Source organism: Streptomyces sp. NPDC022910 (assembly GCF_055561075.1).
Genome location: NZ_JBVHHL010000050.1, coordinates 1 through 57,553 on the forward strand (window position 1 = coordinate 1; position 57,553 = coordinate 57,553).

40 protein-coding genes and 2 pseudogenes are annotated in these 57,553 nt (G+C 69.6%); 11 read left to right on the forward strand and 31 right to left on the reverse strand.

The genetic code is table 11. The annotated features are described in order from the left end of the window. The first annotated feature begins 179 nt into the window (after positions 1-179). A complete protein-coding gene (locus tag ACZ3TS_RS32720; protein ID WP_467625092.1) occupies positions 180-1,124 on the forward strand; it encodes a serine/threonine-protein kinase in 945 nt (314 codons plus the stop codon). 34 nt (positions 1,125-1,158) lie between these two features. On the opposite strand, the gene ACZ3TS_RS32725 is transcribed toward ACZ3TS_RS32720, so the two are convergent. Both ACZ3TS_RS32725 and ACZ3TS_RS32730 read right to left on the reverse strand, forming a co-directional pair. Next, positions 1,159-3,417, reverse strand: coding sequence for a UvrD-helicase domain-containing protein (locus tag ACZ3TS_RS32725; RefSeq protein ID WP_467625094.1), 2,259 nt, complete (start codon positions 3,415-3,417; stop codon positions 1,159-1,161). Continuing rightward, a complete protein-coding gene (locus ACZ3TS_RS32730) occupies positions 3,414-10,328 on the reverse strand; it encodes a DEAD/DEAH box helicase (protein WP_467625096.1) in 6,915 nt (2,304 codons plus the stop codon). Before ACZ3TS_RS32730 ends, ACZ3TS_RS32725 begins: the two co-directional genes overlap by 4 nt. Before the next feature lie 405 nt (positions 10,329-10,733). Here ACZ3TS_RS32730 and ACZ3TS_RS32735 point away from each other — a divergent pair, with 405 nt between their 5' ends. Continuing rightward, a complete protein-coding gene (locus ACZ3TS_RS32735) occupies positions 10,734-12,428 on the forward strand; it encodes a hypothetical protein (RefSeq protein ID WP_467625099.1) in 1,695 nt (564 codons plus the stop codon). Next, the gene (locus ACZ3TS_RS32740) at positions 12,425-12,868 is read left to right on the forward strand and encodes a hypothetical protein (RefSeq protein ID WP_467625100.1); all 444 of its coding nucleotides are present in this window, start codon (positions 12,425-12,427) and stop codon (positions 12,866-12,868) included. The genes ACZ3TS_RS32735 and ACZ3TS_RS32740 overlap by 4 nt, the downstream gene beginning before the upstream one ends. Before the next feature lie 18 nt (positions 12,869-12,886). Here ACZ3TS_RS32740 and ACZ3TS_RS32745 read toward each other — a convergent pair whose 3' ends face one another. From ACZ3TS_RS32745 to ACZ3TS_RS32765, 5 genes and pseudogenes are all read right to left on the reverse strand, one after another. Next, the gene (locus tag ACZ3TS_RS32745; protein ID WP_467625102.1) at positions 12,887-13,495 is read right to left on the reverse strand and encodes a hypothetical protein; all 609 of its coding nucleotides are present in this window, start codon (positions 13,493-13,495) and stop codon (positions 12,887-12,889) included. A 59-nt stretch (positions 13,496-13,554) separates the two neighbouring features. Then, complete coding sequence (locus tag ACZ3TS_RS32750; protein ID WP_467625104.1) at positions 13,555-14,790, reverse strand: AAA family ATPase; 1,236 nt, start codon at positions 14,788-14,790, stop codon at positions 13,555-13,557. Between the two features lie 212 nt (positions 14,791-15,002). Further along, on the reverse strand, positions 15,003-15,182 hold the full coding sequence (locus ACZ3TS_RS32755) for an ATP-binding protein (protein WP_467625169.1): 180 nt from the start codon (positions 15,180-15,182) through the stop codon (positions 15,003-15,005). A 19-nt stretch (positions 15,183-15,201) separates the two neighbouring features. Then, positions 15,202-15,468: pseudogene (locus ACZ3TS_RS32760) on the reverse strand (hypothetical protein); the annotation flags it as partial. Between the two features lie 121 nt (positions 15,469-15,589). Beyond that, positions 15,590-16,726, reverse strand: a complete 1,137-nt coding sequence (locus ACZ3TS_RS32765; protein ID WP_467625106.1) for a hypothetical protein — start codon at positions 16,724-16,726, stop codon at positions 15,590-15,592. Between the two features lie 366 nt (positions 16,727-17,092). On the opposite strand from ACZ3TS_RS32765, the gene ACZ3TS_RS32770 reads away from it, so the two are divergent. Both ACZ3TS_RS32770 and ACZ3TS_RS32775 read left to right on the forward strand, forming a co-directional pair. Further along, entirely contained in the window at positions 17,093-17,908 is an 816-nt protein-coding gene (locus ACZ3TS_RS32770) for a helix-turn-helix domain-containing protein (protein WP_467625109.1), read from the forward strand. Continuing rightward, positions 17,905-18,111 (forward strand): DUF397 domain-containing protein, encoded by a 207-nt coding sequence (locus tag ACZ3TS_RS32775; protein WP_467625110.1) that lies wholly within the window; start codon positions 17,905-17,907, stop codon positions 18,109-18,111. The genes ACZ3TS_RS32770 and ACZ3TS_RS32775 overlap by 4 nt, the downstream gene beginning before the upstream one ends. A 341-nt stretch (positions 18,112-18,452) precedes the next feature. On the opposite strand, the gene ACZ3TS_RS32780 is transcribed toward ACZ3TS_RS32775, so the two are convergent. The 7 genes from ACZ3TS_RS32780 to ACZ3TS_RS32810 form a co-directional block, all read right to left on the reverse strand. After that, positions 18,453-19,871: a restriction system modified-DNA reader domain-containing protein gene (locus tag ACZ3TS_RS32780; RefSeq protein WP_467625113.1), complete on the reverse strand. Its 1,419-nt coding sequence runs from the start codon at positions 19,869-19,871 to the stop codon at positions 18,453-18,455. A 58-nt stretch (positions 19,872-19,929) separates the two neighbouring features. Then, positions 19,930-20,844: a hypothetical protein gene (locus tag ACZ3TS_RS32785; protein WP_467625115.1), complete on the reverse strand. Its 915-nt coding sequence runs from the start codon at positions 20,842-20,844 to the stop codon at positions 19,930-19,932. Positions 20,845-20,961: 117 nt separating this feature from the next. Beyond that, positions 20,962-22,098 carry an AAA family ATPase gene (locus ACZ3TS_RS32790; RefSeq protein WP_467625117.1) on the reverse strand — a complete coding sequence of 379 codons (1,137 nt, stop codon included), beginning with the start codon at positions 22,096-22,098 and terminating at the stop codon, positions 20,962-20,964. After that, a complete protein-coding gene (locus ACZ3TS_RS32795; protein ID WP_467625120.1) occupies positions 22,091-23,308 on the reverse strand; it encodes a DUF262 domain-containing protein in 1,218 nt (405 codons plus the stop codon). The genes ACZ3TS_RS32790 and ACZ3TS_RS32795 overlap by 8 nt, the downstream gene beginning before the upstream one ends. Positions 23,309-23,744: 436 nt before the next feature. Further along, entirely contained in the window at positions 23,745-28,880 is a 5,136-nt protein-coding gene (locus ACZ3TS_RS32800; protein ID WP_467625122.1) for a class I SAM-dependent DNA methyltransferase, read from the reverse strand. A gap of 25 nt (positions 28,881-28,905) precedes the next feature. Then, complete coding sequence (locus ACZ3TS_RS32805) at positions 28,906-31,788, reverse strand: SNF2-related protein (protein ID WP_467625124.1); 2,883 nt, start codon at positions 31,786-31,788, stop codon at positions 28,906-28,908. Positions 31,789-31,914: 126 nt separating this feature from the next. Continuing rightward, positions 31,915-33,171, reverse strand: coding sequence for a serine/threonine-protein kinase (locus ACZ3TS_RS32810; protein WP_467625127.1), 1,257 nt, complete (start codon positions 33,169-33,171; stop codon positions 31,915-31,917). 122 nt (positions 33,172-33,293) lie between these two features. On the opposite strand from ACZ3TS_RS32810, the gene ACZ3TS_RS32815 reads away from it, so the two are divergent. Beyond that, complete coding sequence (locus tag ACZ3TS_RS32815) at positions 33,294-33,449, forward strand: hypothetical protein (protein ID WP_467625129.1); 156 nt, start codon at positions 33,294-33,296, stop codon at positions 33,447-33,449. 33 nt (positions 33,450-33,482) lie between these two features. On the opposite strand, the gene ACZ3TS_RS32820 is transcribed toward ACZ3TS_RS32815, so the two are convergent. After that, positions 33,483-35,639 (reverse strand): N-6 DNA methylase, encoded by a 2,157-nt coding sequence (locus ACZ3TS_RS32820; protein WP_467625131.1) that lies wholly within the window; start codon positions 35,637-35,639, stop codon positions 33,483-33,485. Positions 35,640-35,919: 280 nt separating this feature from the next. On the opposite strand from ACZ3TS_RS32820, the gene ACZ3TS_RS32825 reads away from it, so the two are divergent. The 4 genes and pseudogenes from ACZ3TS_RS32825 to ACZ3TS_RS32840 all read left to right on the forward strand — a co-directional run bounded on the left by ACZ3TS_RS32825 (position 35,920) and on the right by ACZ3TS_RS32840 (position 40,852). Next, positions 35,920-37,152 (forward strand): ParB N-terminal domain-containing protein, encoded by a 1,233-nt coding sequence (locus ACZ3TS_RS32825; RefSeq protein WP_467625132.1) that lies wholly within the window; start codon positions 35,920-35,922, stop codon positions 37,150-37,152. Positions 37,153-37,404: 252 nt separating this feature from the next. Next, positions 37,405-38,235, forward strand: a complete 831-nt coding sequence (locus ACZ3TS_RS32830; protein WP_467625134.1) for a hypothetical protein — start codon at positions 37,405-37,407, stop codon at positions 38,233-38,235. A gap of 928 nt (positions 38,236-39,163) precedes the next feature. Then, a pseudogene (locus ACZ3TS_RS32835) lies at positions 39,164-39,274 on the forward strand (zinc-ribbon domain-containing protein); the annotation flags it as partial. Positions 39,275-39,313: 39 nt separating this feature from the next. Then, positions 39,314-40,852, forward strand: coding sequence for a zinc-ribbon domain-containing protein (locus tag ACZ3TS_RS32840; RefSeq protein WP_467625165.1), 1,539 nt, complete (start codon positions 39,314-39,316; stop codon positions 40,850-40,852). Between the two features lie 1,524 nt (positions 40,853-42,376). Here ACZ3TS_RS32840 and ACZ3TS_RS32845 read toward each other — a convergent pair. The 14 genes from ACZ3TS_RS32845 to ACZ3TS_RS32910 all read right to left on the reverse strand — a co-directional run bounded on the left by ACZ3TS_RS32845 (position 42,377) and on the right by ACZ3TS_RS32910 (position 54,798). After that, a complete protein-coding gene (locus tag ACZ3TS_RS32845; protein ID WP_467625135.1) occupies positions 42,377-43,462 on the reverse strand; it encodes an integrase core domain-containing protein in 1,086 nt (361 codons plus the stop codon). Between the two features lie 151 nt (positions 43,463-43,613). After that, positions 43,614-43,790, reverse strand: coding sequence for a hypothetical protein (locus tag ACZ3TS_RS32850; protein WP_467625137.1), 177 nt, complete (start codon positions 43,788-43,790; stop codon positions 43,614-43,616). Next, the gene (locus ACZ3TS_RS32855; RefSeq protein WP_467625138.1) at positions 43,787-43,987 is read right to left on the reverse strand and encodes a hypothetical protein; all 201 of its coding nucleotides are present in this window, start codon (positions 43,985-43,987) and stop codon (positions 43,787-43,789) included. Before ACZ3TS_RS32855 ends, ACZ3TS_RS32850 begins: the two co-directional genes overlap by 4 nt. 320 nt (positions 43,988-44,307) lie before the next feature. Beyond that, positions 44,308-45,585, reverse strand: coding sequence for a hydantoinase/carbamoylase family amidase (locus ACZ3TS_RS32860; RefSeq protein WP_467625141.1), 1,278 nt, complete (start codon positions 45,583-45,585; stop codon positions 44,308-44,310). Between the two features lie 10 nt (positions 45,586-45,595). Beyond that, positions 45,596-46,012: an allophanate hydrolase-related protein gene (locus tag ACZ3TS_RS32865; RefSeq protein WP_467625143.1), complete on the reverse strand. Its 417-nt coding sequence runs from the start codon at positions 46,010-46,012 to the stop codon at positions 45,596-45,598. A 182-nt stretch (positions 46,013-46,194) separates the two neighbouring features. Then, positions 46,195-46,953, reverse strand: coding sequence for a GntR family transcriptional regulator (locus ACZ3TS_RS32870; RefSeq protein WP_467625146.1), 759 nt, complete (start codon positions 46,951-46,953; stop codon positions 46,195-46,197). Positions 46,954-46,958: 5 nt separating this feature from the next. Further along, entirely contained in the window at positions 46,959-48,341 is a 1,383-nt protein-coding gene (gene hydA, locus ACZ3TS_RS32875) for a dihydropyrimidinase (RefSeq protein WP_467625148.1), read from the reverse strand. Further along, positions 48,338-49,882: an amidohydrolase family protein gene (locus ACZ3TS_RS32880; protein ID WP_467625149.1), complete on the reverse strand. Its 1,545-nt coding sequence runs from the start codon at positions 49,880-49,882 to the stop codon at positions 48,338-48,340. The genes hydA and ACZ3TS_RS32880 overlap by 4 nt, the downstream gene beginning before the upstream one ends. Before the next feature lie 14 nt (positions 49,883-49,896). Beyond that, positions 49,897-50,787 (reverse strand): carbon-nitrogen hydrolase family protein, encoded by an 891-nt coding sequence (locus ACZ3TS_RS32885; RefSeq protein WP_467625151.1) that lies wholly within the window; start codon positions 50,785-50,787, stop codon positions 49,897-49,899. Beyond that, complete coding sequence (locus ACZ3TS_RS32890; protein WP_467625153.1) at positions 50,784-51,587, reverse strand: ABC transporter ATP-binding protein; 804 nt, start codon at positions 51,585-51,587, stop codon at positions 50,784-50,786. The genes ACZ3TS_RS32885 and ACZ3TS_RS32890 overlap by 4 nt, the downstream gene beginning before the upstream one ends. A 4-nt stretch (positions 51,588-51,591) precedes the next feature. Next, on the reverse strand, positions 51,592-52,851 hold the full coding sequence (locus ACZ3TS_RS32895; RefSeq protein ID WP_467625154.1) for an ABC transporter permease: 1,260 nt from the start codon (positions 52,849-52,851) through the stop codon (positions 51,592-51,594). Beyond that, a complete protein-coding gene (locus ACZ3TS_RS32900) occupies positions 52,737-53,573 on the reverse strand; it encodes an ABC transporter substrate-binding protein (RefSeq protein ID WP_467625156.1) in 837 nt (278 codons plus the stop codon). The genes ACZ3TS_RS32895 and ACZ3TS_RS32900 overlap by 115 nt, the downstream gene beginning before the upstream one ends. Continuing rightward, the gene (locus ACZ3TS_RS32905) at positions 53,570-54,520 is read right to left on the reverse strand and encodes an ABC transporter substrate-binding protein (RefSeq protein ID WP_467625157.1); all 951 of its coding nucleotides are present in this window, start codon (positions 54,518-54,520) and stop codon (positions 53,570-53,572) included. Before ACZ3TS_RS32905 ends, ACZ3TS_RS32900 begins: the two co-directional genes overlap by 4 nt. Next, positions 54,517-54,798: a hypothetical protein gene (locus ACZ3TS_RS32910; protein ID WP_467625159.1), complete on the reverse strand. Its 282-nt coding sequence runs from the start codon at positions 54,796-54,798 to the stop codon at positions 54,517-54,519. Before ACZ3TS_RS32910 ends, ACZ3TS_RS32905 begins: the two co-directional genes overlap by 4 nt. Before the next feature lie 146 nt (positions 54,799-54,944). Between ACZ3TS_RS32910 and ACZ3TS_RS32915 the strand changes: the two genes are divergently transcribed. Beyond that, positions 54,945-56,372: an IS1182 family transposase gene (locus ACZ3TS_RS32915; RefSeq protein ID WP_467625166.1), complete on the forward strand. Its 1,428-nt coding sequence runs from the start codon at positions 54,945-54,947 to the stop codon at positions 56,370-56,372. Between the two features lie 146 nt (positions 56,373-56,518). Here ACZ3TS_RS32915 and ACZ3TS_RS32920 read toward each other — a convergent pair whose 3' ends face one another. Together ACZ3TS_RS32920 and ACZ3TS_RS32925 are read right to left on the reverse strand one after the other, a co-directional pair. Next, positions 56,519-56,812, reverse strand: coding sequence for a hypothetical protein (locus ACZ3TS_RS32920; RefSeq protein WP_467625161.1), 294 nt, complete (start codon positions 56,810-56,812; stop codon positions 56,519-56,521). Positions 56,813-56,975: 163 nt separating this feature from the next. Continuing rightward, positions 56,976-57,185, reverse strand: coding sequence for a hypothetical protein (locus ACZ3TS_RS32925; protein ID WP_467625163.1), 210 nt, complete (start codon positions 57,183-57,185; stop codon positions 56,976-56,978). Between the last annotated feature and the right edge of the window lie 368 nt (positions 57,186-57,553).

Here is a 57,553-nt window from a genome sequence, read left to right on the forward strand (position 1 = left end):
CGAGTACTTACTGGGTGGTGCCACGTCTTGCCTCTCGTTTCCTTACGTAGAGATCCTATTGGGTCCCTGTCCGGAAACTTCGGGGCACCTCAGAGCATGAGGTTTTCGGCAAGGGCAGGGCCTCCGGCCAGGCAGTCCGTGCACTGACATACCGCTGGGGCTCATCGAAGGAAGAGAACGTGGAGCAGTTCGCCGCAGGCAAGGTTCTGCGCAGCAGGTACCGGCTGGACCGGATGCTGGGCAGAGGGGCGATGGGGCACGTCTGGCAGGGCACGGACGTGTATCTGGAGCGCCCTGTCGCGGTGAAGACCGTCGCCGCGGATCTTCTGGCTCTCCCCGACTGGCGCCACACCGCCCTGGCGCGCTTCGAGAGGGAGGCCAAGGCTGCCGCTCGTCTCGACCACGCCAACATCACGACCGTGTACGACGCGGCCGTCACCGATGACGTCTGCTGTCTGGTGATGCAGCTCGTCGACGGCACGACCCTTGACAACGTCATCGACGGCGCCGACGACGGGCTCCTGCCCGTGCCCGCCGCGGTCTCGGCAGCCGCGCAGCTGTGTTCAGGTCTGTCCGCCGCACATGCGGCCGGCCTCGTGCACCGCGACCTCAAGCCGCAGAACGTCATGGTAAGCACCAGTGGGCTGGTGAAGATCCTCGACTTCGGTCTTGTGAAGGTCCTGTCGGACACCGACCCGCGGCTCACCATGACGGGTGAAACGCTCGGCAACGTGTCCTATGCCTCGCCTGAACTCCTGGCTGGCGAACAGCCGCTGGACGGCCGCAGCGACCTGTACGCGGTGGGGTGCCTGCTGCACCACATGCTCACCGGACACCCTCCCTTCCGCGGTGAGGGCCCCGCCGAACTCGTGACCCGGCACCTCACCGCGTCTCCGCCGCGGCTGGCCGACCACGGCGTCGATGCCCCGGCCGCTCTGCAGGACCTGCTGCACGCACTGCTCGCCAAGCGCCCCGAGGACCGTCCCAGCCGGGCGGCGGACGTGTACGCGGCCCTCGCCCCGTACCTGCCGGACCCAGATCCGGCCCTTGCGACCCGCAGGGTGCCGCCGGAGGATCCTCGGCTGCCGTTCCTCGTGCCTCAGGGGCCGGTCATGCCGCGTTGACCGAAGCGAACCGCGGCACGATCCCAGAGGCCGGTCACGCCGCGACCGGCGGCCGTACCCGGATCAGTTCCTCCAGGAACGGGCTCGGCTCCCCGTGCCAGAAGACGTCGAGGCTGTCGCGGGCGCGCGTGGCCGCCACGAAGAGCAGGGACCGGGCGCGCTGCAGCTCCGTCCGGTAGCGCGCCGGGTCCGTGGTTCGTCGCTGCTGGACGCTCGCACGTGGCACCAGCCCGTCGGCCACGCCGGCGATGATCATGCGCTGGTACTCGAGCCCCTTGAAACGGAACATCGTGCCGATGTGGACGCCGCTGTCGCCGCGGGGTCCGTCCGGGCCGATCTCCAGCGCCCTGATGCCGTGCTGGGCGAGTGTGTACGCGGTTTCACTCGCCATCTGGTTGGTGGGCACGGCGATGGCGATCTGCTCGTGCGGCACCTGACCCCAGGATTCGATCAGCGCGGCGATCGCCTCGCGTTCCTCGGCCCAGTCACTCGACGGGTGCAGGTCGGGCACGGCGCCGCTGAGCACGGACCGGTACCCGGCCAGCGTCTCGCTGCTGCCGTCGAGGTCGTCGTACGTCTCGTCGCCGAGCACGTTCAGCGCGGAGCGCAGGATCTGCCGGGTGGTTCGGTAGCTCAGCGACAGCTTCGACGACCGGCCGCGGATGTTGATGCCGAGGCTGCCGAGGGTCACCTGGTTCTTGTAGATGCGCTGGTGGGTGTCGCCGACCAGGAAGAGGTCGTTGCGGTCCGGAGCGGTCATCGCGCGCAGCATCTTCCAGTGGGCGGGCCGCAGGTCCTGAGCCTCGTCCACCACGATGTGCCGGTACCGGTAGCGCAGCCAGCCGCCCGAACCGTCGGCCATGTGAACGTTGTCGAGGCCGCCCGCTTCCTCCCGCTGACGGTCGATGGCCTGGATACGCCGGGCGCGCTCTGATTCCAGCTGAGCCGCCCGCTCCGCGACCTGGTCCCAGGTCTGTACTTCGAGCCGGTCCAGGCGCTGGGTGAAGCGCTCGGCGAGCTGCCAGATCTCGGCGCGTTCGGACCGGCTGACGGTGCGTCCGCGTCCGGCGCGGCGTGCCCGGAAGTAGTCGGTGCGGGAGGTGACGGCCTGGCCGAGGATCACCTGGGTCCATTCGTCGTGCAGGAACTCCGCGTCCCAGCCGTCCTCGGCGAGTTCGTCCAGGAGCGAGCGCCATTCCCGGACCGCCTGGGCCTCGTCGATGATGCGCTTGCGATTGCCTGGCTCCGCCTCCCGGACGGTACGCAGCGCCAGCTGGTCGACATGGCTGATCTCGACACGCGACAGCAGGTTCTCGCCGCCCAGGGCGAGAAGCCGTGAACGCAGGTCCGCCGCGAGGTTCTTGTTGTAGGTGGTCAGCAGGACCGGCTTGGTCCGGCCGGCGGGGAGCCGCTCGACCAGGTGCTTGACCCGGTGCAGGGCCACGATCGTCTTGCCGGTGCCGGGCCCGCCGCCCACGCGCGCCGGACCGCTGTAGTCCCGCGTGACCAGCTTGGCCTGGGTGGGGTGCAGGAAGACCTTCCAGCGCCCGAAGTCCTCACCCTCCAGCGCCTCGCGCAGCGCCTCGTCGGTCGTGGTGACGATGGTGGCGGGACGTTCGACGGCAGCCTGGAAGTCCTCCGGGTCCACCGGTTCCGGCGCCGCGACCGGGGCGGTGACCTGTTCGAGGACGTCGTCGTACTCCTTGCCGTCGTACAGCGCCAGCAGCACCTCGCCGGTGAGCTGCGGCGCGTACTCGACGAGCCCGAGGAGCTGGTCCTCGGTGGTCAGCGCGGCGATGACCGGGACCAGCGACGGGGCCACACCCAGGTCGGTGAGCTGCTGTTCCGACCACTTCGCGAACAGCGGCCGCGGAGCGGTTGGCTCGGCGGGACGGACAGGCTCGGTGGGTGCGGTGGCCTGCGGGGCCGCGGGACTGAGCACCTCCTCCTGCACGACCTGCAGGTCCACGTACTCGATGCCGCCCGTGACGCGGTTGACCGAGTACGTGAGCCGGTCCAGGTGCTCGTAGACGTCCTTGCGGTGCTTGACCGAGACGATCAGCCAGTCGTCGTCGGCCAGGCGCAGGAGCAGCGCGCGATATTCGTCGTTGACTCGTGCCGAGTGCAGCTTGTCGTGGCCCTGCAACTGCTTGAGACGTAGTCCCGCCGAGTCGGGGTTGGTCTTGAACTTGTGCTGGAAGTCGTAGATGGCACCCTTGACCGGGCGGGGGAGCTTGAGGATCTCCCGGTCCGCCTTGTCGAGCAGGCGCAGTGTCACGTTCTTGCCGGTCACGGTCGCTCTTCCTGTCCATTGTCCGTGGTGGTGCCGTCAGGTCGGCCGGGACGTTCCCGGCCGCCGGACGGTGGCGCCCCGCCGAGGCGGTCGGCGATGTCGTCGGCGGTCCAGCCGGTGGCGGGGCGCACCTCCCAGCCGGCCGCGGCGAACGCACGGTCGCGGTCGAGTGCCTCCGGATCGGCGTCCTCGCCCTCCGGCGGGCGGGGAGCGAGGACGACACCCACGCGCGCGTCCGGCCACGCCAACTCGGCCAGCCAGCCGTTCTCGTCGAGCTCGTAGCCGTCCTCGGGAATCCGCACGCCGCGCGCGGCCAGGGACTCGGCCAGCGCGAGCAGGCCGGGCTCGTCCGGGTCGAGGTACTCGATGATCCGGTCCCATGCCGTGTCCCTGGCGGGCGGCACGACGCCCGCCGCGGGCTCCTCCGTGGTGGCCGGCGCCTGTGGCGAAGGGGCGGCGGGCTCGGCCTGTGCGGGCCTGCCGTCGCCGGCCGCGGTGACCGCGAGCGTCGCGCGCACGCTTTCCAGGACGCCGCTGCCGCCGGTGACCGCCAGGGTCTCGACGGGGAACCCGGCGAGACGGCCGGTCGTGAGCTGGACGGCGTCGCCGCCGCCGGTGTCCAGGAACTGGAGCAGGTTGGACCAGAACAGCCAGGCCCGCCAGCGGCGCTTGTGCGCCTCCTCGTGGACGTGGACGCCGGGTGCGTCGTCGAGCAGGACGATGCTGGTCCACGCGGGGCGCTTGGCCCGGCCGTCCGCGGCGAACACCAACGGCAGTCCCGAGTGGTCGGTGACCGTGAACAGCTGGACCGCGCCGCGTGGCCCAGCGGGTGTTCCGCCGCGCAGCGCCGCGATGATCTGCTCGCCCAGTACGTCCGGCAGCAGCGGGACGGGGCGGGCCCCGGCTCCCATGAAGCCCGCCAGGGCCGCCTCAGCCCGCCACTGCCAGCGCTTCGCGTCCGGTCGGCGCAGATATTCCACGAGCTGCACGGCCGGATTGACCCAGACCGTCTCCGCGAGCTCACCGGGCAGGCCGTTCCACACCTTGGCGTAGTAGTCGCGGGCCCTGCCGCGGGCCTGGTCGCCGTACGGCTCCCACACCGGGTCGGCCGGGCCGGCGCCCGCGTGGCCGGTGTCCCGGACGCGGCGCTGCCACTCCTTCACGTCGCTGTAGGTGAGCTGGAAGACCCTGAGTCCTTCCGCGCGCAGCCGCGTGCGCTTGTCGGCGTCGTCTCCGACCCGGTTGTGCTCCCGGCCGGCGTGGAACTCGTAGCCGTCCAGGTAGACCGCCACGCGCGGGCCTGGGGCGTCGACCCGTTCGAACAGGACGTCGGGACGGGTGCCGTCGAAGACGCGTTGCTGCGACACCCGCCAGCTCAGCGTGGTGCCGTCGGCGGCGGTCAGCCGCAGGTCCAGGGCGTGGGTGCCGGCCGGCGTTATGTAGGCGTCGCCGCTGGCCCGGCTCTCGGGCAGCCCGGCCCACTCTCGCAGCGTGTCGATGAACAGCACTTCGAGGTCGCTCTCGGCCTGCCGGTGCATGGGGATGTGCTGGGTGGTGGCGACGGGCGAGGTGCGCCAGCGTTCGCCGTCCGCGCCGAGCAGCTCGTCCAGCATCTGCCGGACCTCGTTGCGGCTGACCTTGTCGTAGTCGGCCGGAGGCACGCGGCGCAGCAGGCAGCGGTGGCAGCCGTCGAGCCCTTTCTCCAGGCAGCCGCAGCCCTCGATCACCTCACGGGCCTTCAGCAGGACCTCGCGGAAGCCGTCGGAGGTCGCCAGGCGGTGCAGGTAGCCGGTGCCGCCGGGCAGCCGGTCGTACACCACGAGGAACCGGCGCGGCCAGTCGCGGTCCTCCCCGTCCGGCATGGACGCGGCGGTGATCTCGATGTGGTCGGGATCGCCGCCGTAGCGGGCCGCTATGCCCGCGAACAGCGCGGCGGTGAACGAGGCCAGCCGCTCCTTGGCCCGCGCCACGGACGCCGGCAGCAGGATGCGGACGGCCTCCGTCGTCAGCTCGTGCGCCAGCAGCAGCGGCACGTCCAGACCGGCCCCCTGTTCCTCCCCGCTGCCGCGCAGCCGTCGGCGCGGGCACCACAGCTGGTGGTGGGCGCTCGCACGCGTGGAGCGGGCAAGGGAGGCGGTGAGCGCGTGCTGCGACTGGTCGACGACCGGCCGCCCGTCGGCCGTCGCCCCACCACAACTGGCGCACACGTAGAACGGGTTCAGGCGCACGTCGTAACCGGCCAGCGGAACCGTGCTGCTGCCGTCCTGCCGGTCGACCCCGAGGTTCAGGGTGCGGACGACGGCCTTGCGCGTGAAGTCGGCGCCGAAGACCGCGGTGTCGTGCCGCCACGATCCGGCCGCCAGATGCGCGGGGTCGATGTCGACCGTGGTGAGGACCGCGTACCGCCTCCGGTCCCGTTCGTCACGGTCGTCCCGCACCCGGGCGTCGTCCCGCTTGTCCCGGGACATCACGCGCCGGGGCTCCAGCACGTGGTGCACGCATCCCGCGTCGGCGATCTCCCGGGAACCGCACCGGGGGCACGGTGAGGTGTCGTTCTTCGGATCGCCGTGCGTGCGCGCGTACCCGCAGGCCGGGCAGAGACGCCACACCGCCCAGGCACGCCGCTCGGGGCTGCCGATGTCGAGGGCGCGCACGACGTGCCGGTAGCCGTTGACGTAGAAGCTGTTGCCAGGCGCGAGTTCGGTCAGGGCCAGCTTGCGGGAACGCTCGTAGTCGCGCACCTCGCTGCGGTACACCCACTCCCGGCGTTCGTCGTCGCCCTCCGGGGCCTCCGGGCCCTCGTCGTCACCGGCGGCCTCCTTCCAGTAGAGCGTGGCCTCCAGCGACGTCGTCGTGTCGGTGAGGCTGTAGTTGGGCAACAGACCCAGCTCGACGAGGGCGCCGTGCGCACTGGCCTGGCTCAGCTGACGCAGCAGCTCGCCCGTGGCACGCCGTTCCGCGAGCAGCTCACGCCGCTCGGCGCCCTGCTCGCGGTCCTCGGCGAGCAGCCCGTCCACGGCGGTGTCGATGGCGGCGATGCGGCGGCGCAGCTCCTCGCGGCGCACCGTCCACTCTTCCTCGGCCTCCTGCAGGGCGCGCGCGATGCCGCCGGTGGCGTAGGCGCGCAGTTCGTCAGCGGCGTGCGCGGACACCCCTCGGTCGTCGTCCGGGCCGCCGGGCGCCTGCGGGAACAGCGCCAGGAACTCCTCCACCAGCCGCGCCCCGTGGGTGAGCGCCGCCTCGGACAGGTCCTGGCACCAGCCGGTCGTGCCGAACAGCGCCGACGACAGGCGCGGCACCGGCATGAGCGGCTCGCCGTCCGCCGTCGTCAGCTCGCCGCGGGCCGCCCGGTCCAGCAGGTGCGCCGTGTACTGGCGGCGCAGGATCTCGACGGCCGACAGGTAGCAGCCCGGCGGCACGATGTCACCGGCGATCATCTCGGTCGGGTCGTCGAGGTAGTACCGGTCGCGGGCCCGGCGCCCGCCGAAGGCGACCACCAGGGCGTTGCCGGTCCGGCGTCCGGCGCGTCCGGCGCGCTGCACGTAGTTCGCCGGGCCGCCGGGCAGCGAGCCGAGCAGCACCGCCGACAGGTCGCCGATGTCGATGCCCAGTTCCAGGGTGGGCGTGCAGGAGAGCACGTTGGGATCGGTGTAGTGGGTGCCCTGCCGGAACGTCCGCTCCACGCGCTCCCGTTCGGGCCGGGTCAGCATGCCGGTGTGCTCGGCCGTGACGACCCGGTAGGTACCGCCGGTCAGATACAGACGGCGGTAGTAGTCGGCCCGGTAGTCACGCGCCAGCTTCCCGCCGAAGCCGCCGCTGCCCGCCCCGGACGACGACATGCCGTACTGGGGAGGGGTGAGGAGGCCGGTGCAGCGCCAGCGCGGGCAGGGGTGCCCGTACCAGCGGGTGCGCCGCTCGGGCGGCACCACCTGCTGCCACCCGCACTCCTCGCAGGACACGAACGCCTTGTTGACCAGGTCGTCCGCCAGCAGCCGCACGTGGATGTGCCCCGGCTGCAGCCCGTAGACGCGGCTCGTGCGGTCCTTGGCGGTGCGCGCCGACAGCACGCCCTCGTCCGCGAGAACCGGCAGCAGTCTGCGCAGGTACTCGGTCGCCTGCGCCGGGTCCAGGCCGAGGCAGCGCCCTGTCCAGTCCTGGTACCAGTTGCCGCGACCGGTGATCGTGTCGAACTTCGTCTTCTCCTTGGGGCCGGCGAGCAGGAACCTCGGCGGTGCCACGTACCCCTCGGGGAAGGCAGGCATCCCCTCCGGCCGCTGTCCGGAGATCAGGTACTGGTTGACGCCCGCTTCCCTGATCCAGGTGTCCAGCCACCGGTGCCGCACGCCGCCGCGCAGCCGCATCCGCTCCAGCAGCCCCCGCACGTACGCCAGATACCGCTCGGGCGTGGGCAGGCCGCCGTCCAGCCCCAGCTGTCCTGGCAGCGTGAGGTGCAGGTCACGGGCGAGCGCGACGATCCGGTCCGGTTCGGCGATCACCACTTCCGCGGCCGTGGTCCGGGTCAGCTCCAGGGTGCGCCCGAGCCGCGACCGCAGCCCGAACTCCATGACGGCCGCGAAGGCGAGCCGTTCGCCGATGAGCTTCCAGGTCCGCGCGTCCCCGGTGCCGCGCCCCGACAGGAGCCGGTCCACGCCCGGTTCGTCGTGCACGTCCGGCGGGACGACCGCGGCCAGCGTCTGCGGGTCGTCCACGGAGTCCAGGACGTCGCCGATGAGGTCGTTGAGCGGAACCGGCGCACCGGTGTCATCCAGTTGGTGCGCCAGCAGCGAGCGCAGCGAGAACTTGTACGAGGCGTTGGCGACATAACCGGCCCGGTGCGCCGCGTCCTGCGTGGAGTCGTTGAACAGCAGCGTCTTGCGTTCCTCCGGCGCCAGCGCGATCTCGTGGCCGCCGGTGAACAGCTGGGTGACGGTGGCGGAGGCCAGCGCGGCGAGCGCGGTACCGAGGAACCTGATGCCGTTGTCCGTGCCGCAGGCCGGGCAGGTGTCGTCCTTGGCGGCCTGGTCGGCGGTCTTCTTGTCCAGGACGGCCCGCGCGAACCAGGCGTCCTGCAGGCCCTCCCCGTCCTCGGCGACGGGCAGGCGATAGCTGCCCTGCGTCCCGTCCAGCACCACCACGGACATCGGATCGACGCCGCCCGCCTGCTTCGACGCGGCGCCGGTGAGCGCCGCGAGAGCGTCCCTCGCCTCGGCCGGGGTCGCCGAGATGAAGTACCGCAGCCGCCGCTTGTCCCGTCCGACGGACGCCGACCAGATCTTCGGCGGGCTGGTCTCCAGTTTCTGCGGATCGGCCTCCGGGGACAGCGCCGCCCAGCCCGACCGGCCGCACACGCGGCAGTAGATCGCGGGCAGATGAGTCTGCGCCGGCCGCTGAACGGTGTCGGAACCGGGCAGCGCCTGCGGCCGCCGGGAGTCCGCCGTCGGCCATTCGTCGCTGTCGGACAGGTCCTCGGACATGGGGGCCACGGTCAGCGCGGAACGCCGCGCGAGGGCCCGCTCGTCCTCGTACCAGCGGAACTCCGGCCGGCCGCTCACCCCGCTGAGCACCCGCCCCACCGGCCGCACCCACAAGTGCGCCTCGATGTGCAGCAGCGGACGCGGCCTGCGCTCGTCGGACTCCGGGTCCCGCGCGGACGACAGCAGCGCCACGAACCGGGACAAGGCCTCCAGCGCGAGCCGCGGGTTCTCCCGCGCGGTGCGTGCCCACGCGTACCCGAAGCGGGCCATAAGGTCCCGCAGCCCCCACTCGTCGAGCGGCTCGCCGTTCAGCAGCGCGAGCACACCGTGGGTGAAGTCGTGCTTCTTCAGCAGCCGTCCGATCTGGAAGACGCCCATGCCGCGCCGCCCCAGGAGCCGCTCGGCGAGCCCATCGAGGTCGAGCCGGTCCGGGTCGGACTCCACGCCCGGCCCGCCCGAGACCTCGATGACCTCCTTCGGTCCGGGAGGCTCCGGCAACTCGTAGTCGATGTCTCCGACGAACTCGTCGGCGCTCAGCCGCTCCTCACCGACCACCGAGTCCGGACCGAACGGCACCCCGAACACCTGCTCGGCGACGGTGAGGATGCCGCCGGTGTCGCCCCCGCCCTCGCCGAGGGTCGCCGAGGTCGCCACCGGGCAGATGGCACCGAGCGGCCGGCCCGGCTCCGAGGCGCCCACGGCCGCCGCCAGCCGCCGCAGCAGCATCGCCACGTCGGTGCCCTGCGCGCCGTCGTAGGTGTGGAACTCGTCCAGCACCACGTACGCGGGTTCCGCGCCCTCCCACAGCGGGCGGTCCTCGGCCCGCTGCAGCAGCAGGTCCAGCATCTTGTAGTTGGTGATCAGCACGTCCGGCGGCGACTGGCGCATCTCCTCGCGCCGCGTCATCACCCGCCGGAAGTCCGTGTCCGGCTTGTCGCCGATGTAGAGACCGGCCGTCACCTGCGCCAGTTCGGGCTGCGCCAGGTAGTCGCCGATACGGCCCGCCTGGTCGGTGGCGAGCGCGTTCATCGGGTACAGCAGCACGGCCTTCACCCCGCGCCGCCCCAGCGCCTTCTGCCGCCGGCAGTGATCGAGCACGGGAATCAGGAACGACTCGGTCTTGCCGGATCCGGTGCCGGTCGTCACGAGTGTCGGCTCGGCGGCGCCCTTGTACGTGCTCAGCCGCTCCCACGCCGTCGCCTGGTGCCGCCACGGCGTGAACGACGGCTGCCACTCCAGCGCCGACTGCCACCCGTCGCCGGCGGGGTGGAACGGCGTCCTGATCCGCAGGTACGGCCCCCGGAAGATACCCGTCTCCGGATCCCCGAGGAACCTCTCCAGCGCGAGCCGCGTGTCCTCGTCGGCCAGCGCGTACGTCGTCGTGAGGTACTGCGTCAGACTGCCGCGGAGCTGCGCGGCGGCCAGGGTGGGCTTCACGAGGACCTTTCGGGCAAGTCGGATTACATCAACCGCCCGTGCCTGACACCGCGACAACAGGCGAAGGCATGGTGACGATCAGCGTCAAAAATAACGCCCACCTCCGACATCGGCACCCACCTGGTCGAATCCTGAACTCCGACCGCGCATCACGTAGGGGAATCGGGCGCCGGTTCGGCGATATCGATGGCCTGAAACACATCACCGGGTGACTCGCCCCCTTCTGCGGCGGCCGTTCAGCCACCACTCTGTCTCCACCGTGGGGGAGCCGAGGGGGCGTGCGCGTTGGGACTGGGTACCGATTTCGAGCGGGTGGAGGAGAACACCGGAGAACCGGACAGGAAGTCGAGCGCCCCATCGCCTCCGCGGAAGCCGCGGTGGACGTCCTTGCGCAGGGAGCCGGTCATGCCGCTGCCGGGCGACGGCCTGGTGTCGGACCGACCTGCGAGGGAGGAGGCTTCTCGCGAGGAGAAGGAGTCGCGCCGACCGGAGACCTCGGACGTGACCGGCTGGTTCTGCGCCGCCCCGTACCTGCGTGACGACCACGCCGAAAGGCTGGCACGCTGGGTCTCGCACTACGCGACCGCCGCGCCGCGCCTGGCATGGATCTTCCTCACCCGGCGCGACCGGAAGAAGCGGGAACGCGCGCTGCGGGCCGTCGTCGAGGACCTGCGGCCGGTGGACACCCAGTGGCCGGTGTTCCTCGGCCACGACTACGTCCGGTGGGTGCGCCGCCGTGTCTCCCGGGGCCGTCCCGTCCCGCCGCACGGCTTCCACCTCACCCCAGTCCTGCAGAGCGCGGCCACCGCGGAGAGCCTCACCCTCCTCAGACGGGTGCTGCTCGCCATGGTCCTGGCCGGCGCGGCCGTCACCGGCTGGATCACGGGCTTCGCCCTGGTGCTGCCCGTCCTGGTGGGCGGTGCGTGGGCCGTGTGTTACGTGGACCGCCTGTACGCCTACGCGCGTTTCCGCCGGGCGCGCTGGGCCGACCGGCGCCCAGTCCACGACCTCCGCTGGTGGGTGGGGCCCCGACGCCGCCGCGTGCTGCGCCGGGAGCCGCCCGAGCGCGATGGACTCGTGGTGCCGTACGCACTGCGTCTGCGGGGCGGCACAGAGCCCCTGCACCACCTCGTGGGCGCCGGCACTCTGTGGTCGGACCACTCCATCGGCATCGACGTCATGGCGGCGGACGACCAGGATGCCCAGCGCCACGAGACGGAGGAAGAGAAGATCGTCCGCCGCACCTTCCGCAGCGTCGAGGAGATCGTGCACGGCAGGAAGGACCGCGCCTTCACCGACTTCACACCCGACGAACTCCACCGCCATGTCGCAGGCGAACTGACGGAGCTGCTCGACAAACGGCCCGCCTACCACCCGGACAACAGACTCGACGTCTTCGACGTGGCCGCCGTCTCCGCCGAACGCTGGAAGGACATCACCGACGCCGAATGGGAGTCCCTCCTCGTCCTCGCCCGGCAAGGCACTGGCGCGGACGGCGCCAGCGCGGCTCCCAAAGAGGCCCGTCGGATGCTGTGCACCAGGATCGTGTCCTGGGACGGCGAACTCGTCGCAGCGCTATACGTGAGCTTCGCCTACGAACACCACTTCCTGCGCATCACTCTGCGCTCGCAAGTCATGAACCCTGTCCACCCGACGCTCCGTACCGGCATGAGGGCGGCGCGGCGTGGCGGGGGCGCGTGGCACGCCCGTACGGTGTTCAACGCGCTGCTGGACGTCTTCACGCTCGTCAACCGCCTGCGAGCGCCCCTGCATTCACGCCGTCCGCCGACGGACCCGGGCGAGGGACCGGTGAGCCTGCGCGAGGTGTACTCCTCGCACTTCATGGACGACATGCTCCAGTACGACGACGCCCGCAGGTACGTGGACTGGATGCAGCGCTGCGTCTTCCGCGCCGCTCTCGGGTTCCTGAAGGACCACAACGCCGACATCAGCGCTTTCGTGCAGCAGGCCACGTACATCCTGCAGAACAGCGGCGTCATCAACTCGGGCGTCATGGGCGACGTGCAGAACCAGCCCGGTGCCCGCAACTCCACCACCACCATGACCCGGACACCTCCGGCCCAAGGAGACACACCGTGAACCTGCTCCGCCGCAGTGACGACGCGCCCGACGACGATTTCGAGGACGAGCCCGAGCCCGAGAACACCGAGCCGACCGCCCGCAACTACAACTCAGGAGTCATCAACCACGGATCCGCCGGCAACATCCAGAATCAGCCGAACGCCAGGAACTCCCGCCAGAGCATGGTGGCCGCCTCGGCCCCCGAGACCGCAGACCGCTGGGCTCGGACGATGAACGAGCTCGCAGACGCCCTCGCGGCGGAGCGGAACAAGGTCACGGACCCCGGGACGTGCGAGGCACTGCTCGGTGTGCTCCGCGACCAGCAGGTCACCCAGGAACCGGACCGCAGCGCGGCGGGCGCGATGCTCAACAAACTGAGGACCTTCTGCGGCGACGCGAACAACGTGCTGACCGTGATCAGCACGGCGCTGGGGCTGCTGGGGCTCGCAGCGGGCTGAGCGCAGTACGTACGAAGGTCAGGTCCAGCCTGTGAGATCGCCCACGAAGTCGTCGTATGAGCGGTTGCTGCCGCGCGGGGACGGAATCAGCCGACGGGTGAGCGCCTCACGGGCCACCGCCGGGCCGTCGCTCTCGCGGAACACCGGCAGGCCGAGCCCGCGCTTGAGTTCCTCCTTGGCGTCCCTGATACGCCCGGTGTCCTTGTCCAGGAGCTTCGCGGGCACCTTCCACCGCGGACGCACATGCGGAAAGGCGTCCGGGAACAGCAGCAACCAGCTTTCGCTCTCCCAGGCGGCGAGCGCGAGAGCCGTGCGGAACTGCGGGCACTGGCGGGCCAGTTCGTCGGCGAGTGCCTTGCGGATCCGGTCGTAGCCGGCATCCGCGTACCCGTCCAGGTCCTCGTGGACGACGAAGCCGAGCAGGTCGGCGCGCTCCCGGAGGGCCTTCGCGCGGGCCTTCCCGGCCAGGGTCTTCACGGCGGCGGCCAGCTCCGCGCCGGACTTCCTGCGCAGCCGCACCGGGTCGTTGATGCGGACCAGTCTGGCGGTCTCGCTCAGATCGGGCCGGTGCGCCCGTATCAGCTCGGCGAGGATCTGGCAGTCGTTCTGGTCCTCACCGGCCAGCACGATGACGCCCCGCGCCTGACCCCTGGACGTCCGCGCGCCGGCCCCTCGCCCGCCCGGGGTCACAGCTCACCTCCGGTGAGGTCGCCGCCGAGGACACCTGAGAACCACAGCTCTCCGAGGGGCTGTTCGCCGGACTCCTCGACGATGGCCTTCACCTCGTCCACGGTCAGCGCGGGGATGATCGACGCACCCTCGTCGTCGCGGTCGCACACCACGAACTCTTCCGGTCGCAGTCGGTTGACGAGCGCGGGGGAGTGGGTGGCCACGATGAACTGCGTCCGCTCGGCGGCTTCGCGCAGCCGCTGCACGACGAGCTCCAGGGCTTGCGGGTGCAGCCCGTGGTCGATCTCCTCGATGCAGGTGAACGCCGGCGGGTTCGGGTCGTACAGCAGGGCGAGCAGCCCCAACAGACGGACCGTGCCGTACGAGGCGTCGGCGAGCGGGGTGAGCCGGCGCAGGCCGTGTTCACGCAGGACGACGGTCAGTTGGTCTGTAGATCCGCCGACCTCCTCGAACTCGATGTTCTCCAACTGCGGCAGGACAGTCCGGGCGTCGGCGACTAAATCGTCCCAGATCTCCTCGCGGCCGCTCAGGTGGATCAGGAATCCGGCCAGATTCTCGGCATGCGGGGAGAGCGTGGCGAAGTCCGCGCCGCGCAGCCGTGTCGGCTGACGGGCTGCCGCCACGTCGACATCGAACACCCGGAACGACGACAGCCGGTCCGCGACCCGAGTCACCTCGTCGCCGCCGTCGGCGGGACCGAGCCGGGGCAGCGTGGACAGACCGCTGCTGAGCCTTCGGATACCGAAGCTGCCGCTGTCCTTCGTCTGTCCCGCCCGTTCGTCGACGACGCGAGCTTCCTCACCGGAGATGGTGATGCGCCGGCCGCGTCCCTGCTTGCGTTTGAACGCGAAGCTCTCCTCACGGGACAGGGTGTACCGCGTCCCTCTGCCCTCCCGGTTCGACGGCAGGGAGCGGCGGCGGATGACGAGGTTGTACTCGTCCGGCGCTTTGAGCGTCGAATTGCTGGTCCAGGTGGCCTTCAGCTGGATGCGCATCGAGGTCGGCGGCCTGCTCCCGCCCCAGAAGGCCACCTCGTCGAACCCGCCGTGCGAGTCCAGCGTCGGCTGGAGGTCGGTGCGGATGATGTCGGCGAGGAAGTCGAAGACCTTCAGCACATTGGACTTGCCCGCGCCGTTCGGGCCCACCAGCACGGTGAGGGGACCGAGCGGCACGGTCACATCCCGCAGGCTGCGGAAGTTCTCGACGTGGAGTTCTAGCAGACGGCCGGGCATGGGCAACCTATCGAGTCGATGCACGGTACGGCGGAAACGCCGGCGCGGACGGCGACGACGCGAGGTGCGCGCTCCTGCACGAGCGCTGCTCGCGGACGTCCCGGTGAGCGGGCATCATGCTTCCTCCGTCGTGTCGTGCGTCCATGGACGGACGATGATCGACCGTCCGCGGACGATCGTGGCTCAGCGTATCCGCGACGGCTGACATCGACTCACCGATCCGCCACGGTCGACTCCGCCGGGGGTCGGCCCGCCTTGAGTGACGCCCAGACGGTCTTGCCCGGGCCGTCCCGGCGGTCCGTGACGCCCCATTCGTCGGCCAGCGCCGTCACGATGAGCAGACCGCGGCCGGATTCGGCGTCGGGGTCCGCGGGAGGGACGGCGCTCACCACGGGTGTCCGACACCTCCAGCCGCAGTTCACCGCCGGCTTCGGTGGTCAGCCGCACATGGAAGTCCCGTCCGGGGACCCGGCCGTGCCGTACGGCGTTCGCGCTCAGCTCGGCGGTGATCAGCGTCAGCGTCTCGTTGGCCTCGCAGTCGTAGGCGTGGCCCCAGGCGTCCAGGCAGTGCGCGACGAACAGCCGCGCCAGTCGGGCGCCTCGCGGGGTCGACGTGAACGACATCGCGAACTCGATGGTCCCCGTGGGGCCGGGGGGAGGGAAGAGCGTCGTGTGCATGGGGCCAGCGTTGTGGCCGGGTCGGGCGTGCCACCAGGAGCGACGCCTGTACGGCGGTCCGCTGTACACAGCGCCGGGCTGCGGCGGGTGAGCGTCGTGCGAGCGATGCCGTACGACGGCGTCAGCTCCGACGGCACCGCTCCCGAAGCTCCGCGAGGACCGCCTTCTCACGGGAGTTGACGTCACCGTCCACGGTGGCCACGCGTTCCGCCGCGTCGATGACGTCGCCGAGATCGCCCGGCTCGGCGTCCACGCGCTTCCACACCTCGGCGGGGTCGATGTCGATGACGTGCGCGAGCTGTTCGTCGACCACCTCGTGCCGCTCTCGGACCAGCCTCACCAGATGTCGCATCAGCAGCGCCTCGTCGTCGGCGATTTTGGCGTTCGCGTTCGCCCTGATGACGAGCCAGGCGACCCACAGCATCAACTGCGGGTGCCGACTGCGCTCGCTGATTCCCTCGGCGATTTCGATCACCCGCGCCTCGTTCCGGAAGACGGCCCGCGCGTGCCGGCCGGCGAGAAGCGTGGTGTAGCGGTTCAGCAGGACGGCGAGGGGGACCCCGACCAGGGGGATGCCGATCTTGATGACGTTGCGCTGGAGGAGGTGCTTGCCGACGACGGGGAGCGCCTTCCCCGCGGTGAGTGCCGATCCGGAGTAGAAGCGCTTGACCAGCGGTCGCACCAGGGCCGGGACCGCCTTGGCCACGCCTTCCCGTGCCGCTTCGCCGCTCTTGATGGTGAAGGCCACGCGGATGAGCTTCCACAGGTCCTCGGGGTCGTGCACGTCGAGCGGGACCCGGTAGAGCACGGAGACGTCGTAGGCCAGGCGGAGCTGGAGCTGGGTGGTGAACGCGATGTCCACCATCATGGTCGCCACGGCTGCGGGGACGGTCGCCGGTGAGGCACCCCCGAGGCTCCCGATGGTGGCGGCGACGGTCGCCGTGTAGGCCCCGGCGGAGAGACCTCCTTCGAGCGCCGCGTACCGGGCCGCCATCTTGATCCGCTGATCGACGATGGCATCCGCGGGCACACCCGAGTACCGGTCCTGGAAGTACTGCCAGTCGACCTTCTCGGTGTACGAGTTCATGGCGTGGGCGGCGAGCTTGGTGAACCAGTTGCCCGACTTGATGTCGTCCGCGCTCAGGCCCTTGACGAAGTCCTTGATCTCGGCCTGCTCCTGCTCGACGACCTTCCGGTCGGCGGCGTCGTCGGCTCCGTCCGTGTCGGTGTCGGCAGCGTGCGTCGGCGCGTCTGTCATGGCGCGTTCCCCCCTGGCTGTTCCGCGGTCGGCTGAGCTGCGGGCGTGCGGGCACCGCTGCTGCCGTCTCCGCGCGATGAATCGGCGAGCGGTGCAACGGCCGCTCTGTCCTCCCCTTGAGGCGCCACCTTAGCGGGTGGTCAGGCGACCGGTACCGTGGCGGGACACGTGGGTGGGGGTGTACAGCCCGGGGCTGTACAGGGGAGGGCGGACGCTCGTAGGCGTTACGGGGGAACCGGGCGAACTGGGGCCACGGCGACGCTGCGTGTCCATAACATGTGCTGTGAGTAACGGACCGGTGTGGCGCCTGCGGCGGGATGAGGCGCGGGCGGGTGCCTCCCTGCGGGTGGGTGAGGTGAGGTCGCCATGGCGGCATACGGTGAGAGCGAGGCGGGCATCCTCCGGTGCTTCGGGCAGCAGTTGCGGTTGCTGAGGACGAGTCAGGGGCTGACGCGGGCGGAGTTGGGTGCGAAGCTCGGGTACGGCGAGGACATGGTCACCTCGGTGGAGCTCGGGCGGCGGATCCCCAGGCCGGAGTTCATTGACCGGGCGGATGCGGTGCTGGAGGCCGGCGGGTTGCTGACGGTGATGAAGGAGGAGGTGGCGCGGGCTCGGTACCCGGCGTTCTTCCGGGACGCGGCGAAGGTGGAGGCGGAGGCGGTTGAGCTGCATGTGTATGCCAACCAGGCTGTGCCGGGGTTGTTGCAGGTCGAGGAGTACGCGCGGGTGGTGTTCGAGATGTGGCGCCCGCTCCTTGACGAGGAGACCGTGAATCAGCGTGTGGCTGCCCGGTTGGCTCGCCAGGAGTTGTTCTCGCGCAGGCCCATGCCGACGATCAGCTTCGTCATCGAGGAGAGCACTCTGCGTCGGCCGCTTGGCGGGAGCGCGGTGATGCGGGCGCAACTGGAGCAGGTGCTCTTGTACGGTCAGCAGCGCAACGTCGAGATCCAGGTCATGCCGACCGATCGTCGCCAACATGCCGGAATGGGCGGCCCGTTCACCTTGATGGAGACGGACAAGGCGCAGAGGATCGCCTATGTGGAGGTGAACGAGCACAGTCACCTCTACAGTGAGCGGCCAGTGGTCCGGGGTTTCGAGGAGCGGTATGGCATCTTGCGTGCCCAGGGTCTGACGCCCTCGGAGTCACTGGCATTCGTGCAGAAGCTGTTGGGAGAGCTATGAACACGGAAGACGCGAGCTGCCAGCCTCGCTCGGAACTGCGTTGGTTCACGAGTAGCTACAGCAGCGGCGCGGGTGGGGAGTGCGTTGAGGTTGCCTTCCTGGCGACTGCCGTGCATGTGCGTGACTCGAAGCGGGTCGCTCAAGGTGGGCCGGTGCTGGAGGTCAGCCCCGCAGCATGGTCGGCGTTGCTTGAGATGATGTGAGCTTGCACGGCTGCACTCGACGGTCGGCGCTTCCCCAGGGAAGCGCCGACCGTCGCAGTGAGGAATGATGTTCAGGCCTCACGAATCGCAGGCGGAGTCTAGCGGCCGAGGGCGATCTCCTTGTCGAGACGGGCTTTGAAGTACGCATTGTGGCCCGCATCTCGGCCTGGGCAGGGGAGCTGGCAGGTTGACGACCGCGCCCTTGCCCGAAAGCACGGAGTGCTCTCTCAATGCCGAAATCCTGCCGCCCGGAACCCCGTAACGGTCCATCACGCCACGCCGAGAGGCGCGGTCAGCCGTATCCGCAGTCCGGTGCAGTGCCGTAGTAAGGGTGACTACAGCTACTCGCCGTAATCACGCAGGAGCTTGTTGAGGTTACGGATCTTGTCCACGTCCGCCTTTGGCAGCGGGTCGCTGCTGTTGAAGTGCATGACGTTGTTGCGGATCTTCCGGACCTCCTCCAGCCAGTCGATGAACGTCTTCCGGTGGAGACGCCAGCCCAACTGCTCCCAGCGCTCCGGGTGTTCGAGCACGCGCAGGTAGTCGCCCACCGTGAGATCGCCGAAGGAGGTGACACGCTCTCCGTCCGGGTCGCATAGGGCGCTGACCTCCTCCAGCGTGAAGGTCCCTGCGATGATCTGCCGCAGCCTGCGGTCCATCTCCCCGATCATTAGGAAGTGGCTAGCGAGGTCCCCGTAGGCCTGGGCAACATCGGCCGCCGTGACGATACCGGCGATCTTGTTGTGCTGGTCCTTCACGAGTACGAAGTCAGACTCGGCCAGCATGGGGAGGACATCTATCAGGTCGTGGTCGTAGCGGACGACCTGGGGCTCCACGACGGCGTGGGAGAACGGCGCGTCCGGATCAGCGTGCCAGGCCCTGGCAATGGACTTCCAGGAGACCGCACCACGCAGGTTATGAGGGCTGGTGAGTACGGGAAGCTGTGAGAAGTCGTAGAGGGTCATCAGCGTGATCGCCTCCTCGAAGGTGGCGGTCGGCTTCACGCTCACCACGGCGTCCCCGAGCGCCGAGGGAAGCGTGCCCACGGTCAGCCCTGTCTCCGGCGACGCGGCATCCGCGGGCAGGCCGGTCAGCATCCTGAAGGAGGACTCCGGGGCCGAGTCGACGTCCTTCTCCTCTTCAGCTGCCTCTTTCACCAGTCGCACGGTCGCGGTGAGCGGCACCTTGTCAAAGCCCGGTGAGGTGACCAGGCCGTGGTTAGCGAGTTCCGCCTCGATGTGGTCGTTGACCGCGCCACGTCCTGTCGCCCCCCACCAGCTCAGCAGTTCCTGCACGGACATCGACTGCGGTTCGCCGGCCTCCGCCCGTACTGCGGCCGCCTTGAGCCGGTCGTGCCGCTCGGCGGGCGACAGGAACAATCTGGGCGTTGAGTGCTCCCTGCCACGGGCGTTGACCTCAGAGGCCGACATGTCCAACAGCTGCTGCCTTAGCCTGGAGAGAGAACGGCCGTCACTCAGCACCCAGGCGTGCCAGCCGGCGAAGGCGCCCCCGCCGGCGGCTATGTAGGCGGCCCGGGAGGGGGAGCGCGCTTCCTCGCCGTTCTCCAGGCGGAGCCAGCCCTTGGCGGTGACCGTGGCCTTGTAGCTGTCGCCGATCTGTGGCCGAGTGAAGGTGAGGGTCGTCCCCTCCTTGAGCAGGCCATGCCGCAGCAGGTCGGAGATCTGGACCCGGCGGCCGTCGAGCAGGTAGCTGGCCCGGGACGGCTCCTCGCCGCCCAGGCTGTGGTGCGGTTTGGTCATGTTCCCTCGTCTCTTCACCGGCGAGCGGGGTGTGGGGCTCTGTGGGTGGACTGCGCTGTCAGAGATGCCGACCGATGTGGGCGATGCGGATCGCTTTCTCGTCGTGGACCAAGCGGAAGTAGATCCGCCCGGCTCCAGTGTTGATGTTGCCGTGCAGTTCGAAGCAGCGGCTCACGCCGTCCAGGTCGTCCCACCAACGATTCCGCCGGGCGCCCTCGTGCTCGGGCCGGATGTGGGCGGCCTCCCAGTGCGGTCCGGTCGGTGACGTGACCGGGTCCCAGCCAGCGGCCGACTCCTGGAGCTGGCGGAGCAGCCGCTTGGTGCCCTTGAACCATCGGGGATCGAGGTTCTCCAGATGGTCCCGCACGTGTGGCAGGAACTGCAGATTGGGGAAGAGATCCCCCGCCTGGGCCCAGAGTTCGGCGCCGCTGGACACTGCGTCCAGGCCTTCCGTCCGGGCCCACGTCTCGTGTGCGTCGAGATGGTCCGCCCGGCAGGCATGCCGTACGCAGTCTGTGTAGTTGGTCAGGTTCAGCTCGCCGGACCGCACATCCTCCGCGAGTTCCTCGACGTCGAGGCGGAGCCAGGTCGCGTCCCAGCACGGGTCGACAGGCAGGCTTAGAGCCAGCCCGTCCGACATCTGCGCGGCGCCGAGACCCTGGACTTCGACTCCCTTGTGGCTGTGCCTGACCGCACCCTGCTCGGGCGCCGCCGACTCGTGGAGGGCCTTGGCGAAGGTGGTGCACCGGTCGCGCATCCGCTGGATGAACAGGTGCTGCTCCCGGTTCCGCCGGTCGTTCCGCCACTGGGCGTAGTAGTAGCCCCTCGCCAACTCCGTGTCGCCGATGGGGCTCTGCGTGGCGAGGCTGATGTCCCGCCACTCCCTGAGCTTCTTCAGCATGGAGACGAACGCCCGCATGCCGTCGGCGACTTTGTCCGCGTCCGCCTCGGACGCACAGGACTGTTCGTTCATGAAAACGAGAAGAGGCACGTCCCCCCACCCCTGTCTGTATCCGTGCCGTTGAATCGGCCGACGTCCGTGCCTGACCTCGGGCTTGATGAAACCCAGGCCTGACGTCCGGTCGTGCCGTCAGTCGAGAAGCTGGTCGAGTGAGTTCTCCCACTCGTCGAAGAAGCCGACGGGCCACTCGGAGAGCGTGCCGTCGGAGGCGATCACCGGGCTGACGACCTCGGAGGTCTGGCCGTCGCGCCGGAAATAGTGCACGGCCGACGCTTCGGCCGGCAGCCGCCCCTTCTTGACTTCCAGCCGAAGCCCGTTCAGGACATGGTCGCTGTGCGTCTCCATGACGATCTGCGCCTCGCCCGCCGCTGCCGCACCGGCGAGATATGCCATCCACGTCTGGCCCTGCGGGTGGAGGTGAGCCTCCGGGTTCTCCAGTAGGATCAGCGATCCCGGCTTCGATGACAGGCACGCCACCACGATCGGCAGTACGTACGTAAGCCCGAAGCCCACGTTCGTCGGACGGTAAGCGTTGGAGCGCGAGGCGCCGGAGCCGAAGGTGTAGCTCAGCCGCACGGTGTCGGTGCCGACTATCCCCGAAGCTTCGAGGCTCACGCCGGGGCACAGCTTCTGCATCCACGCCCGTGTCTGGTCGAGCAGGGAGGACGAGGCCGCATCCTTGATACGCAACTGCTTCGAGGTCACCTCGTCATCCTGGTGCGCCCTCAGATAGTTGACGGTGTGCTCACCCTCCGGGCCGAGGAAGCCCCGGCTGCTCACCGCGTGATGCGAGCGCGGGTAACTGACCTGCGGCGAGATACGGTCCGCCCTGAGGTACTGGAACCCGGGCCCGAACAGCGTCGGGAGCAGCGCCGCCAGCGAGGCCGCGTCTCGCGGCGCCTGGCTCTCCTCCTTGAGCAGTTTCAGGTGGTCGGCCTCCTGCTCGTAGGTGGCCGACCACCGGGTGCTCGCCCCGTCCCCCTGCACGTCTAGACTGATGTGCGGTCCGTGCTCGTCGTAGAACTCGTACCGCACATCCTGGCCAGTGCCGAGCTGCACGAGTTCCCCGTTGAGCAGCAGACCCGCCTCCGTGTCACCGACCGGCGTCAGATCTCCCGACTCGTAGGACTGCCGGAGCAGGGCCAACGACTGGAGCACCGAACTCTTCCCGGAGGAGTTGAGGCCGGTGAGCAGAGTGAAGGGCGCCAGGCCGATCCGCTGCCGCGAGAATGCCTTGAAGTTGGTGAGCGTGAGCGACTCAAGCATGCAGCACCTCGCGGATCAGGTCCTTCATCGACTGGAAGCGGTAGTTGACCTTGTCGGCGTCACCCGTGCCGGAGGAGATGGAGTCGAAGAACTCCGGCTCGTCCACGAGGTCCATGAACTTGTCCCGTACAAACTCGGCACGCACCGCGAGCTCGTCGATCTCCTCCGGCGCACACTGCGCCAGGACCACGCTCTGCACCTCGAACAGCGCCTTGTTGATCGGATAGCGGAAGCTGGCTCCCCGGACCTGTTTCCGGAACGCGTGGCGCCCGAACACCCGGCGGCAAGCGGACATCGCATACTCGAACTCGTCCACGAGGCCACCGCGCGCGCCAGGCGACAACCGGTTGATGGAGTGCATTGCGTTGCGGAGGAAGCCATCGAAGTCCTGCGTCGTGTAACGCTCCGGAGGGTTCAGCCAGAAGGCCAGGAAGCGCAGGCAGAGTTCCCGCTCGGCCATGCGGGTCGGGGAGACACTCCTGGTCGTCGCCTCCAGGAAGGCCTCGCTCCCCGCCAGCTCGGCGAGCAGCTTCCTAGCCGGGCCGGGAATCAGCGCGTGCCGCAGTTCCTGCCGGCTCAAGGGCTGCCCACCCGTGTTGATACGGGCGAAGATGTTGAACTTCGCTTCCTCGGGCGTCCCCTTCCGGATGACGAGCAGGGACAGCTCGGTCTCCGAGATGCGCGTCTGCATCCGGCCGGGGAGATCCTCGAACTGGCACCCGTTGTACGTGGTGAGGTACTCGAGGTCGGACAGATACAGCCGTTCGAGACCCGCGGCCGCCGGCTGTACGAACCGGACGATGGTCGAGAGACGCTGAACCCCGTCCACCACGGACCAAGAATCGTCGTCCTCCTGCGCAACGTAGATCGTCGGCAGGGCGATCCGCAACAGCAGCGACTCAATTAGCCGGCTCTGCGACCTCTCGTTCCAGACGCCCGAGTGCCGCTGGAAGTCGGGCTGCAGGTCGATCTGCCCTCGCGAGAGTCGCTTTATGACAAGATCGACCGTCGTGGACCGGGGCTGGACGTCGATGAGCTCCGGATCAAACTCGATCTGATGCGCCTCGCCGACGTCTTCGGCCTCGATATCGGCGTTGATCCCGGTGTCGGTGAACTCGAAGCGGACCTGCTGGTTGCGCGGAGGCGGGAAGGCCGCGTCGAGATCGAAAGCCCCGGAGGCGCTTCCGCGGCCAGTCGTTCCGCCTGCCAAAGGGGCGCTCCTTCATGAGTTCATCACAAGTGGTATGACAGCAGGCTACCTGATGCCCCGTCGGGATAGGGGGGACCCGGGGGAGGGGGAGTGAGGGAACCGGGGGCCCGGCGGCGCGGCGGTCAAGTGCTTGCAGTTGGTTACTGTATGCGCAAAGGTGGTAAGCAGTGTGTGACGGTGCGGGTCATTCTGGTGGCGCAAAGCGGCGGTCGAATGTGTGCGCGAGAACCAGTAGGTGGCCAGCCGTGGGGACGAGCGGCGAGGATTCGTGCGGGGCCGGCGGTGTCGGGGCGGAGGCGGCGGCCATCGTGGGGTGTGAGGCTCGTGGAGTTCGCTGCGGATGGCTGAGCGATACGTCGGTCTCGGCAGCAGCGGCTTGCGGCTGAGTGGGCGCGGGTGCCGGTACGTCGGCTCCCGCGCCCTTTGCTTGGCTGGCTCAGCTGTTGCCCGGCTCCGGCGGGGTCCAGCGGCCAACTGCGATCTCCTCGTCCAGGCGGGCCTGGAAGTGGGCGTGCGCGGCGCGCATTTCGGCTTCGCGGTCGGCCTTGTAGAAGGGGGCGGTGTAGCCAGCTGGGGGCGGGGTCGTCTCCGGGTTTTCAAGGTGAGCCAGCAGGTCAATGTAGTCCTGCTTGGTCTGGCCGTGACCGTAGGTGTTGAAGTCCGCGGCGATCTTGCGGCCGTTAACGTCGAAGTAGGTCGCTGACTCGTAGTCGTAGAGCTGCGGGTAGCGGGACTTGAAGATCCCGGCGAGTTGATCGGCGGTGATACCAAGCCAGACAGCGACGAGGGCGTCCAGTTCGACGAGCGCGGCCCGGCGCTCGTACTCGGTGCGGAGCGGGGTGGTGTACTCCCAGGTCGGCTTGAGGCCAGCGGTGAGGGGGTTCAGACCAGGCCAGTTGGGGTTGGCCCAGTCCTCATAGCCCGCCCAGAGAGGGTCGAACAGCTCCGTCCAAAGGGAGGCGTAGTGGGTGGTGAGGGCGTTCAGACGGAGGGTGCGCAGAAGTAGGGCGGGGGCCAGAGGGTGCTGCGGGTCCGCAGCGGGCAACTGCTTTGCATTGGCAGGCGTGAGGTCGCTTTTCCCAGTGATGCGCAAGAGGTAGTCGAGTGGCAATGAAGCCCAGAATCCTGCGTTGAGGGCAGTCAGCCTGTTGTCAGCCATGGCCATTGAGTGGACGGCGTCAATGTGGGCGGGGCCAGGCGGGATGAGGGCAGCCTGCAGGCTGCGGCTCGTGTTAAAGGGGATCATCCTTCGCCAGGCAAGCCTGAAAGCCGTTGTGAACGGACTCCCGCGCCAGGTGTCCTGTGCTGCGACGAAGGTCGCCTCATCGGTGGCGCGCGCATAGTTCGTCACTGGAACGCACGTTTCTGGAAGCTCCGTTACCACCAGTGGGTCCCAGTCTCTGTTGCTTCTGCATGGAATCCTAGGCTGTTTCGAGAAAGGAAGCGCAGAAGCAAAGTGCGGTCCTTGCAGGATGACGTCTCCGAGCTGAGAAACGGCCTGGTTACTCCAGCGGATCAACCCATTCTTTTTAGCGCTTCCTTCGTGGTAACCGCTGGAGATCATAGGGTGGTAATCGGCTAGGCTGCTCCGATGCGTGGCAAGCGCCTCGATCGCCCTTTGCTCGCCAACCAGGACTGGGTAAAGCAGTGGTGTCTGTGCTGCTCCGCTTGTTGCACCCGTCAGAGCTCGCCAACTTTCTAGCAACGTCATATCCACATGCACTATGCGTTCGCGGTGCGGCCGAACGTCCCACGAGCCGTTGTGCTTGATGCCAGGCATTGCACCTTGCCCGTCATGAGCCAGCGAATCAGGCAAAACTTCGGCGCCCCGAAGTTCACTTACGTGCATAAAGTCAGGTTCCCGGGGTGCGCCGTAGATGTGCACACCAAATTCCCAACCGCGGTCAAGATCTTCGAAGGCCCAGTTCGCCGAGTTTACGAAGTGGGCATGGACCCGGAGATGCCGGTAGGCGGCAGCCCGGATGACACCTTCGCGTACACCGCCGAAGTGTGTGTCAGGGTGGAGCAGACCCACGCTGCCATGCGGTGCGATGTGCCGCCACACTTGAGCCATGAAAGCTCGGTAGAGATCGCTCTGCGTACCGAGAAGGAGCGGATATACAGCCGGGCTGCTCAGTATGGCAACGGCTCCCGTATGGGCGGCAAGCTCGCCCAAGAGAAAAACTTGGCCGTCGGCATGTGTGCTTAGCGCCTCTTCCTTTCGGAGACGCCAGTCCGCCACACTGGGCTTCTCCGCGAGCGTGAACCACGGCTCCAATTCCGCCAGGATCAGGTCCTCCTGCCATTTCGGCCGAACCCAAGGCGGATTCCCCACCTGCAGATCAAACCCGCCCCGCGCGCGGAATACCTGCCCGAACTCCAGCTCCCAGTGGAAGAACCCCTGTCGCTCGGCCACATCTCGAGCGACCGCTGCCCACGGATACCGCGACTCCAGCGAGTAGAACCGCTCCATGCCCATCCACTCGGGCAGTTCGTCCTCGTACCGCTCAAGCTCATCGAGCGTGTCGAACTGGGACACCAGCGAGTCCGCCGGCACGTCATGCGTACCCAGCAGCGACTCAGCGAAGTCCAGCCAGTCATCCAGCGAGGCCAGCGGGATCACCGGGCGGCGCTCGCCCCGGATCTGTTCCCTACGGCTGCCGCCCCGCGCGCGCTTCGACTTGACCTCGACGACTTCGACCCCGCCGAACAGGTCCTCCGACTCGTACGTCTCCCGCGTAGGCGCACCCGACTGGGCCGGGACCGGGACTGCCGACACGGTCCATGCCGCTGACTGCGAGGCTACCTCCGCCGCCCGCGCATACGAGTCATGCGAACCGTCCAGAAGCGCAGCCTCCTGCACCGGCCAGAACCACAGCGCGCACCACGCGTCCATCAGCGTCTTCAGACGCCAGTACGGGGTATCGACCGCTTCCAGGTCCGCCTTGACCTTCTCCCTGGGCACCGCGAACTCGGGCGAGCGCAGCCAGCCGTCCTCCGCGCCCCACACGTCGATCCGTCGCGAGATCTCTCGCTCGGAGATCTCCAGCCGGCGAATGACCAGCCCCCATAGGTACTCCGCCCGCCTCGCCAGACCCTGCAGGCGCTCGATCTGCCTGGCCGTGGGCTGCCTGGTGATGGCCTTCCTCCAAGCCGCCAACGCCTTCGCCTGATCCGGTGCCAGTACCTTGGCCTCCTTCTCGGCCGCTACCGCGCCCCACTCCGCCGCCGGCAGCAGGAAGTGATGGACCGCGTTCTCCCTGAGGCGCTGGACCTCACCACTTCGCGTCTTGCGCTCGATCACCGTCACCGGCAGGCCGTTGGCGGCCTCCGTCAGAGGGAAGCGCTCCGGGGTGGTCCCGAGCCAGCCCCGGTTCCGTAGCCGCTCCGCCGGATAGACCTCACGCCTGGCCCCGATCAGCGAGTTGCCGCGCCGCAAATGCAGCCCGAACCACGGCGCCTCCATCCCCGGGTGCATCGTGTTCAGCCACAGCGACACCTCCGCCAGCTCCACCGCCGTGTCGTTCAAGTCCACGCCGTAGGAGTTGTGCAGGGCGATGTACGCCTTGGCCTTCTGGAGTTCGACTGCGTACTTCTCCGTGTCGATGGCGACGCCCAGCTCGTCCTGACGCCGCCGCAGGTACTCCGCCGCGACCTGGTTGATCGCCTCGTTGAGGAACGCGCCCGAGCCGAGCGCCGGCTCGCAGATCTTCCAGTCCAGCATCTCGCGCGCCTCGGTGACCGTGTCGTCCTGGTCCAGGCGATGCTGCAACGCGAGCTGGACCGTCACCCGGGTCAGCGACTCCGGCGTGTAGTACGAGGCCGACGTCTGGCGGTCGCGCCCCGACAGGCGGTAAACGAACGCGCCCGGCGCGTACCGCACGCGCTCCTCCACACCCGTGTCCTCGTCCTTGTGCCGGACGAACACCTCGTCCGGGTACTCGTCGGCCTTCGTCGCCGGGATCAGCCAGGAGCCGTCCTTCGGGTCGCCGTTCTTCGCGACCTCGTACAGTTCCTCGCCCGCCACGAAGCCCGAGTAGGACATCAGGCCCTCGTACACGGCGCCGAGCTGGTTGATGCCGAGCTGGGCGTAGGAGATGAAGCCGCCGCGCTCGCGCCTCTTGCCGCGCGTCAGCATCAGCAGGCGCAGCACCCGGTACAGGGTCTCGTTGCGCAGGCGGGTATCGATGAAACGCTCCCCGTCGTCAGCACTAGCACCAGCCTCGGCCTCGGTGTCGACGCGCGGGTCCGGAACCGCGTCCCGCCCGATCAGCCGGATCGCGTCCGGCTCGAACAGCTTGGAGTGCAGCGGCTCGAACCGCAGCCCCAGGTCCTCCGAGGTCTTCGCGGTCACGGCCTCCGTCGACTCCGCGTTCACCCCGTGCGTGCGGCGCGGCCGGTACCCTTCCTGGACCTTCCCGAACAGCAGGTCCAGCGACTCGTACAGGTAGAACCCCTTGCGGGACTTCTCGTCCACGAGATCCCGCTCGGCGATCAACTCGCCCAACCGGCCCAGGCCGTACCCCATCTGGTACTCGAGGTAGTCCGAGGGCAGGATGCCCAGCTCCGGGCGGGCCTCCGCGTACAGCAGGAACAGCACCCGGTACAGGTAGCGCAGCGACTCCCGCGTCAACTGGCGGCCCAGTTCGGGGAGTTCCTTGACCTCGTCTGGACGGACGCCGGCCTCGCGCAGCCGGTCCAGGACCTCGTTGGCGATCAGTTCGACGCTCAGCCGCAGGCCGTCGCGGAGTTCGCTGGAGACGCCCACCGCGTGCTTCGTGGACTTGTCGAGGAGCGCGGTGAGGGGGTTCTCGCCGCCCTCTTCCGGCGTGCGCAGCGAGTCGGCGCCAAACAGTGCGGCCACCGTGTCGAGTTCGCCGCCCGCCTTGGTGTCGTTGCGTTCCAGCGCCGCGTCCAGCGACACCGCCAGGTAGCGGCCCTCGCCCCACGCGGCCCGGTCGGCGAGCACGACGACGCCGCCGACCAGCAGCAGGACGTAGCGGGGGGCGTCCTCGCAGGCGAACAGGAAGGAGGCGAGCTTGGAGCCGGTGGCGACGGTGTGCTGGCCGTCCAGGCGCAGTTCGTCCAGGAGGCGTCCCGGGCCGTCGGGGTCCAGGGCGTCGTCGGGTTCGGCGGACCAGCCGCAGTCCAGGGCGACCAGGTCCTTCTCCGCGTGCGCGACCGTCACCTCGTGGGACTGGTCGGCACGGACGACGGTGAGCGTGCCCGGCTTGGCGTCGAAGCCGAGGGCGTGCAGCACCTCCGCGTTGAGCGCGCGGACGCGGTCGCACCACTCGGGGGCGTCGTACGTGACGGCGTCGTCGCCGGTCGCCGCCCGCTCCTCGTCCATCGTGAAGTAGGAGCGGGCCGCGAAGTAGGGGCGGCGCAGCGCCCGCAGGCCCGCGCGCGGGGTGACCGGCAGCGCGCCCTCGGGGCGCTCGGTGCCGGCGGCGTCCTCCTCGCGCTGCTTCCACTCGGCGAGCAGGCCGGACTTGAGGTCCTTGGGGAGGACCTCGGCGAGGTAGTGCGCGGAGAAGTAGTCGCCGCGGTTGACCAGGCTGTCGTACGTCATCTTCGTGAACCTCTGGGGGACTCGGTCAGGCGGCGTGGGCGGTGGCGGGGGCCAGCACGGCGAGTACGCGCAGCATCGGGCGGCCGGTGGTGAGGAGGGAGTCCGCGAGGGACGCGAGACGCTCACGCGTACCGGTGGGCGCGGAGCCGCCGCTCGCCAGCGTCGGCTGCTCCCACGAGCCGAGGCGGGTCTTGTACTCCTCGACGGGGGCCCTCAGCGGCTCGTCCCACGCCTCGCGGCGGAGTTCCAGGAAGGCCTCCGCGGTGTCCAGGACGCCGGGGATCGCCTCGGCGAGGCGGGCCGTGTCGTGCGTGAGGCCGGGGTTCGCCATCGTCGGGCCGACCTGGGCGCGGCGCAGTACCGCCACCATGTCGTCGTCGACCTCGCCGTCCGCGGTGACCGCCATCCACTTGACGACGGTCGGCCGGCCGAGCGCGTTGGAGTAGATGCCCTGCACGAGGTACGTGGGCTGCGGCACGTCGGCCGTCAGCACCGGCGCCTCCTGGCGGTCCAGGCGGACAAGGACCTTGTCCGTGAGCCACTCCATGACGGGGTGCAGGTCGGTCAGCAGGGAGATGTCGGGCCAGCTGGACGTCGCCGAGGCGCGGGCGCGCGTGAGGCTGTGGTCGGCGAGCCGCCGGTTGAAGGTGACCTTCAGCCGGTCGCGCAGGCCCTGCTCGCGGACGTAGTCCGGGGGCAGGGCCTTGAGACGGTGCACCAGGTCGGAGGGCGGGACGAAGGAGAGCAGGCCGGTCTCGGGGTCGGCGGACAGGTCCAGCCGGTCGTGGGCGTCCGGGTAGACCTCGCGCAGCGCCTCGTCCAGGAACTCGCGGGCGGAGGCGAACAACCGGGGCACGTGGGCCTTCGGCGCCGCCCCGGTCCCGTGGCCGGCGTCGCCCGCGGTGTCCTCTTCCGGTTCCTCGTTGACGGGGCCGAAGAAGTCGGCGAGGAAGTCGTCCACGGCGTCGTCCTCGCCGGTGCCCGAGGCGCGGTCGGTGTCCAGGGACTCGTCCACGGTGCGGCCCCGCAGCAGGTCCTGGATGAGGGACTTCTCCTCGGCCTCCGCCCGGTACAGGCCGGACACCGCCTCCGCCGTGCCCAGCGACTGGTGGGCCTGGGCCTCGCGCTCCAGCAGGCGCTCCGCGACAAGGGTGTCGTCCTTGGCGCCGTCGACCGAGCTGGTGAGGATCAGCGCCCGGAACTGCGGCTGGTGCGCCTGCCCGTAGCGGTCGATGCGGCCGTTGCGCTGCTCGATGCGGATGAGCGACCACGGCACGTCGTAGTGGACGAGCTGGTGGCACTGGCGGTGCAGGTTGACGCCCTCGGAGGCGACGTCGCCGGTGAACAGGATGCGTACGGGTGTGTCCGCGAGGCCGAAGTCCTCCACGCACTGCATCTGCTGCTCGTCGGACAGGCCGCCGTGCATGACCCGGGCCGCCTCCTCGGCGGCCTTGCCCTTGAAGCCGAGGGCCTGCGGTACGGTCCGGGCCAGCCACTCCAGGGTCTGCACCCGCTCGGAGAAGACCACGACCCGGGTGTCGGACTTTGGCCCGACCCCGATCTGCCGCAACTGGTCCAGCAGGGCCTTGGACTTGCCCGAGTCCGCCTCCGTCATGCCCGAGGACAGCTCCAGCAGCCGGTGCAGGGCGGCGCGTTCGGCGGCCGTTGACTCCGGGGCGTTCTTCTTCTCCAGCGTCTTGATGCGGGTGCTGACCGTGGCCTTCAGCGCGGTGTGGGAGGAGAGGAAGGACTTCAGCAGCGTGTACGGGAACAGGGGGACGTCACTGACCGACTTGGAACCGTCGGACGGCAGCCAGACCGCGGCCAGTTCGTCGAAGATCTTCTCCTCGGCGGGGGTGGCCGTGATCCGGATCGAGCGGGAGGGGCCGCGGTCCGCCCACTGGCCCTTCATCTGCTCGCGCACCTCGGGGCTGACCTTGGTGCGCCGGATGAACAGATGCTCGATGTCCTCGGCGCGGTAGTGCTCAGGGTCGCGGATCGCGGCCGGGTCGAGCAGGGAGATCAACTCGGCGAAGGAGCGTGCGTCGCCGTTGTGCGGGGTCGCGGAGGCCAGCAGGAGGGCGTCGGTGTGCGGGGCCAGCGTGCGGGCCAGCTGGTTGCGCAGGGAGCCCTTGTTGATGAGGTTGTGCGACTCGTCGATGACGACCGCGTCCCAGGTGATCCGCTCCAGGTGGTGCTTGTACTGGTCGGTGTTCTTCAGCGTGTCGATGGAGACGATGACGCGCTTGAAGTACGTGAACGGGTTGCGGCCCGCGGGGATCTCCCGCTGGATCCGCTCGATGCCCACCGAGTCCAGGCGCACCAGCGGGATCGCGAACCGCGTCCACAGTTCGTGCTGGAACTGCTCCAGCACGTGCTGCGGGGTGACGACGAGGATGCGCTCGCCGCGGCCGCGGCGGATCAGCTCGGCGAGCGTGAGGCCGATCTCCAGGGTCTTGCCGAGGCCGACGACGTCCGCGATGAGCATGCGGGGGCGCAGGTTGCGGCCCGACAGCGCGAGTTGCGCGGGGCGCTGCTGGTAGGGGAGCGAGTCCAGGAGGAAGGAGTCCGCGAGCGCCAGGCCGCGCTCGGCCTGCGGCAGCGGCGTCTTGCGCAGGACCGCCTCCAGGAACAGGCGCGAGCGGCGGAAGTTGGGCGAGTCGTCCCGCACCAGGCGGGTCCGCTTCGGGTCGAACAGCTCGATCCGGTCCAGGCCGGTGAAGAACACCGCTTCCTGGTCGCGCACGAAGTCCGACGCACCGACGGCCTCGATCCGGGCGCCGTCATGCTCGGTCCGCGTCGCGTTGCGGACCAGCCACACCTCGTCCCGTACGAGGATCTGGGCGCCCGGCGGGAACTGGGCGTCCTGGCCGCTCGCCGCGGGAGCCGTGGTGAGGTCGGCGGTCACTCGGGTGCCTCCTGAGTCGTCGTGTCGAGGTGCTGGGGGTGGGGCCGCGTCGGGTGCGACGCCCGTGCCGGCGTGCGGCCGGTTCGGGCGCCGGTCAAGAGTGGTGCGGAAGCTGCCGGGCCACGGTCAGGAGGTCCGGCTCGGTACGAAGGGCGCTCCCGCCGCATAGGCGGCGCGGATGCGCTCCGCCGTTCTGCGCGCCTGCACCGAGTGGCGCAGGGTGCCCGGCGGCCCCGCGCGGTGCCGGGGCGACTTCGCGGGACGGCTCGGCGTCGACCGATCCCCGTGGGTGCCTTCCGAGGTGTCGCCGTGTGCGGACGCGGCGGGCGCCTGGGTTTCGGGCGTCTCCGTGACCGCGGGTGGTACCGGGAGCGTGGGTGTGGGCACCACCGCGTCGGCCGTGGGCGACGGCTCCTGTGCGGCCGAAGCGGTCGCCGTGGGCAGGTGCGCGAAGGGGACGGCCGGCGGAGGGGCGGGTGCGGGGGGCGGCACGGCCGGGGTGTGCTGCTGTGCGGTGTGGGCGGTGAGCCGGCGGCGCGCCTGGGCGATCTTCAGCCCGTGGGCCTCGACGACCGAACGGCACCGCTGCACCACCTCGACCAGCGGCGGACGGTCCTGCGCGCGGTGGGCCAGCATGTCCGTCAGCAGCGGCACCAGGTCGGCGGGGGCGTCCGACAGGTCAGGGGCCGCATCGGGGTCGGTGACCAGGTGGAAGACCATGTAGGGCGTCGCCGCCTGGTGCGGGTAGTGGCCGGCCGCCGCGAACAGCAGCACCGCACCGAGCGCGTAGACGTCCACGGCGGACATCAGCGGCTTCTCACCGGCCGCCTGCTCCGGGGCCATGCAGACCGGGGTGCCGACGACCTGGTTGGGCGCGGTGAGCGACACGCTCGACTCGGCGAAGGCGGCCAGGCCGAAGTCGATGATCTTCGGGCCGTTCGGGCCGAGGAGGATGTTCGCCGGTTTGAGGTCGCGGTGCAGCAGACCCTGTGTGTGGACGGCCGACAGTGCCTCGGCGAGGATCGCGCCGAGCGCGGCGGTGAGGACCGACGGCAGCGGTCCGTGCGTCTCCACATGCCGGGCGAGGTCGGGGCCGGCCACGTACTCGGTGGCCAGCCACGGCTGCTCCGCCTCCGCGTCGGCTCCCAGGAACGCCGCGATCCGCGGACCCCAGATGGTCTTCAGGACCTCGATCTCCTGTGCGAACCGCCCGCGGGACTCCGAGTCCACGACCGACGGCTTGATCACCTTCACCGCGGCGGGTTCGCCACCGAGCGATTCCCCGAGGAAGACCTGGCCCATGCCTCCTTGGCCGATCCGGCCGAGGAGTTCGAAGTCGCCCAGCGAGAGCGGGTCCTCGGGGTTCAGGGGCGTGATCTGCACGTGTGTCCTCGTAACTCGGTCGTGGCGAGCGCGTCTGATCAGCCGCGATGCGCGCCTGAAGACACGGTAGTGGATGCGGTCGGAGCCGGGAACGCGGATTGCGGGATGGAGATATCAACCTCTTGAGGTGGAGAACACGTGAAGAGTCCGACTGGGTGTGGGTCGGCCGCAGTCGGGACGTCTGCCGTCTCGTGGGTGAGGTCCACTTGGAGCGCGCGTACTTCGCCGCCCTCGTGTGGCCGCTGCTCATCGAGTGGCTCCCCGAGTTCCTCCCGTGAGCGTTCGGCTCCTGTCGCGCGCTGATCGTCACGTCACGTCCCGCGCGGCAACAACTGGCCGCCCGTGAGTCCGCCCGACAGCAGCCGTGCCGTCTCCTCCGCCAGCCGCGTCGCCCGCTGCGCCTCCGCCCGGAGCGCGTGCACGTGCCGGAACGCCTCCCCGTACCGCCGCTGCTCCTCCAGCGGCAGCAGGGGCACGCGCAGCCGGCCCGGGCTGACCGTCAGCGCCGTACTGCCCGTCGACGCGCCCGCGATGTTCTCCTCCGCGCCCAGAAACCCGGCGAGGAACCAGGCGTCCAGGCGTGCCGGGTCCGGCCGGAAGAGGTGGACCTGAGGGCCGGGCAGTGCGCCGGCGTCCTCCTCGCCCGCGACCCGGGCCATGGGGCCGTCCGTGCTCGCGACCCCTCGTACGAGGACGTCCCCGACAGCGATCACGGGTGCCGTGTCGTCGTGCAGCCCCATCGGCTCTCCTGTAGGACCTGACCCGGTCGCGATGTCCGAGCCGGTGAGCACCGCCCGCGTCTCGGGCCTCCCGTCCCCGCCGCTCGCGGCTTGCGCCTTGCCGCGCAAGCTGTCGGGCAGGGTGCGCAGCAGGGTGAGCGCTCCACCGCGCGACAGGTCGGATGCCGTAGCCGTCCGCCACTCGCGGGCCGAGGCGCCCGCCGCGCTCCAGCCCTCCTGACCCGCCGTCCGCGCGAGGGACTTCGCGGCCTCGGCGAGGCTCCGGCGTGTGGCGTCGGCCTCCACCGACAGCTCCGCCGGGTCGACCTCGGCCCGTGACGCCCGTACGAGCCGCGCCGGGGTCAGATCCACCACGTCGTCCAGCAGGTCCACCACGCCGGCCGCGTGTGCGACACCGGGTTCGCCCTCATACGCGTCCGGGCTCTCCGTGAACGCCCGCCACGCACCCAGGGCACGTGCCGTGATCCCCGCCCAGTCCGGTGAGGCGGACCGGCTCGCGCCCCGCGTGCGGGCGGTCACCGCCGTCCCACCGCGCCCGGCCGCCGTCGCCACGTCCGCCGCCGTGTCCACGAACAGCACCGACTTGCGCTCCGGACCGCCCGGCTCGGGCCGTTGCAGCAGCCAGATCTGCAGGCCGACGTGCAGCGGCACCGCCGCGCCGACCGGCAGCGCGATCACCGCGCGCAGCGCCCCGCCGCGTACCAGCTCCGCCCGAACGCGACGGCCCGACGCGCGGCCCGCCATTGCGGGCGGCAGCAGCAGGGCCGCGTAGCCGCCGGGCGTCAGGTGGGCGAGCGCGTGCTGTACCCAGGCCAGCTCCGACTCGGCGCGGGGCGGCACGCCGTACGCCCAGCGCGGGTCGTACACGAGCTCGTCGTGACCCCAGTCCCGGACGCCGAACGGCGGGTTGCACAGCACCGCGTCGGCGACCAGGCCGGGGAAGGCGTCCGCGCGGAGGCTGTCGGCGGCGTGCACGGTGACCGTGGCCTCCGGGGCCGTCAGCATCAGGCTCACGGCGCTGCGCCGGGCCTGCACGGGAAGCGTGTCCTGGCCGTACAGCTCGCGTGCGCCCCGGCGGGCGGCGGCCGCCAGGAGGGTGCCGCTGCCGCAGGCCGGGTCGAGGACGCGGGCCGGGGTTCCGGGGATCAGGCGGGCGAGCAGGTCCGCGAGCGGCGCGGGGGTCTGGTACGCGCCGGACGCGGCGCTGTCCTCCAGTTCCCGCTCCGCCAGCACGCCCAGCGCGGCCTGACCGCCCTCGTCGCGTACGCACGCGTATAGCGCGCGCAGCACCGCCGCGTCGCCCGTCTCGAATCGGACCGTCTCCGCGGCCGGCACGGCGTCAGCCGTGGACGCCGCGTCGCGCTGTGCGCGGGCGGCGAGGTCGGCGTCCGGCAACTGCGTGGCGGCCGTCAGCTCTTCCGGCGCGCGGTCCGCCGCCGCGAGAACGAGGAGCAGGAGATCCGACGTACCGCCGCCCTCATGAGCGTGCAGGCGGAGGGTCGTCCGCAGTTCCTCCGACGGGGTTGCCGCCGAGGCGTGACCGCGCGAGGCGAGCCAGGCACGCACGGACTCCAGGTCGTACAGCGGACTGCTCTCCGTGCCGCCGGACGGCCCGGGGAAGTCCTCGTGCCGGCGGCGCCAGTTGCTGACCGTGGCGCGCGTGACCCCCGCGATACGGGAGATCTCGGCGGCGGTCACCTGGGCGGACGGTGCGGGTGGCTGCGACATGGATGTGGTCCTGGGTCCGATGGTCAGTGTGGTCACACCCTACAGCACGAGTCAACTCTAGGAGTCCGTTGGACAGTGCTTTCACTGCCATGCTTTCATGTAATCGCTTCCGACGGTGAGCGACGCTCCCCGGCGTGAAGCGTGAGTTCCTTGCCACAGCCACGTCTTTGAGTGCCCAGCCCCTTGGCCTGCTCCAACGCCTCTCGGCGGGGCGCCGGGGGACGTGCGGCGCCTCGGGGCCAGGCGACGGCCGATCGACCACCACCCAGGGGGGACACCCATGCGCCTGACCATGCCGAGCGGCACCCCGGAGGGAATCCCGCTTACCGTCATGCCGTTCCGCGAGGACGCGGTCATCGGAACCATGTCGCTTGCGACGCTCGTACGTCTCGTGCCGTCACCGCGTCAGGAGGAGGACCCGCGGGCCCTCAAGGCCGCGTCCGGGCACGACCGGCGGCACGCCGAGTTGCGCGCGACCGTGCAGCGGACGCTGAAGTCCCAGAAGGGCAAGAACATCCCGGCCTACGCCGAGTACATCGCCGCCGGCATCCTCGGCAAGCACGGCTCCGCCTGGTCCACGCCCCCGATCACGCTCTGGCACGCGGGCGAGATCGCCGCGATGAGCGACGAGCTGGTCCCCGACTCGGGCCTGCGGACGCTGACCGTCGCCCCGGACGCCATGGTGATCGCCATCGATGGCGAGACCCAGACCACCGCCTGGCACGACATCTACCAGGACCCGGAATCCTTCGGCCTCACCTACACCGAGCTCAGCCTGCGGGTCCGTATCCCCTTCGAGCTCTACCTCGGGATCTCCCCGGCAGACGCGCGGCAGATCTTCTACGACCGCAACGTCAAGGGCATCGACGTCGCCAAGAAGCTGGCCATGTCCATGGACCAGCGCGACCTCGCCACCCGCCTCGCCTACATCGTCGGCGAGAAGCTCGAGGTCGAGTCGAACGGTCAGCGGATGCCGTTCGGCAAGCTGGTCAACGCCGGCAAGCGGCAGCTCACCAGGACCGACAAGGAGGTCGTGACCCTGTCCGCGCTGCGGACGCTGATCGTCACCACCGTCTTCGGCGGCAAGGGTGTGCAGTACTCGGCGGCCAACGTGCACGCGGACGACCTGCCGTCCAACACCGACGCCGACGAGGTGGAGACGGTCGTCGTCCGTCTGGTGTCCCGGCTGATCGGGGGCCGCTTCCCGGACTTCGCCCGGCGCAGCGCCATCACCGCCCCGGCCGTGATGGCGGGCCTCGGAGTCCTGCTGCACCGCGCCACCCCCTGGTGCGCCCCCGGCGACGCCATGAACTACGAGACGGTCGAGCACCTGCTCGCCCAGGTCCGTTGGGAGCGTGAACCCGTCTACTGGGACGGCGTCTGCGCGAGCGTCGGCTCCACCGGCCGGCTCAACTTCAGTGGCGGCGTGAAGGACTCCGCCGGCCGCGTCGCGGGCGCGCTCCTCGACCCGAACAGCGGGTTGGGCCAGAAGATCCGGGGGGTGCGGAGCTGAACAGACCTGCGGCGCCGGTTCATTGACGCCCAGACCTTCTCAGCCGACGCCCCGCGCGGGACGAGGTCCCACCTGCGGGCACGACCCACGGTTTCCGTCCCCGCGTATCCGTGGGCGTTCAGGCTGCGATGCCGGGCCCGGGGCCGGCTCGGTCCGACCGGGGCGGGGCGGCTCCGCCTCCGTCAGTGCGCGCCCTCTCTTCGCGTCGTCCGTCAGTCCCCTTCTCTCCACATGCATCCAAGGAATGGCATCATGAGCTACTCGAACATCCCCGGCACGCAGTCCTCCACGTCCCCTTCGTCCCGGTACGCCGTCCGCGCCGCAGCCGCGGGCAGCCCGCAGCACCGGAGACCGGCCGGGCAGGCCCTGGCTTCGGACGTGTCGATGGTGCCGCAGACGTCCCCCGTCTCCGACCCGTCGTCGGCCGGGAGGAAGCCGTCGCGGCGCGGACTGCGGCCCACCCCCGGTGCCGCGGTGCTCCTCGCGCTGACCGCGGCGCCCCTGGCCCGTTCGCGCAAGACCGTCCTCGCCGTGGCCGGGGCAGCCGTGGGCTGCTTCCTGTGCGCCTGCTCCGGCATCGGCGGCACCCAGACCGACACGGCGACGCCGGCGGCCACCGTCAGCGCCTCGCGGGACACCCAGAGCGCCGAGGACGGGCAGAACTCCCAGGACGACTCCGGCGGTGACACCTTCACCGTCGCGCTGGACAAGACCGCCACGTGGAACAACGGTGTCAAGGCGCACCTGAGCGGCTTCGGTCGGGGCACCTCTGGCGAGTACGCCAGCCCGTCCGGCAAGGCCTACCTGTCCTTCTCCGTCACCCTGCAGAACGGCTCCAAGTCCTCGATCGACCTGAGCATGGTCAGCCTGTCCTGCCCGGACGGAGCCGACGAGATCTTCGACACGGACGCCGGCTTCAGCGGCAATCCGGACACGCACGTGCTGCCGGGCAAGTCGGGGACCTGGAAGGCGGCCTGCGTGTTCCCCAAGACGGCCAGGAGCGCCCAGATCGAGATCATGCCGATGGACACCTCCGGCTCCGGCTGGTACCGAACGGCCATCTTCACCGGCCAGGTGCAGTAGCCCGGACCGCCGGCGGGGCCCCGCTGGGTGCCCTCGTCGTCTCCGCAGCGGCGACTCACCCCTTCGCCGACATCGGCTGCACGCCGATGCCCCGCCCACGGGCCCGCCCCCACCCACGCCCGATCGCCCACCCTGTGCGGCCCCGACCACACCACCACCCGCGACCTGGAAGGCCACCGTGACGAACACCGAGCGCACAGAGCTGATCCGTCGCTTCGCCGACGACTTCACCGCCCTGCAGGAGGCCGTCCTCGCACGCATGAACGGGATGTGCGCTCCGGAGACCGCCGCGGCCTTGGAACACGCTTCGCTCGCCGGTCCCATCACTGTCGCTCTCGCCCATGCCTACGTCCTCGCTCGCGGAGCAGTCCGGCGCGCGGAGCTCTCGGCGCAGCCCCCCGAGCGGCTGCGCCGGCTGCGAGCACACGCGCGCGCGGTGCGACGGGCCCGGTCGCAGGCGGAGGCCGTGTACAAGGAGCAGGGTGCCCGCCGCTCCGGCCATGCGAACGGCAGCAGCCGCAGGGTGGGCGGGCGACACCAGCTCGGTCCTCCGATTGGCCGTGCCCGCATCCGCGCGCCTCGGATTGAGCGCCTGGTCTCGGCCAGTTCTTCGGGGATTCGCGAGGGGGGAGCGGGATCCGTTGCGGGTGCGGGGAACGCCTCGGCCAGCAGTCGCGGTACTCCCCGTAGCGGCATGACGGAAGTGGTCGGGGCGGGAGTAGTCATGGAGCCATCTTGAACGTCCCGGTGCGAAGTGGTTGCGCCGTCCGCGCTGACGGCTGGCCACAGTTGCGGGTGCGGTCGTTGTCAGTGGGTTGCGCCATGCTGCCTTCCTCACAGTCGGAGGGGGCACAGGGTGGATGAGACGGTGGCGGACTGTCCGGAGCTTGCGGCGCAGCGGGCCGAGGAGGCAGGGCCGGCGCATCTCGTGTCGTTGCGGCGGCGGGGCAAGGTGGCGTGGGTGTGCCCGCGGGGTGCGGATCACCGGTGGGAGGCGTCTCCGTACAACCGGGGCATGCTGGGCCATGGTTGTCCGTATTGTGCTGGGAAGCGGCCGAGCGCTGGCCGGAACCTTGCCGTGCTGCACCCCGCGGTCGCAGCGGAGCTCGACGCCACGCTCAATGATGGGCTGCGAGCCGAGGAGTTGCTGCCGGGCAGCCACGCGCAAGTGTGGTGGCGCTGCGCTACCAATCCCGAGCACGTGTGGCAGGCGCCAGTGCACACCCGTACCAAGACCAAGCCGCGGCCAGCGGGCTGTCCGTGGTGTTCGGGCAATCGACTCGATCCCCTGTTGCGTTCGCTCGCGGTGACGCACCCGGGGGTGGCGGCCGAGTTGGATGTCGACCGCAATCAGGGCCTTGATCCTGGGCAGGTCTCTTACGGTTCCAAGCGTGTGGTGTGGTGGCGCTGCCCAGCCGGCCCGGACCATCGGTGGCAGGCAGCCGTCTGTGCTCGGACCAGCGCATCGAATCCGACCGGCTGCCCTTGCTGTTCCGGGTACCAGTTGTCGGTCACCAACAGTCTGGCCGCGCGTCACCCCGAGCTCGCCGCCGAGCTTGATCCGGCGCTCAATGATGGGCTGAGTCCCGAGCATGTCCTTGCTGGAACCCGCCGGGTCGTCACCTGGCGCTGTCCGGAGGGTCCCGATCACATTTGGGATTCCCCTGTGGTCCACCGCACGGCCACAGGCGATGGCTGCCCCTTCTGCGCCGGCCGACGGGCGTCGGTCACCAATCGACTGTCCCTGTATCCCGCCGTTGCCGCCCAGTTCGACCTGGGACGCAATGCGCCACTGACCCCCGACAGGATCTCCGGACGGTCAACATCGAAGGTTTGGTGGGCGTGCCCCCAAGGGCCCGATCACCGGTGGCAGGCCACGCCGTCTGCCCGCACGGCTGCTGGAAGTGGTTGCCACTACTGCGCCGGTCATCTTGTCTCGGTCACCAACGCGCTCGCGACCCGCGCCCCCGATGTCTCCGCCGAACTCGACCCGAGTCTCAACGACGGCCTCACGCCATGGCAGGTCACCGCGTCAAGCACCCGCAACATCACGTGGCGCTGCCGTCAAAACCCCCTGCACACCTGGACCACCTGCGTCTCAGCCCGGACCGGTCCAATGCGCTCCGGCTGCCCCCACTGCAGACTATCTCGCGTGTCTCGCCGGCAACTCGCGCTCGGCTTCGAACTCCAGGCCCTGCTCCCGGACACTGAGCCAGCGGGCGCCAAGCTGACTGCGGGTGGAAGGCGTTGGGAGGCCGACATTCTCATTCCCGCGCACTGTGTCGTCGTCGAGTTCGATGGCCGCTACTGGCACGCCCGACCCGGTGCCGCGGATCGCGATAGGCGCAAGTCTGAAGCCATTCGCGGTGCGGGGTACACGCTTATCCGGGTCCGTGAGGAGCCGCTGCCCGTGCTCCATCCTCACGATGTGAGTGTGCCGGCCGGTGATACGAAAGCGGCGGTCGTCGCGGTCCTGAACCGCATCGTCGAGATCACCGGCTGGCCCATTCCGGCGGCTGACGCCTATGCGGCGACCCCGGGCCTCCTCGCGGAAGCAGCCTTTCACGCCCACGTGGATGCCGCCTTGCGAGACGACAGCGCAGACACGCTGTGGTAGGGGCCGGGGATACGTGAGGACGCCCGCCCCTATGGGAGAGGGCGCTCCGTATCCGGGGGGCGCTCGCCCTGCTGCGGCGTTGGTCCCGATGGGCGCGGCGTGTGTGCGGGAGAGTCCAGACGAGACCCTCACGGGCAACCATCTCTCCCGTGGACTTGGCGCGACCTTGTGCAGGCAGACCAGTGACTCGGTTCCCAGGGAGCCATACCAGTCTCGTACTCGGCGGCGGAGCCCGCGCTCGTTGCCGAGCTTCTTGGCTGACCCCGCCATCCACCCGACCGGCTGTTCGTCGACCGGGGCTACGACGATGACATGTACCGCCGCCTGCTACGCGCGCGCAGGATCCGCAGTCGGCGCCACACCGTGTGGGGCTCGGAATGTCGTCACTGCAGGTCAAGCCGCCTAGCGGTATTCGGTGATGACTCCACCGAGGAGCCGTGTGCGCAGGAGTCTGCGGGTGTCGAGGTCGTGTATGGCAGTCGCTGTCAACGCTCTCTGAAAGTTGACCCCTAACCAGAACCCAAAGACTGCCTGGGGGTCAGCTTTCACGAAGCGTCAACAGGCGGCTGCGGTGAACGTCGGGTGGTAGTTGATTCCGGGCTCGGTGGGGCCGGTGCTCGTTGTAGTGCCGCTGGTAGGTGGACAAGACCTGCTGGGCGTGGACTCGTTCATGATGTGGCCGAGGGCCTCGCGTCGGATGCTGCCGATCACTCGCTCGCGGTTGGCGGTCATCCGGGGAGCTGGTGGAGCGCTTTTTAGGATCTACATCTTCTCGACTTCGAAGACGGCGTCGAAGGACGAACCCTACTTGCCGTCGCGGTCGCGAAGCTCCCAGGTCAGGGGGGCGCAGGTCGCGGGATCACCGCGACGCTCAGTCATGCATGTGCATACTGCCGGGGAGTGATCTTGTGTCCGGCGGGATGTTCGTGAGCATTTAGGCGCGCTGTGCCTGGTCAGGGGATTTCGTGAACGACCCACTCCTTATAACGATACGCAAGCGAGGGCCTCGACCTAACGGTCGCGGTCCTTGTTGCGTTGTCGTATGTGATCGTGATGCCCAGGGCGTCGTAGAGGGGCTCCTTCCTGTCAGCGTCGGCGGCTTGGATACGTTGAGCGATGTCTCCGAGTCTCTCAGTAATCTCCCGGATATGATCGGCGGTGAGGGGTGGTACCTTCTTCCGGGTGACGCTGGGCAGTGCGTCGAGCTTCTTCTGTGCCGCTTCCCTGTCTCGTTGTGCGTCGTTGATCCACTGGGTGACGACGGCTGGGTCGGCTCCGGAGTCGAGGGCGGCCTGATAGCGGACAAGACGCCGCTCGCATTCCTTGATCGCTTGGCGGGCTCGGGCCTGCTCGGGTGTTTGGGGCTGCGCGGTGCTTGCCGCAATGCTGGCCTGGCTGAGTGCGGTGATCGTGGCGGTGAGCCGCTTGGGGGCGAAGGCGCGGGCGATCCATGCATCCAGCGCCCGGCAGACGATGTCTTCGCGTAGGTTGATGGTGTGGGGCTCGGAAAGTCATCGTCGCAGGTCAAGCGGCGTACCGGTACTCGTTGATGGCGCCGCCGAGGATGCGGGTGCGCAGGAGTCTGTGGCTGTCGAGGTCGTGGACGGTGGCGGGCTGCCCGGAGGCGTGAGGGGGTATCTGGTCTCGGGCCCGGTGAGGTCGATGCGCGTTGTAGTGCCGTTCGAAGTCGGCGAGGACTTGCCAGGCGTGGGCCTCGTTCATGAGCAGGACGTGGTCGAGGGCCTCGCGGCGGACGGTGCCGATCACCCGCTCGCAGTGTGCGTTCATCCGTGGCGCCCGTGGCGCGCTGAGCAGCACGTCCATGTCCTCGGCTTCGAAGACGGCGTCGAAGGACGGGTCGTATTTGGCGTCGCGGTCGCGCAGCGCGAAGCGCAGGGACTCCATGCGCGTGTCGAGTTGGGCGGAGAGATTGCGGGCCTGTTGCGTCGCCCAGGCCCGAGTGGGGTGGGCGGTGACGCCGGTGATGTGCAATCTGCGGGTGCCGTGTTCCAGGAACGCCATGGCGTATAGGCGCTTTCCGAGCATGGTGTCCACGTGGAAGAAGTCGGCTGCGATGATCCCTTGGGCTTGGGCGGTCAGGAACTCGCGCCAGCTGGGGCCGGAGCGGCGTGGCGGCGGGTCGATGCCCGCGGCGTTCAGGATCCCCCAGACCGTGGACGGTGCGATCGGGTGCCCCAGCCGGGCAAGCTCGCCCTGGATCCTACGATGTCCCCACCGGGGATTTTCGCCGGCCAAGCGCAGCACCAGCTTCCTGAGCGCGGCCGCAGTCGGGGGTCGGCCCTTGCGGCTGCGGCGGGCGGAGTAGTCCCACTTCTTGGCGATCAGCTTGCGGTGCCAGGCCAGCAGGGTGGCGGGTGTGACGGGGAAGACATCGGCCCAGCGGTGGCGCGGTATCAGCGAGGACAGCGCGGAAAGCCAGAACCGGTCGGCCCACTCGTAGCGGGCCGGGACCTTGAGCTGACGGCGCAGGACTGAGTTCTCATGCCTCAGCACCAACAACTCGGCGTCCCTGGCGGTGTCTCGGCGCAGCAGGACAGCCGGTAGGGACAGCATCGTGCGAGCAGCGCGGTACAACAGCGACACGAACATCGGGACAGCGTCTCAGTCACCACCGACGACCATGTACACCGCTGCTCATCTGCAGCGATGACTTTATGAGCCCCACAGGGTGCCGATAATTACGTCCGCGCAGGTCAGCGGCCTTATGACCTTCCGCTGAGCGGATGGGATCTGAACATGTTCAACACGTATCGATTGCGCGCTTGAACGCGTTCAATTTGGCCTCGGTGCAGCGCCCGGTTGAGCTGTCCGTCAGTGCGCTGACCTGTGCGGATGATTTATCGGCACCCGCACCGCCAGCTCCAGCGACCTGCGCGTCAGCAGATAGATCCATGACCACCGCATGGATCTCGATCATGCCCCGGTCCACCACCGTCCCGCAGCGAAACGTCCTGATCGGGGGCCCGAATCCACGTTTTCATGCGGGACACGTTGAAGGACGAGTAGTTGGTGGCTGGGCGTCAGAATCTCGATGTCCTTCTCGCGGTCGCTCATCGGCAGCAGGCGCAGTGCGAAGGTGTTGGTGGCGGCGAGGTAGGCCAGGCGCAGCTGCACGAGAGATCATGATGCCGTTCGCACTGGGCCACGGGAAGACAATGGAGTCGGCGGTAACGCCGTAGATCGACGATCAAGGTTGTGACCTGGGCGGATGATTTAACGGCACCCACAGTGCCGCTCAAGGGTGAGGACGACTGGAGCAGATCTGCGTTCGCCTGAGGCCCTCGACGCGAACGCGGCCAACTTCCAGCGCTGGCTGAGTGAGGGCGCCGGTGATGTCGGCAGCCAAACCCGCGCCATCCTGGCGCGACTGCCCCTTCGCGTCCGAGGGAGGGTGGGCGCCGCCGGTGCCCACCCTCCCTCGCCATTCGCGCGGATCACGCCGGTCCGGCGTTTCCGGGCGCCGGAGCGCTCCGGTCGGCACGGATCAGAGCCCGCAACAGGGTGTCGGCTCCCAGGACGAGGTCGTCGGGCCGGCTGGCCTCATCAGGAGAGTGACTCACGCCGCCGATACTCGGGATGAAGATCATCATCGTCGGCGCAAGCCGCGCCATGATCTGGGCGTCGTGCCCGGCGCCGCTGTGCAGGCTATGCGGCCTCACGCCGAGTTCGCGAGACGCCGCCGCCAGGCATCCCGCCAGCCAGGGGTCGGTCGGTACCGCGGCGACGACCGGGCCGGGGCGCACCTCGACGGTCGTGCCGGTCAGCCGGGCGACACCGCGGGCGGCGTCCGCCAGGCGTTCGATGGCGGCGGTGATCCGGTGCTGTTCGGTGTCCCTGACGTCGATGCCGAGAACCGCCCGGCCCGGGACGATGTTGCGTACACCGGGTCCGGTCCGTACGACGCCGGTGGTGGCCCTTTGCACATGACCGGCCTCGGCCAGGGACCGGACGGCGAGGACGAGGTGGGCGGCGGCGACGGCGGCGTCGTGCCGTGCCTCCATGGGGGTGGTGCCCGCGTGGTTGGCCTGGCCGTTGATGGTGATGTCGGCCTTGGCCTGCCCGGTGAACGCGGTGACGACCCCGATTTTCCGGCCGAGGTTTTCCAGTACTGGCCCCTGCTCGATGTGCAGTTCGAGGAACGCGGCGATGTCGGCCGCGTCCCAGGCCGCTTCGGCGAGACGGTCGGGATCGCCGCCACCTGCCGTGATCCGGGCCGCGAGCGTCACTCCCTCGTCGTCCGCCGTGGCGAGGTCCGCGGCGGTGAGCAGCCCTGCGACCGCTTTGGACCCGGTCATTCCGGGAGTTCCCCGGGCGCCTTCTTCGTTGCTGAAGGCCGCGACGACCAGGTCGTGGTCGAGGCGGAGGCCGGCGGAACGCAGTGCGTCCGCCGCTTCGATGGCGGCCAGGACACCGTAGGCGCCGTCCAGGGGCCCCGCTTCCATGACGGTGTCCAGGTGACTGCCCGTGACGAGCGCCGCCCGGTGGCCGCCGGAGCCGGGCAACCGGCCGAACAGGTTGCCCGCCTGGTCGGTCCGGACGGCCAGCCCCGCCTCGGTCAGCCAACCGGCGACCACGTCACGTGCCTCGGCATCCTGCGGGGAGTAGGCCGGGCGCGTCACCCCGCCGTGCCTGCCGTCCGTGATGGCGGCGAGCTGCCGGATGCGTTCCAGCAGCCGTTCGCCCTCGATCCGGACGCCGGACGGGGCGGTCACGCTTGCGCGCTCAGCGGCCGAGGAGGTCACCGGCACGCTCGTTCGCTGCCAGGTGAGCCTGGTAGGCCCGCCATCCGCCGAGGTCGGCGATGTCGACGACCTTGTCGGGGGCGGCGATCCGCTCCGGCTGGAGGATCATCGCGTGCACGGTGGAACCGTCCTCGAGCTGGATCGTGCCGAGTTCGAGTTCCTCGGGCTCCTGGGGCAGCAGCTCGTCGAAGAGCATCTCGTCGGGCATCTCGTACAGTTCACCGTCGATCGACAGCCCGCCGGCATCGACGGGCAGCAGGCCGGGGAAGGAATCGCGCACCGCGAAGAAGCGGTAGCCGGCGGCGGTACGGGCTGGACCGAGGAACGTGGCGCCGATGACGGCTCCGTGATCCTTCTGGCCCGACATGGCCGTGCCGTTGAGGAACATGCGTCTCATGGGAAGCACCTTTCGTGAGAGGGCGGGGCAGGCCGCGGTGGCCCAGGGCCGTTGGCGCGCATGCGTCATGGCGCGCCCGCCCCGTGGACCGGAGTGGCGGGAAAGTGACGATGGTGTCGGGGGGGTCCGGGACTGGCCGTGTGCCGGAAGTCCCGCCGCGGGCGCGACTTCCGGCACACGGTCTAAGCGGTCGCCTCGGGGTCGGCCGCTGCTTGCCGGGCGTCCGCCTTGCTGCGCTGTACGTGGGCTTCGGCGGCGGCGACCGCACGTGCGGTGTCACCGCTGGCCAGTTCCGTCAGCAGCAGTTCGTGCTGGTGGGCGGGGGGCTGGGTGTGCGCGGGCTGCCGGTAGCTCAGGTCGGAGGCGATCTCCAGGTACTGCAGCAGGTGGTTGTCCAGGAAGCCGGCGAACCGGTCCCCGAACGCGATGCGGTACACGGCGGTGTGGAAGGCCAGGTGCGCCTGGCTGAACGCGAGGGACGCCGGGCCGTGCGTGGTGGCGGCCTGGTCCATCGCGGTGATCAGGTCCCTGGACTCCTGCCACTGTTTCGGTTTGGCCCGTTCGCAGGCCAACCGGGCTGCGAGCGCGTCGAGTTCGGCTCGAACCAGGAACAGGCTCTCGACGTCCTCGGGATCGAGGGGGCGGGACCACAGACCTCCGCCGGCCCCGCGCTCGGCGAACCCGTCGCTCTGCAGGCGGTACAGCGCGCTGCGCACCGGGGTCCGGCTGACGCCCAGTCGTGCGGCCAGCTCGGTCTCCAGCAGGCGGGTTCCCGGGGGGATGTTGCCGGTGGCCAGGGCCTTGCGGAGTCTGCGGTAGACGTGGTCATAGGTGTGCATCCGCCGGATCTCGGCCGGCAGGGCTTCCACCTCGCTGAGGCCGGATTCGCTCGGCCTGCTGTCCATGGTCGGGTCAACCTTCTGGGTTCGGGGATCGGACATGGCGCTCAAACCTGCCCACTCGCCTGGCGGGAAATATATCTGCCGGTGCCGGGGGTGCCCACGAACAGCCCGTTCTCCACGACCGGCACTCCGGCGGCGATGACGGTGCGGACGGCGCCGGTCAACTTCCAACCCTCGTAGAGGCTGTAGTCGACGTTCATGTGGTGCGTCGCCGCGCTGATCGTGGTCTGGGCAGCGGGGTCGAAGACGACCAGGTCGGCATCGGAACCCACCGCGATCGTACCCTTGCGCGGGTACAGGCCGAACAGGCGGGCCGGCGCCGCGGCGAACACCTCGACCATCCTGCGCAGCGACAGATTCCCGGCCTCGACTCCGGAGTACAGCAGGGCCAGCCGGTGCTCGATACCGGGCCCTCCGTTGGGGATCTTCGAGAAGTCGCCACGGCCGAGGGTCTTCTGTCCGTTCAGGCAGAACGGGCAGTGGTCGGTGGAGACCACCTGCACGTCGTCGCCGCGCAGGCCGCGCCACAGGGCTTCGTGATGGCGGGCGTCCCGCAGCGGTGGGGTGAGCACGTACTTGGCGGTCTCGAAGCTCTCGTCGTCGTAGACGCCGGAGTCCAGGAACAGATAGTGAGGGCAGGTCTCGGCGAACACCGGGCGACCCCGGTCCCGGGCGGCGGTGACCTCGGCCAGCGCCTCGGTGCACGACAGGTGCACGAAGTACACCGGTGCGTCCGCCATCTCGGCGACGGCGATGGCGCGGTGGGTGGCCTCGGCCTCGGCGAGTTCGGGTCGCGTGCGGCCGTGCCAGGACGGTCCGGCGCGTCCCTCGGCCAGGGCGCGGCGCACCAGAACGTCGATGACCGGTCCGTTCTCCGCATGGACGCACACGAGCGATCCCACCTGACCTGCCCGCTCCAGGACCTGGAACAAGACGGCGTCATCGACCATGAGCTCGCCCGGATAGGCCATGAACAGCTTGACACTGGTGACGCCCTCGTCGGCGAGTTCGTCGATCTGCCCGAGGGAGCCCTCGTCGAGCTGAGTGATCACGATGTGCTGGCCGTAGTCGATGACTGCCTTGCCCTCGGCGGCGGCCACACCCTCTTCGATGGCCGCGCGCAGGTGCTGACCTGGCCGTTGCTGCGCGAAGTTGACGACCGTGGTGGTGCCGCCGAAGGCGGCGGCGATGGTGCCGGACTCGTAGTCATCGGCGGTCGTGGTGTGGCTGCCCAGGCGGGAGGCCAGATGGGTGTGCGGGTCGACGCCGCCGGGGAGCAGGTAACAGCCCGAGGCGTCGATGACCTTGTCGGCGTCGGCCGGTAGTGACGCGCCGATGGTGGTCACCCTGCCGCCCTCGACCAGTACGTCGGCGACGTAGTCGTCGGCCGCTGTGACCACCCGTGCGCCGGTGATCAGGAGGCTCATGCCCCGCCCTCCCCTGCCGCCGGGCCGCCGAGCCATGTCCGCTCGTCGCCGCTCCAGCGGTTGATGCCCAAGGGCTCGGCGCAGCAGCGCTGGTAGATCTGCGCGACGTAGGGCTCGAAGACCTGGTTGGCCTGCTCGACAGCGGCGAAGCGCTCCATGTACTCGCCGGCCAGCTCCTGCAGTTCGGCCAGCACCGCCTCTTCGTCGATCAGCAGGCAGCGGCCGTCGCGTACGACTACGTCACCGTTGACCCACACCTCGCGGATCGAGTCGCCGTTCTCGACGTAGACCAACTGCGAGGGGACGTCGTTGAGCGGCGTGAAGTTGACCGAGCGCAGGTCGAACATGACGAAGTCCGCCTTGCGGCCCTGCTCGATGGCCCCGACCTCGTTGGTCAGGCGGGCCGAGCGGGCGCCGCCCCGGGTGGCCGCCCACAGCACCTCCTCGGCGGTGGGCCAGGTCCGGTAGTCGGGGTGGCTGACCTTGTGCAGCAGGGCGGCGGACTTGACCACGTCCAGCATGCGGGCGCTGTCGTTGGTGGACAGTCCGTCGCTGCCCAGGCCGATGTTGACGCCGGCGTCCAGCAGGGCACGCCAGGGCGCGATACCGGATCCGAGTTTCAGGTTGGAGAGGGGATTGTGCGCGACCGATGCGCCGCTCTCGCCGAGGCGGGCGATGTCGTCGTCGGTGAGCCAGATGCCGTGTGCCAGGGTGGCGCGGTCGCTGAGCACCCCGAGCCGGTCCAGGTGGGCGACCAGGGTGGAGCCGTAGAACTCCCTTCCGGTCACGGCCTGGATCTTGGTTTCCAGTACATGGATGTGGAGCGTGGTGTCGTGCTGCTTGGACAGTTCGTCGGCGGCGACGAGCAGGTCGTCGGTGCAGCGCTGCGGCCCGCTGGGCGCGATCACGTACCGCAGTCGTCCAGCGCGGCCGTCGTAGCGGGCCAGCGCCTCCTTGCTGAACTGCAGGTATTCGTCGGTGGTTCGCGGTGTCGTCGCCCGGGCCGCGGCCAGCAGGTCGGGTGGGAGCATCTCGTCGACGAAGGGGAGCGTGTCGATGTAACGGCGGTTGACGATGTTTCCGGAGCAGTTGGCGCGGATGCCGATGTCCTCGTAGCCGCGGAAGACCGCGTCGAGCGCGTCCATGCTCTGTGTCGGCATTTCGATCACGTCGTCGAGCAGGCAGGTGGTGCCACTGCGCAGGGACTCCATACCGACCAGCAGGGTACGCAGATACACCAACCGTTCCGGCATCGGCTCCAGGCCCAGGATCGGGTAAGCGAGCAGCATCCACAGTTCCAGCGGCAGGTTGTCGTAGCGTCCCTTGAACAGCGCCTCCCACGAGTGCACATGGGCGTTGACCAGGCCCGGCATCAGCAGCCGGTCGGTGGCGTCGACGACGGTGGCGCCGTCGGGCACTGGAAGGTCCTTTCCCACCCCGCTGAAGCGGTCGTTCTCGACCAGCACGTCGGCGCGGAAGGGCTTGGCACGGTGTGTGTCGTCCATCGCGACCACAAGTGCGTTGCGGAAGAGGGTTGTCACGAACAGGCCTTCCGTCAGGAGAGCGGGCCGGGGGGCCCGGGGAACAGATCGGTGCGGCGGTGCTCGAAATAGCGCAGCCGCTCACGGGTATGGGCCAGCAGATCAAGGTCGAGGTCGGCGATCACCAGCCCGGGACCCTCGTCGCCGCGCCGGTGGGCCAGCAGCTCCCCGTCAGGGCCGACGACGGCGGACTCTCCGAAGTTGTCCACCGCCTTGCCGGCGACCCGTTCGGTACCGACCTTGTTGGCAGCCACCGCGAACAGGCCGTTCTCCCGGGCGTGCGTGCACAGTTCGCCCAGGAAGAAGGTGCTGCTGTCCCCGCCGCTGCCGGCCACCGGCACGGCCACGAGATCCGCGCCCAGCGAGCGGGCCTCGCGCCAGCACTCGGGGAAGCGGCGGTCGTAGCAGATCAAGGTGGACAGCCGCAGCGAGTCCAGGTCGTGCACGCCCAGCCAGTCACCCGGAGTGAAGTGCGCCGGTTCGTCGAACCCCGGCGGGGGGTCGTCGCCAACGGGCAGATGCAGTTTGCGGGCGACATGGTGGGCCTTGCCCCCGCGGTCGACGGCCGGGACGATCCGGCCCTTGTGCAGAACCACGGCAGAGTTGTGCCGGGTGCCGGTGGACGGGTCGTACTCGAACAGCGGGAGGACCACGCTGATCCCCAGGGATGCGCCGAGGACCCCGATCTCGTCCGTCAGCGGACCCGGCACCGGCTGCGCCCAGTGGTCGTACGCCCCGGCCGGCTCGGCGGCGAAGTACGGCACGGTCGCCAGCTCGGGCAGCACCACCACCGTTGCACCAGGGAGAGCCGCGTCGTGCAGCGCGGCGCGGACGGCAGCCAGGTTCGCCGCAGAGTCCTCGACGCAGGCGGGCAGCTGGGCCGCGGCGATCCGCACCGTACTCATGACGCCGCCTGTTCCTGCTGGGCGAAGGCCCGGTCCACCTCATCGGCGAGCAAGTCGAAGAGGCGGTCGTGCAGCTGGTGGTACTCCGGCGAGCGCGGGTCCCGGGGACGGTCCAACTCCACGGGGATCACCGCCTTGATCCTTCCCGGGCGGGCGGTGAACACCACGACCCGGTCGGCGAGCGACACCGCCTCATCGATGCTGTGCGTGACAAACAGCACCGACGCGCCGCTGTCCCGCCACACCTGTCCGATGAAGTCCTGCAGTTTGGCGCGCGTCTGCACGTCGAGGGCCGCGAACGGCTCGTCCATCAGCAGGACCTTCGGCTTCATCGCCAGCGCGCGTGCGATCGCCGCTCGCTGCCGCATGCCGCCGGAGAGCTCGTCGGGGTGCTTGTCGAGTACGTCGCCGAGCCCCATGGTGCGCAGCAATTCCTGCGCCACCCGATGGCGTTCGGCGCGAGACCGGCCGCGAAGTTTCAGGCCGAACCCGACGTTCTCCGCCACCGACAGCCATGGATACAGCGACGACTGCTGGAAGATCATGCAGCGGTCCGGTCCCGGTTCGCCGACCGGTTCCCCGTCGGCTTCGATCGAGCCGGCGGTGGCCTGCTCCAGGCCCGCGATCAGCGACAGCATGGTGGACTTGCCACAACCGCTGGGACCGAGCATCACCACGAACTCGCCGGGAGCCACATCCAGATCGATCCCGTCCAGGGCCACGGTCTCCTGGCCGGTGCCCTCGGCCCAGACCTTGCGTACCGAACGGCAGCGCACCGCGCCACTATTGTGCCGTGTCACCGCGTCACCTTCCCTGACCGGCTGGCGCCCACCACAGCAGCCGCTTCTGCAACTGGCGGAAGAGCGCGTCCATTACGTACCCGGTGGCCCCGATCAGGGCCATGGTGAAGAACACAAGGCTGGCGTTGAAGGTGTTGCGGGACAGCACCACGACCTGGCCCAGGCCGCTGCCCACACCCACCGCCTCGGCGATGAGCACCACCATCCACGCGGCGAACAGATTCATCCGCAGCGTGCGCAGCAGACCGGGCAGGACCGACGGCAGCACCACCTGGAAGAGCAACTGCTTGCGGGTGGCGCCCAGCGTGCGCGCCACATCGAGGTAGGTCCCGCTCACCGATTCGATCTCGCTGATGGTCGCGAGCGTCATGACGAAGTAGACACCGACGAACACCATGAAGACGGCCGGTCCGTTGCCGATGCCGAACAGAAAGATCGCAACCGGGAGCCAGGCCACCGGTGAGATCGGCGCCAGCAGCGTCAGCATGGGGACCGAAAGCCGGTTGAAGACCTTGAACCGGGTGACCAGGATGCCGGTCGCCAGGCTCGCCACGAACCCGATCGCCAGCCCCGACAGTACCCGGGCGACGGTGGCCAGCACCGTGCTGCCCACCGCCACCAGCGGCGCCGCCTGTGCCTGGCCGATGGTGTCCGACTGGAAGAACTTGGCCTGGGCGGAGAAGTGGCGCAGGAAGATGTGCGGCGGCGGGAGGAGCAGTTCCGGCGCCCATCCCACGGCCCAGGCCAGCTCCCACAGGCCGGCGAACAGCCCGACGGACGCAACCCACCAGGCGGCGGATACGGCGCGGCGGCGCAACAGGGCGGGCATCTGTCGTACGGGTGCCGCCGGTGTCGCGGCCGGTTCGGCCGGTGCGGACGCACTGACCACAGCGCTTTCGGCCGACGGCGTCATGCGGTCTTCCGCTGCAGCGAGTTGTACAGGCCGGGGTTCTCCTTGACGACCTGCTCCAGCAGGGTCCAGTCGAAGATCGTCAGGAAGCTTCTTCAGATAGCCGAGCTCCACCATGTTCTTGGCCCGGTCCAGCATGAACTGCGCCTTGTCGCGCTGGTCGGTGACGTTGGGCTGCTTGGTGGAGGCGAGCAGCACGTCGGCCAGGCTCGCCTTGAAGTACGTACCGGTGGTGGCCTTCACCGCGCCCTCACGATCCTTTTCGGTCTGCTGCTGCCCGGTGAAAAGACCCTTGATGACGGCCTTGACCGCATCCGGGTTCTCCTGGAGCAGCGTGTTGCGCACCGCCAGCACACAGTCGGTGTAGCCGGTGCCGTAGACATCGGTGCCGTCGGAGAGCTTGACGGAGCCGGCGCGCCCCTTGAGGGCTGGGTCGCGTAGGGCTCGATGTGGCAGATGACGTCGATCGAGCCGCTGGTGAAGGCCTGAGCGAGCTCCGGCGACGTGCCGAAGTAGCGCACCTTGACGTCCTTGAAGGACATCCCGGCCTTCTTCAGGTAGTCGTACGGCAGCATTTCCAGCGTGTCGGCCTGGAAGGTGCCCAGCGTCTTGCCGCGCATGTCCTGCGCGCTCTTGATGCCGGGCTGGGCCGCGATCACACAGCCCTGGACACCGCCTCCCGCGACGATCGTCACCGGAGCGCCGGCGTCGTGCAGCGTCATGAACTGGGTATACGGGATGAGGGACATGTCGACCTGACCCGCGCCGAAGAGGGTGACGATGTCGGCGTTCGTCGGCGTCACCACGAACTGCACGTCGACGTCGGGCTTGGCCAGCCCGCGCTCCTTGAGCAGGAACATGCTCAGGTTGCACAGACCGGTGCCGTGCGTCGCCTTGAGGGTGAGCCTGCCGCCGGCAGCGCTGCCCGCGCTCGCCGTGGAGCCGGACTGGGCATTGCCGCATGCCGTGAGCAGCCAGGACGGTACGGCCAGGGCGGCGCCGGCGGCCGCGGTGCGGCGGAAGAGCTGTCTGCGGTCCACGGAACTCCGGGCTATGGAGGGGCGGTTGTCGGTCATGACTTCTCCTTGACAGGGGTGGCCCGGGGCGGGGCGGGGACGGTCAGGGGAGCGGGGGAGGCAGGCGCGGCCCCGATCTCGGCGTCGAGCAGGTCCAGGGCGATGGCGCCCGTGGGCGTCTCGGCGTCGCGGGGTACCAGGTCGAGGGATCGCAGGCTGTCCCACCGGCCGAGGACGGCCGGGCGCAGCGGCCGGATATCCACCCAGGCGGGTTGCAGACGGGCGGCTTCGGTCAGTTCCTCGACGCCGAAGCCGGGATAGAAGGGGAGCGCGTGCTTCAGCGCGTCCACCGGATGGGCGGCGATGAACCGCTCCGCCCTGAGCATGGCGCGCAGCGCCGAGCTCACCTGGTCGGGGCGTTCGCGCAGGAACCTGGCGGAAGCGACCAGGACCGTGTCGGGGAAGGGGTCGCCCCACAGTTCGGTGCCGTAGGACAGGGTCCGCGCGCCTTCGCCGCGCAGCCGGTTGGCGTACGGCTCGGCCAGGGTCAGGGCGGTCAGTTCGCCTGACCGCCATGCGTCGATGGCCTCGTCCAGGACGTCGAAATAGCGCACTGCCACGTCCTGCATGTCCAGTCCGGCGGCGGCCAGCACGTCGTGCAGCAGGACCTCCATCGGGTCGGAACGGAAGGTGCCGACGGGCTGCCCGGCCAGCGAGGCGACCGCGTCGACTTGTGGCTGAGCCAGCACCGAGACACCCATCAGGCCGCTGCCGCCGACAAGGACGGGCGGGTCGTCGCGGAAGGCGTCGATGAGCGGTTGCGTGAAGGCCGCGGTGCCCAGGTCCGCCACTCCGGTGGCCAGCAACTCCGCGGTGGAGGTGATGTCGTTGAAATACGGGGCGCGGACCTCCAGGCCCTCGTCGGCGAACATCCCCTCTCCCACCGCGACGAACAGCGGCAGGTTCGACAGGGAACAGCCGTGGGTCAGTACCAGCGGCCCGCTCATGCGACGCAGCTCCTGTCGTGCGCGGGGTGCGCTGCGCTCAGCAGCGGCACGGAAGGAACCCCGTGTGCCACGACCCGCCAACCGGCCGGCACGTCCGGCGCGTCCAGGCCTCCGGTGAGCACGGCCACGGTGCTGACCACCAGTCGGTCGTCGTGGTCGGCCATCAGGAAGGCCGCCGCGTCGTCGAAAGTGAGGGCCAGCACGGCGTCATGTCCCAAGTCCGCGCTGGCGGCCACCTTGACGTCGAGGCCGGGCATCGCGATCCATCCGCCGACCATTTCGGCTAGGAGCGTGTCTCGGTAATCGGCGACCCGCGTGCAGCTCGTGATCTTTCGTGCGGGATGATCCTGGTATGCGTGATGGGGATGGGCTGTTCGAGGTCGAGCCGGTCGAGCCGAAGCGGCAGCAGGCACGTGCGGCGGCGGTGGACAAGCGGTTCCGGGCGTTCGACCCGCACCAGGTCCTGCTGCTGCCGCCGTCGCTGGACGACTGGCTGCCCGAGGACCACCTGGCCCGGTTCGTCGCGGACCTGGTCGATCAGACGCTCGACCTGTCGCCGATCCTGGACGACTACACCGAAAAGCGCGGCTACCCGCCCTATGACCCCAGGCTGATGGTGCGCCTGCTGATCTACGGCTACACCACCGGCGTGCGCTCCTCCCGAGCGATCCAGCGCCGTTGCGTCGACGATGTCGCCTTCCGGTTCCTGGCCGCCAGCCAGGCCCCCGACTTCCGCTCGATCGCCCGCTTCCGCCGCCGCCACCTCGATGCGCTCGCCGACCTGTTCCTGCAGTCCCTGCACCTCGCGCAGAAGCTCGGCATGGTCAAGATGGGCCGCGTCGCACTGGACGGCACGAAGCTGGAAGCAAGCGCCTCCAAGCACAAGGCGATGAGCTACGGGCGCCTGGTCGACAAGGAGGAACGCATCGAGGCCGAGATCGCCGAACTGGAGGCGAAGGCCGCCGCCCTGCTGGCCGACGCGGAGGCGACCGACGCCGCCGAGGACGAGCGGTTCGGCCCCGATGGCAAGGAGGTCGACCTGCCCGCCGAGCTGGACCGCCGCGAAAAGCGCCTGGCCAAGCTGCAGGCCGCCCGCGCCCAGATCGAGGCCGAGGCCGCCGCCAAGGCCCGCCGCCACGCCGAGGACAAGGAGCGCCGTCGCCAGGAACGCACCGGCAGCAGCGACGAACAGGCCATCACCGACGCCGGGAACAAGGCCGCCGACACCGCCCGCCCCAAGCCGAAGGCGCAGGCCAACTTCACCGACCCCGACTCGCGGATCATGAAGAACAGCGACGGCGCCTACATCCAGGCCTACAACGCCCAAGCCGTCGTGGACGAGAAACACCAGGTCATCACCGCCGCCGACGTGACGACCAACCCCTGTGACGCACTGACCTACACCACCATGCTCGACCAGTCCGCCCAGAACACCAGCATCCACCCGGGGCAGGCACTCGTCGATGCCGGCTACTGCTCCGAGACCAACCTCGAAGCCGCCAGCGAGCGCCAACTGGCCTGCGGAACCGACACGTTCATGGCCACCGGCCGACTCGCCCACGACGAGCAGATCCCGCCCGCACCCCGCGGACGCATCCCCAAGGACGCCACACTGAAGGAGCGCATGGCCCGCAAGCTGCGGACCAAGCCCGGCAAAGCCGCCTACAGCCGCCGAAAAGCCATTGTCGAACCCGTCTTCGGTCAGATCATGACCTGCCAGAACGGCCGACAGCTCCTCCTGCGTGGCGAGGACGGGGCGCGAGGCGAGTGGCGACTGCTGGCCGCCTGCCACAACCTCCGCAAGATCTTCCGACACGCCGGGACCGCGGGACTCGTCACCGCAACCGGCTGACCCCGAGCCTCCCGGCCCGGTCACCGGGCCCCGCCAGGCCGACCCCCGCCAGGCCGACCCCCGACCGACAGGACCCCCGACTGTCGCCCGGCAGGCGCCAGCACAGCGGCCGCGACCGACCCCCATCAATGACGGCACCGCCCTGCTTACCCGTTACCGGGACACGCTCCTAGTGCGGTGGTGGCCATCGCGCTGCCCGCGGTCAACCCTGCCAGCGCCGGGGCCACGGCCTCAGGCAGTGACGGGTCGTCGGGCGCGACCGCCACCAGAGCGACGGACGCCGAGCCGCAGCAGCGCGAGGAGGTGTCGCCGACGTCGATACGCAGGCGCAGGCCCACGACTTCGGGGAGCGCGGCGACATCGACGTCCGCGGCCAGCCCGGCCCGTTCTAGGGCGGTGAACCCCCCGGTGGCTTGAGATGTGTACTGGATACATCGCATGGAGACGATGAGACGGTCGGATGATTGCTGGCTGATTTCCGACCTGTCGGTTGTCTGTTAAACATTCGGGGCGGCGACACCCTCGCGCCTCAAGTCCTTGATGTTGCGGGCAGATGGCGACTGCGTACCTGCATCGTTTCGCCGCGCGTAGATGCACGGACCGTCACTCCCTTGGGGGCTGGAGGAAGCCGGCTTCGGCCTGTGCCGTGCGCGGGTGACGGGCAATCAAGCCACGTGCGACATCGTCATCGGCGACGGGCCTGATCACCTCCGGGGCGCGGGTGTCCTGCACAGCGAGGTCGGCGAGGACGGCCACGGTGCCCCTGCCGCGCTCCCCGGGTGAGGCGGCCGCCCAGGACGTCAGGGCCCCCATGCGGGCCTTCGCCGGGGGCGACGGAAGGGGGAGTCTCACGCACGCAGGCGGCAACACCCGTTCTAAGCCTTGATCCACCGACGTGGTCTGAAATGGATCTTCTGACGGGTTTTTGAGCGGGTTCCGGGTCGGTGTCTGTGCCTGGGCAGGTGGTATCTGCTGGTCTGCCCAGCTTTTCCAGGGTTCGGTTCCGGTCGGGCCCTGGCGGGCGGGGTGGGCAGGGGCTGTCAGCCGGGTTCGGGCGGGGCGTGGGCGGTGTCGAAGAGGTGTGTCCAGGCGTGCTGCCAGCGCCAGTTGTGCGGTAGGTGCAGGGTGAGGCGCCGGGCGGAGCGGGCGATCCGGGCGGGGACGTGGATCAGGTGGGCGCG

What these genes read in the sequence shown, in the direction of transcription:
- ACZ3TS_RS32910 (WP_467625159.1), bottom strand. Translation starts at nt 54,798, where the DNA reads ATGGTCGGCGGATGGATCGCGATGCCCGGCCTCGACGTCAAGGTGGCC.
- ACZ3TS_RS32830 (WP_467625134.1), top strand. Translation starts at nt 37,405, where the DNA reads ATGAGCTACTCGAACATCCCCGGCACGCAGTCCTCCACGTCCCCTTCG.
- ACZ3TS_RS32785 (WP_467625115.1), bottom strand. Translation starts at nt 20,844, where the DNA reads ATGAACGAACAGTCCTGTGCGTCCGAGGCGGACGCGGACAAAGTCGCC.
- ACZ3TS_RS32765 (WP_467625106.1), bottom strand. Translation starts at nt 16,726, where the DNA reads ATGACAGACGCGCCGACGCACGCTGCCGACACCGACACGGACGGAGCC.
- ACZ3TS_RS32735 (WP_467625099.1), top strand. Translation starts at nt 10,734, where the DNA reads ATGCCGCTGCCGGGCGACGGCCTGGTGTCGGACCGACCTGCGAGGGAG.
- ACZ3TS_RS32750 (WP_467625104.1), bottom strand. Translation starts at nt 14,790, where the DNA reads ATGCCCGGCCGTCTGCTAGAACTCCACGTCGAGAACTTCCGCAGCCTG.
- ACZ3TS_RS32845 (WP_467625135.1), bottom strand. Translation starts at nt 43,462, where the DNA reads ATGTTCGTGTCGCTGTTGTACCGCGCTGCTCGCACGATGCTGTCCCTA.
- ACZ3TS_RS32780 (WP_467625113.1), bottom strand. Translation starts at nt 19,871, where the DNA reads ATGACCAAACCGCACCACAGCCTGGGCGGCGAGGAGCCGTCCCGGGCC.
- hydA (WP_467625148.1), bottom strand. Translation starts at nt 48,341, where the DNA reads ATGAGCCTCCTGATCACCGGCGCACGGGTGGTCACAGCGGCCGACGAC.
- ACZ3TS_RS32775 (WP_467625110.1), top strand. Translation starts at nt 17,905, where the DNA reads ATGAACACGGAAGACGCGAGCTGCCAGCCTCGCTCGGAACTGCGTTGG.
- ACZ3TS_RS32825 (WP_467625132.1), top strand. Translation starts at nt 35,920, where the DNA reads ATGCGCCTGACCATGCCGAGCGGCACCCCGGAGGGAATCCCGCTTACC.
- ACZ3TS_RS32820 (WP_467625131.1), bottom strand. Translation starts at nt 35,639, where the DNA reads ATGTCGCAGCCACCCGCACCGTCCGCCCAGGTGACCGCCGCCGAGATC.
- ACZ3TS_RS32900 (WP_467625156.1), bottom strand. Translation starts at nt 53,573, where the DNA reads ATGACCGACAACCGCCCCTCCATAGCCCGGAGTTCCGTGGACCGCAGA.
- ACZ3TS_RS32905 (WP_467625157.1), bottom strand. Translation starts at nt 54,520, where the DNA reads ATGAGCGGGCCGCTGGTACTGACCCACGGCTGTTCCCTGTCGAACCTG.
- ACZ3TS_RS32870 (WP_467625146.1), bottom strand. Translation starts at nt 46,953, where the DNA reads ATGTCCGATCCCCGAACCCAGAAGGTTGACCCGACCATGGACAGCAGG.
- ACZ3TS_RS32790 (WP_467625117.1), bottom strand. Translation starts at nt 22,098, where the DNA reads ATGCTTGAGTCGCTCACGCTCACCAACTTCAAGGCATTCTCGCGGCAG.
- ACZ3TS_RS32865 (WP_467625143.1), bottom strand. Translation starts at nt 46,012, where the DNA reads ATGAGACGCATGTTCCTCAACGGCACGGCCATGTCGGGCCAGAAGGAT.
- ACZ3TS_RS32800 (WP_467625122.1), bottom strand. Translation starts at nt 28,880, where the DNA reads ATGACGTACGACAGCCTGGTCAACCGCGGCGACTACTTCTCCGCGCAC.
- ACZ3TS_RS32925 (WP_467625163.1), bottom strand. Translation starts at nt 57,185, where the DNA reads ATGGGGGCCCTGACGTCCTGGGCGGCCGCCTCACCCGGGGAGCGCGGC.
- ACZ3TS_RS32770 (WP_467625109.1), top strand. Translation starts at nt 17,093, where the DNA reads ATGGCGGCATACGGTGAGAGCGAGGCGGGCATCCTCCGGTGCTTCGGG.
- ACZ3TS_RS32920 (WP_467625161.1), bottom strand. Translation starts at nt 56,812, where the DNA reads ATGCGATGTATCCAGTACACATCTCAAGCCACCGGGGGGTTCACCGCC.
- ACZ3TS_RS32885 (WP_467625151.1), bottom strand. Translation starts at nt 50,787, where the DNA reads ATGAGTACGGTGCGGATCGCCGCGGCCCAGCTGCCCGCCTGCGTCGAG.
- ACZ3TS_RS32850 (WP_467625137.1), bottom strand. Translation starts at nt 43,790, where the DNA reads ATGATCGAGATCCATGCGGTGGTCATGGATCTATCTGCTGACGCGCAG.